Origin of the sequence: Pseudomonas sp. SJZ077, assembly GCF_007993905.1 — a bacterium.
Classification (GTDB): Bacteria; Pseudomonadota; Gammaproteobacteria; order Pseudomonadales; family Pseudomonadaceae; genus Aquipseudomonas; species Aquipseudomonas mandelii.
Map to the genome: position 1 here is coordinate 115,344 of NZ_VIUJ01000012.1, position 54,855 is coordinate 170,198.

The window sequence follows — 54,855 nt, forward strand, 5'->3', positions numbered from 1 at the left end:
TGTGGGAAGTCTGCCAGCGCTACGACATTCTGTTTGTCGCCGACGAGGTGGTGACGTCGTTCGGGCGCCTGGGCAAGTTCTTCGCCTCGTATGAGGTGTTCGATGTTCAGCCGGACATCATCACCACGGCCAAGGGGCTGACGTCGGCTTACTTGCCGTTGGGCGCGTGCATTTTTTCCGACCGTATCTGGAAAGTGATTGCCGAGCCCGGCAAGGGCCGTTGCTTCACCCACGGCTTCACCTACAGCGGCCACCCGGTCTGCTGCACGGCGGCACTGAAAAACATCGAGATCATCGAGCGCGAACACCTGCTGGAGCATGTCGACGTGGTCGGCGCGTATCTGGAACAGCGTCTGGCCACACTCAGCGACTTGCCGCTGGTGGGCGATGTGCGCTGTCAGAAGTTCATGGCCTGCGTGGAGTTCGTGGCCGATAAACGCACCAAGGCGTTGTTCGCCGACGAGATCAATATCGGCGAGATGATTCACTCCAGGGCGCAGGCCCGGGGGCTGCTGGTGCGGCCGATCATGCACCTCAATGTCATGTCGCCGCCGCTGATCCTGTCGTGCGCTCAAGTGGATGAAATCGTCGAGACCCTGCGGGTGTGCATTCTTGAAGTGGCGGGCGAACTTGAGCAGAACGGCCTGTATTTCGGCCAATGAGTTCGTCGAATCCGCGGTTATCAGGTGCCGGTTCACCCGCTAGACTGCGGGGCATGAGCAAACCAAACGATGACACATTGATCGCCTTGCCCTTCGGCGCCTTGCATAAATGGCACGGCGAAATGCGCCAGGCCTTCGCCCATATCGATGAGCCCGACGCGCTAAGCTTTTTGGCGTCGGCCTTCGGGCATCTGGTGGCTATCGAATCGGTGATGATCAGCCTGGAACACAAGGACCGCCCGCCACAATTGTTGTATCAGCGGGGCATCCCGGAAAAATACCGGGAGTCGATCATCGACCGCTATTTTTCCGGGGGCTACCTGCTCGACCCGTTTTGCCTGGCGGTGGAGCAGGGGCTGGCCGAAGGGTTTTATCACCTGGAGGACATTGCCCCGGACAACTTCTTCGACAGTGAGTACTACAAGACTTACTACTTGAAGGCCGGGAGTTCGGAGGACAGTTTTTACATTGTCGATACCGGCCATGACACCCAGGTGTCGGTGAGCCTGTTTCAAGGCTTCGGCGGGGAAAGTCTGCGGCTTGAACAGCTGAACCTGCTGCGGGCGGTTGAGCCGCTGGTGCGCGAATTCATCAGCGAGTTCAGCCGCCGGGGCTTGCAGCTCAGCGCCGTCAATGAGGGCGTGCGTGACGATCTCAAACAACGTGTGCAGTCTGCATTCGAGCAGTTCGGCTGCGACTTGCTGACCGAGCGCGAGCGGGAAGTGGCGCACATGGTGCTGCGGGGGCACTCGGTGAAATCCACGGCCAGCCAGATGAGCATCTCGCCGGAGACGGTGCGCATGCACCGCAAGAACCTTTATCTGAAGTTGAACATCGGTTCACAGTCGGAATTGTTTGCGCTGTTTATCGAGTGGCTGCGCAAGCACTGATCCAACCGCCAGCCGCTCCCACAAGGCATCACCATAGAAGTAGGTATGAGCAATTAACCGGGTCTTCGAACCACTACGGATCTGACTTTTTATCTACCTGGGGAGCCAAGGGGCTATCCAGCACCCAATGCATTTTCTGAAAGGCTTTGCGCTCGCGCGCGACCGCAGCGTCCCATTCATCCCCGAACGCCTTGCCCGAGCGGACCAGCTCCATGACGGCCGCCGTTGCGACGGTCAGTTCGAGGCGGGCCTGGCGCAGGTCTTCGTTGAACTTCTCAATCGTCATCCATGCACTCTGAAAGTCGTCGCAGCCGTTTGTATGGCCGGGAAGCAGATTTTTTCGGCCAGATTTGAGGGTCGATTGGTCGCAGGTCATCGAGGTTCAACTAGAATTTTAGACGTCGGAAGGCAGGTTGCAGCCGCGCTCAAACAACAAAAACAGTGCAAAACAAGGGGCATCCAACCTTGAAAATTTCAGCCCTCTGCGCTACCGGGAGCTTGTTGGTTTCGACTGCGGTGTCTGCCACCGGGATTATTCCTGTCCTCGACCTGGACTTCACACGACCGGCTGTCGAGACCCTGAAAAAAATCGGCATCAATGACGCGTGCATTATTGCCGCCTCCAACCCTGCAGCGTTCACCTACTGCCGGGAAGGGTCATCAACGCTCTGGAAATATCAGGCGCTGGATCTGGAACAACAGGCGTCGATCCTTAAAGGCGAACAGCGACCCGCCACGGATTTCGGGCGAATCACCGTGGTGGAAGTTGACAGTGCCGCCTGCCTGGAAGACACCCCTGCGCCTTTGATCAAGCCGGCTATCACTCGCGGGTTGGCCTTGGGCGTGATCTTGCTGTTTTTGTTGATCGGCTTTCGATACACCTACTGGGCGATCATGCCCCACCGCGATGACCACGAAGTGCTGTCGGACGCGTCCTTGCAACGATTGACCGGATACTTGCCGGTAAAGGCGCTGGGAGCGTTTGGTATTGCCGCTGCCGTGACGCTGGTTTACTGCTTCTGGTGACATCACCGGTAACAGCGTTCGTCCGACAACTCGGTCAACTGTGGGAGTGAGTCTGCTGCCTGTTTGGCGTACATGTTTAAAGGCGTTTAAGGTTACTTCCTGAAAGCTACAGCGCCTTGCGCCATTGCCTACGACTACGCCAGAATCCGCCGGCTTGTGCGCTTTGGACCCCCTCGGTAACTTGGTCCCCGTCACTGATTCCCAGTGATCGGGTTTAGTAGCCCGAAGGTTTGAAGGCTGCACAAGCGTCTGTCAGACAGGTGTTCCAATGCCTGTCCCTGATGGTGGCTGTGCGCAGGGCGCCCTCGGGCGCGCCGGCTTTGCCTTCTTTCCCCGGTCTACTAACCTGCGTACAGCCGCCACCCCTTGTATTAGTAGCGAGGTGTGGCTGCCCATTAAGGAAGAAAGGCATATGTGCAAAGTTACTCCAAAACCGCCAGACACTGATCCGGCATCCCCCTACGAATCACTCGATTCAAAGAAGCTCCACGAAGCCGCCGAACGCGCCCTCGACCATTACCTCAACCCCGCCGCCCTCAAAATCCCGGTCATTCGAAAACCGAGCACCATGTTCATGATTGCACCGGACATCAAAGACGAAGACCTGCTGGCGCACACCTGCGAATCACTGGCCTCGGCCAGCGTCATGACTGCTGATTTCGCGGCGTACCTGGAAGGCCCGCATCGGCATACGGCGCTGGGCATCCAGCAGATCATCATGCAAGCGGAACTGGCGGTGAACCGGATGATGGATAACGTCGACGTGCCCCAGTAAGCACCGCCCCTGTGGCGAGGGAGCTTGCTCCCGCTTGAGTGCGCAGCACTCACAAGATTTGCATGCATTGCGAAAATCTTGGGGCTGCTGCGCAACCCAGCGGGAGCAAGCTCCCTCGCCACAAAATCAATTCTGATTTGAAATGCTCCTTTGGGTGACTAACGGCAACCCCCCCCCAATGTGGAATCCATTGCTTCCCATTAATAGGAAGCATTACTATTCACGCCCCGTCTCCACAGCACACTGCAATGACCCCCAAGTTGCCCCGCAGACACGGCTTTTTCGAGCATTACGAAGAGTTGGTTGGCACCTGGACCCGTCGCCTGAGAAATCGTCAGCAGGCCGAGGACCTGGCGCACGACACCTTCGTGCGGGTGCTTGAGTCCGATTCGTCGGCGGTGGAACAACCTCGGGCCTATTTGCACCAGACCGCGCGCAATATCGCGGTGGATGGTTATCGGCGTGAGGATCGGCGGGGCGCCATGGAGTCGGAGGCGGTTGATCACAGTGGGTCTTCGTCCGGCGACCCGGAGCATTTCATGCAGGCGATCCAGTTGGCTGATTCCATCGAACGGGCGCTCTGCGAGCTGCCGGTCAACTGCCGAAAAGTCTTTGTCTGGCAGAAGATCGAAGGCCTGACCCAGGCGGAAATCGCCGAACGCCTGGGTCTGTCCAAGAACATGGTGGAAAAGTATATGATCCGCACCTTGCGGCATCTGCGCGACCGCCTCGACGGACTGCACCCATGATCGGCCGCGCTTTCTCATCCCCAGCCAAACAGGAACTTCCATGATGGATACTCGTGATTGTGCGTGCGGGCAAACAACGGTGCGCGACGATGCGGTGCGCTGGTTTGTGCGTTTGCAGGAACCGGCCGTGGACGTCGAAGCGTATCGGCGTTTCGAAGCCTGGCTGGCTGAACACCCCCAACATCGCGACGAATTCCAGGTGCTGCAGGGCTTGTGGACGGCCGCCGATCTGCTGCCCGCCAAGCGTCTGCAAGCCCTCTGCGAAACGCCGCCGGCACGTCGCAAGCGTCAGCCGCTGGTGCGTTATGCGGTGGCGGCCAGTGTGCTGGCCGTGGCGCTCGGCTTGGGGTTGTTCAGCGGGTTGAATCACCCGACGACCTACACGGCCGACTATTCCACTGCCTTGGGCGAGCGTCGTCATGTGGCGTTGCCCGACGGTTCGGTGATCGACCTGAACAGTCGCAGCCGCGTTCTGGTGCGTTATGAAAAGGACCGTCGCGGCATCGAACTGATGGAGGGCGAGGCCCTGTTCAGCGTCGAGCATGACAGCCGCCGGCCCTTCGTGGTCGAGGCGGGTAGCGGCAAGGTGACGGTCACCGGCACGCGTTTCGATGTGCGCCGCGAACTGACCGAAACCCGGGTGGCGGTGGAGCAGGGCACGGTCAAGGTTCAGGGGCAGGGACCTGATGTGATCAGCCTCACCGCCGGCCTCGGCACTCGTGTCGATGCCCAAGGCGTGGTTGCCGCCGCTTATGCGGTCAATCCGGCGGAACTGACCGCGTGGCGCAGCGGCAAACTGGTGTTCAACAACGCCAGCCTTGCCGATGTCGCCGCAGAAGTCTCGCGCTACCGCGAGAAGCCGCTGACGGTCGGCAACGACAAAGTGGGCAATCTGCGCCTGACCAGCGTGTTCAAAGCCGACAACACCGACGCGCTGCTCAAGGCCTTGCCGAGCATCCTTCCGGTGGCCGTGCGGACCCTCGATGACGGCAGTCAGGAAATAATTTCCAATTAATTTCCAAACCGATTCAGGTTTTTTTTGAGTTCTTCGTCTTCTTGTCCAACTGCAACTGGTTTGCATTAACAGCCGCACACTCTTGCGATCTACAGGACAATGTTCGACGTGAAGAAAACCACCGCTAAAAACAATAAGTCACCTTGGCTGCGGCTTGCGCTCGCGCTGGCCGTCAGTGCCGCGCTTCCCCAGGCATTTGCCGCCGACGGCATTCATATTCCCGCGCAACCGTTGGGCCAGGCCTTGAGTGAGCTGGGTCAGCAAACGTCGTTGCAGGTTTTCTTCAGTCCTGAGCTGGTGGCCGGCAAACAGGCCCCCGCCGTCGACGGCGACCTCTCGCCGGAACAGGCCTTGCGCCAATTGCTGCAAGGCAGCGGCCTGCAATACCAGATCGATCAAGGCTCGGTGACCCTGATGCCGGCGCCGACTTCCGCAACGGCCGGCCCGATCGAGCTGGGCATGACCGACATCAAAGTGGTCGGCGACTGGCTCGGCGATGCCGACGCTGCGGTGGTGCAGAACCATCCCGGCGCACGTACCGTGATCCGCCGCGAAGCGATGGTCGAGCAGGGCGCCATGAACGTTGGCGACGTATTGAAGCGCGTGCCCGGCGTGCAAGTGCAGGACGCCAACGGCACCGGCGGCAGCGACATTTCCCTGAACGTCGGCGTGCGCGGCCTGACCTCGCGCCTGTCGCCACGCTCCACCGTGCTGATCGACGGCATACCGGCAGCCTTCGCGCCCTACGGCCAGCCGCAACTGTCCATGGCGCCGATTTCCTCCGGCAACCTCGACAGCATCGACGTGGTGCGCGGCGCCGGTTCCGTGCGTTATGGACCGCAGAACGTCGGTGGCGTGATCAACTTCGTGACGCGCGCGATCCCGGAAAAAGCCACCGGCGAAATCGGCACCACCCTGGAAACGTCCCGGCACGGCGGCTGGAAGCACATCGACACCGCATTCCTCGGCGGCACCGCCGACAATGGCATCGGCATGGCGCTGTTGTATTCCGGCGTGAACGGCAACGGTTACCGCGAGCGCAACAACGGCAATGACATCGACGACGTGATGCTCAAGACGCACTGGGCGCCCACCGATGTCGACGATTTCAGCCTCAACTTTCACTACTACGACGCCAGCGCCGACATGCCCGGCGGCCTGACCCAGGCACAGTACGACGCCAATCCGTTTCAGTCCGACCGCAATAACGACAACTTCAGCGGGCGCCGCAAGGATGTCTCGTTCAAGTGGACGCGGCAGCTCGATGATCGCACTCAGGCCGAAGTGCTGACGTACTACACCGACAGCTTCCGTGGCAGCAATATTGCGGCTCGCAATCAGCAAACCCTGGGCTCGTTCCCGCGCACGTATTACACCTTCGGTATAGAACCGCGGGTGTCCCGTGTGTTCGACGTCGGCCCGACCACCCAGGAAGTCAGTGTCGGTTATCGCTACCTCAAGGAGGGCATGCACGAGCAGGCGAGCCGCCTGGCGCTGGTCAACAACGAGCCAGTGATTCGTCCTGGTTCGGACGGCCATGTGTACCAGGATCGTACCGGCGGCACTGAAGCCAACTCGGTGTACGTCGACAACAAAATCGACGTCGGTAACTGGACGATTACGCCCGGCATCCGCTTCGAACACATCAGCACCGACTGGCACGACCGCGCCGTGCTCGACACCGCCGGCAGACGTGTACCGGAGAAAAACCGCAGCATCGAAAGCAACGAGCCACTGCCTGCCCTGAGCGTGATGTATCACCTGTCGGAGGAGTGGAAGCTGTTCGCCAACTACGAAACCTCGTTCGGCAGCCTGCAGTATTTCCAGCTGGGTCAGGGTGGCACGGGGGATGAACCCGCCAATGGCCTGGAGCCGGAAAAGGCCAAGACTTATGAAGTCGGCACGCGCTACAACAATGAGGTGTGGGGCGGTGAGTTGACGGCGTTCTACATCGACTTCGATAAAGAGTTGCAATACATCAGTAATGACGCGGGCTGGACCAACCTCGGCGCGACCACGCACCAGGGCATCGAGGCGTCGGTGCACTACAACATGGCGGCACTGGACCCACGGCTCGACGGCCTGACCGCCAACGCCGGGTTCACTTACACCCGCGCCGTGTATGAAGGTGAAATTCCAGGCTTCAAGGGCCGTGACCTGCCGTTCTATTCGCGCCAGGTGGCGACCGCCGGCCTGCGTTACGACATCAACCGCTGGACCTACAACCTCGACGCGTTTGCCCAGTCCAAGCAGCGCTCACCGGGCGTTGCGGTGAACGCCGATGGCAGCTTCACCAACAACTACATCACCGAAGGCTCTGCTGATGGTCAGTACGGCGACATTCCGGGCTACGTAACCTGGAACGTGCGCGGTGGGTATGACTTCGGCGCGCAGTTGTCGAATCTGAAGCTCGGGGCCGGGGTAAAAAACATCTTCGACAAGCAGTACTTCACCCGCTCCAGCGACAACAACTCGGGGATGTACGTCGGTGCACCACGCACGTTCTTTGTGCAGGCCAGCGTCGGGTTCTGATAACCCGAGTCGCCTTCATTCGCGGGCAAGCCTCGCTCCTACAGGGACCACCGAACCTGTAGGAGCGAGGCTTGAGCTTTCAAACCTTCAACACTTTCCCGCCAATGGCTACCGCCACCAGCAACACCGCCATCAACCCGAAGGCAAAACTCAAGCTGCTGCCATGGGCGATAAAGCCGATCACTGCCGGGCCCGCGAGAATTCCTGCGTAGCCCAATGTGGTAATGGCCGGCACTGCAATGTGCTCAGGCATGACCGTCTGTTTCCCGACCGCGGTGTACAGCACCGGCACGATGTTCGAGCAGCCCGCACCCAATAACGCATACCCGACCAGTGCCGCCTCCCAGGCCGGCGCAAACGTCGCCAATGCCAAACCCGCCGCCGCCATCAGGCCGCCGAACACCATCACCCGCGTCGCGCCCAGGCGTCGGACAATCCGGTCCCCGGTCAGCCGTCCGGCGGTCATGGTCAGCGCAAACGCGGCGTAACCGAGCCCCGCATACGCCGTGTCAATCCCGCGTTCCTGCGCCAGGAACACCGCGCTCCAGTCGAGCGCCGCGCCTTCGGCCAGGAACACGATGAAACACATGCCGCCAATAAACAGCACGATGCCATGGGGCACGGCAAACGCCGGTCCCGAGCTTTCGCTGCCGTAAGGCAACAGGTGCGGCGCGGCTTTGAGCAAGGCCAGCACCAGAACCACGATCACCACCGCCATCGCCCCCAACGGCGACAGACCCAAGCCGAGCAGGGCGCTGACACCTGCCGCGCCGACAATCCCGCCGAGGCTGAACATCCCGTGAAACCCCGACATCATGTTCTTGCCGCTGGCCCGCTCGACGATCACCGCTTGCAGGTTCACCGTCGAGTCCACCGTGCCCAGGCCCGCGCCGAACATGAACAGCGTGGCGATCAATGCCGGTATTGACGACACGGTGGCCAGCAACGGCAACGCCGCGCAAATCAACAACGTCCCTCCGGTTGCCACCCGACGGCAGCCGAAACGCGTGGCGAGCAGGCCAGCTATCGGCATCGCCAGAATCGAGCCCACCCCCAGGCACAACAGCAACAACCCGAGCGTCCCTTCGTCGAGCCCGGCCCGTGCCTTGGCATAAGGTACCAGCGGCGCCCAGGCGGCGATGCCAAGACCGGCAATGAAAAAGGCGATGCGGGTGGACATCTGCTCCAGGCGTCCGGGAACAAATGAGGCTTGGGTATTGAGGCTGGTCATATCGATCCTTGGCAAAAAAACGTCGCATTCCCAAAGGGACAGTGACTGACCCATAGGGTTCGGTCAGCGTCCACAGCGGTTTGCGGTCAGGCAGGGCGACATCCTTGCATAGCCTGGCCCTCTGTCGCGAGCGCAGGCCGCGAGTTAATCGCCTGTGCAGGCGACAACGTGTGGATGCTGAAGGTTTGCAGCGATATTTTCCGACGCACTGGCTGTGGTCACGAACGGTTGTCGATCAACGAGCAATAAAACGTGTCACCGAGACGATCTGCGTTCCTTGCACTTGAATGTGCAAGAGCGCGGCAGGAAGGGAGGGCTCGTCGTCGAAACATTCAACAATGACGGTGCTGGCCGTTGTCGCCTGGATCGAAAGGCGCAGCGAGCGGCGTAACAGGCGTTTGATCGCAGCACTCAGGGGGACGGCTGATTTGCCATTGCGTACTTGCTCACAAAACGCCAGCGCTACCTCGCGCGGTGTGGGGGGAGGCGGCGAAACAATTGCGGCTTCGTCAAACAGTCGATTGAGCTGATCGGCCGCAGCCACCGCTCTCGGAAAACCGGCGAAAGCTGAAGCCTGCAGCAATATCCCCGTCAGTTCTGCCGGTGCGAGCCCCGAGGCCAGCCCTGTCTTGAAATGCACACTCAACGGTGGCCCGACCATGCCCGCCGCGACAATCGCAGCAAACGACACCGCTTCACGCAGACGAGGATCCAAGTCAGAACGGTCATGCAAATAACCGTAAACAACACCCACCGCCAGTTCGCCCAGGGCCGGGACCGTTCTGAACAGTGCTTCCAGGCGAGTTGCGCCGTCAGGAACCAGGTCGATGAAGGATTTCCGGCCCTCGCTGTATAGCGTTTCCATGGGAGAGATCGGGTATCGGCTGCTCATGTCGCGCCCTCTTTTCAGACCTGCAACGCCAATCTAGAAGGTGCCTCTTGTCTCGCTCTCGGTGCCGCTGGTGTAGCTGACGTTTGGTCCTGGCTGCCAACGCACTGCGTGCGACGCGTCGTTATTGCGCTCGATGCATTTCCACAGGATGTCCTGATCCGCCGGCACATCAATCGAACCGTTCCATTGGTTCTGCGCAGGCCTGTGGGCCAATGCCACGGCATGACGAGGATCCCAGGCCCCCAGTTCCAGCGATGAGCCCACGGCATAATCGTCGCGCAGCGTGATGAATTCGGCGTTGAAGGTTTCGAACACGCGCGGGTTGTCGGTCTTTAGATCGGCGTTGCCATCGAGGAAGGTATCGCCCTTATCGCAGGCGCCACAATCATGGCGGCATTCGCTCCGGCCTCTGAGGAACAGCGGTTCATTGCGATTGTTTTCGGCCATGTGGTTGGGTACGACGTCGTAGACCAATTTAACGCCTGCAGTTACTCCGCCGAGTACCAGGGCAATGAGCAGGGACACTAGGGAAGCCCGTTTCATGACCTTCCTCCGAACGTGCATCAGGAGCTTCACTCTGGCCCGGGGGCGAAGGCTTGTCTGCTGTCATAACTGACAGATCTGGCAGACTTGTTCGCAATAAGTGTCGAGGGATTTATAACTGAGTGACTGGAGGAACGCCCGGCTCTTGCTCACACAACGCCCGAACCAGTGGGTCGCGCACCTGCATCAGTTCGAACAGGCCCAGGGCACGTAGCGCCGGCAACGCCTGGAGAATGTCTTGCGTGGCGGCCGTGCGTTGATCCTCCGGTGTCTGGGGATCGATCAGCATCCGGGCATTGATCAGAAAGGCCCCGACCGTGCCTTTGCGCACGACAGTTCCATTGAATTGGCTTTGGTTCAGATCGTCGGGAAGCAGGTCTTCGGCGCGCATGGTTGAGACTCCGGTGAATGAGTGCCCAGACTAATCCGTTGCTCATGGCTAAACTGCGCTATCCGGGTCATTCGATAACGTGAAACTGCCAATGGCTGAACCGCTGATATCTATTGAACAGGCGCAATCCAACGCAGGGCCGCTGGTGATTGCCTCGGTCCTGGACAGTCCCATTGAGCGCACCAGCGCTCCCCACCGGCATGCGCGCGGGCAACTGTTGGGCGCGCGGCGCGGGCTGTTGACGGTGGAGGCGGCAGATCATCACTGGGTGGTGCCGGCGACCCATGCGGTGTGGATTCCACCCGACTGTGTGCATGGCTTGCGCTCCCACGGCCCCTTCCATGGCTGGAGTGTCTACGTGGTCGCGCCGGCCTGTGTCGTATTGCCCGGACAACCCTGCATCATTGCGACTTCGGGTTTGCTTTGTGAGGCCGTCGACCGGGCGGCGACCTGGAGCGAGGGACCGCTGGATCAGCGACAGGAGCGGATCGCTCAATTGATTGTGGATGAGGTCGCCGCGCTGCCCGCCGAGCCCTTCGGTCTGAAGCTGCCGCTCGACCCGCGTCTGCGGCGGATCAGTCAGGCGCTGGCCGACGACCTCGCCGACAACCGTTCGCTCACCGAGTGGGCGCAATGGGCCGGTTTGTCCGCCCGGACCCTGGCCCGGCGCTTCGTCGATGAAACAGGCTTCAGCTTCAGCCAATGGCGCCAGCGCGCACGCTTGCTGCGAGCGCTGGAGTTACTCGCCGCCGACGTACCGGTGACCACCATCGCCCTGGAACTGGGCTACGACAATGTCAGCGCGTTCATTGCGATGTTCCGGCGAACGTTTGGCGTGACGCCGGGGCGGTATTTCATCGCAGGCCGTTGACGCCTACAGTACGGGCTCTTTTCAAGCTGACTTTCAGGACTGATCCATGACGCCGTTCTACGATGCTCGAGGCAATATCTACGCGGTGCTGACGCCCGACGAGGTGCGCGGTCGCGGTATCGATTTGCCGGACCAGGCTCGCGACGCCGCGCAGATCCGCGAGCACTGGGCATCGGCCGCTATCGAGGCATTCTGCAGTTGGGCGCCCGGTTCACAGCCATCGGGCAGCAAAGACCATCGCTGCGACGGGCTGTTGGTGGGGCCGTTTCAATCCTCGCCACCCTTTGATCTGTTGATCGTCAATACCGACGGCACCCTGGCCGAGCGCAGTGGCAATGGGCTGACGATTTTTTCCCAGGCGCTCAGCGAGCAAGGATTGATGCCCGAGGACCAGGCGTGCCTGCTGCGGGTTCATCACGACAAACGCGATGCGGTTTCGCCGGTGGAAACCACTGTGGACGCCGCTGAGGTCGACGGTGTTCAAGGGTTCTGGCTGGATTTGGGCAAGCCTTCGTTCGGGCCGCAAGCGGTGGGTGCGCGCGAGGCTGAACGCGTGACGCTGAACGAGCGCGAAGTCAGCCATGTGCAGCCGTTGTCGGCGCTTGATCCTGCCTGGAACCGCAGCCAGTTTGTGCGCATCGGCAATCCCCATTGCGTGACGCTGCTGACGAATGCCGACGCGTTGCCCAGCAATGAGCAGATGCGAGAATCGCCCTTGGCCCAAGGCTTGATGCGTATCGCCTATGCCGCGCCGACCGGGGCTGGGCAGCCGTTTCCGGCGGGGGTGAATTTGCAATGGGCGATGCTTGAGTCAGAGGGGAGAGTGGTGGCGCGGGTGTTTGAGCGCGGGGAAGGGCCGACGGCGTCGTCAGGCACCAGCGCCAGTGCGGTGGCGTGTGCGGCGTGGCGGGTGGGTTGGGTGACGGCGGGTGAAGTGAAAGTCGTCATGCCGGGCGGCACGGCGCCGGTTTTGTTGGAAGAGTCGGAGGGGAAATTGAGTCGGGTCAGGCTGTTTGGCACGGCGCGGTTGATGGGTTGATTATTAGATAGCCATCGCGAGCAGGCTCACTCCCACAGGGGGTTTATGATCGGCTCGCCCCCCCCTGTGGGAGCGAGCCTGCTCGCGAAGAGGCCCGCCCAATCAGCGAAATTTCAGAGCTGATCCGCCCATTCCACCACCGGCATCGTCCGCTTCATCAACACCTTGCCATCGCGCACCGAATACAACGGCAACCCCTGGCTGCGAATCACCTCGTAGTCACTGTCCGCCGACAGAATCAGCAAATTCGCCGGCCGTCCGGCCTCCAGCCCATAACGGTCCCCAAGGTTCATGGCCTTGGCGCTGTTGTCGGTGACCAGGTCCAGCGCACTTTGCAGGTTGCGATACCCCAGCATGTGGCAGATATGCAGCCCCGCTTCCAGCACCCGCAGAATGTTGCCGTTGCCCAGCGGATACCACGGGTCAACGATCGAATCCTGGCCAAAGCACACGTTCATCCCCGCTTCCAGCAACTCATTGACCCGGGTCACGCCACGGCGTTTCGGGAAGGTGTCGAAGCGCCCTTGCAGGTGAATGCTTTCGGTGGGGCAGGAGACGAAACTGATCCCTGAATGCCCGAGCAGACGGAAGAGTTTGGCGCAGTACGCGTTGTCGTAAGAGCCCATGGCCGTGGTGTGGCTGGCGGTCACCCGCGAACCCATGCCACGGCTGCGGGCTTCTTCGGCCAGCACTTCCAGAAACCGTGAATGCGGGTCGTCGGTTTCGTCGCAATGCACGTCCACCAGGCAGCCGGTGCGCTCGGCGAGGTCCATCAGAAACTTCACTGAGCTGACGCCCTGATCGCGGGTGTATTCGAAATGCGGAATGCCCCCCACCACATCGGCGCCCATACGGATCGCTTCTTCCATCAGCTCCCGGCCGTTGCGGTAGGACTCGATGCCTTCCTGCGGGAACGCGACGATTTGCAGGTCGATCAGGTGCCGGCTTTCCTCGCGCACTTCAAGCATTGCCTTGAGCGCAGTCAGTTGCGGGTCGGTGACGTCGACGTGGGTGCGCACATGCTGGATGCCGTGGGCAGCGAGGGTCTGGATGGTTTTCTTGGCGCGGGCCTTGGTGTCTTCCTCGGTGATGGTCACCTTGCGTTCGCCCCAGCACTCGATGCCCTCGAACAGCGTGCCACTCATGTTCCAGCGTGGCTCGCCAGCGGTGAGGGTGGCGTCGAGGTGAATGTGCGGCTCGACAAAGGGCGGCACCACCAGGTTGCCGCCGGCGTCGAGGTCGTCGGGCCCCAGGGTGGGGGCTTCGGTCTGACGGGCGATGGTGCGGATCAGGCCGTTTTCCAGGTGCAACTCATGCAGGCCTTCTTGGTTGCGCAGGCGGGCGTTGATGATGTGCATCAGGCGAATCCTTTTATAGATCTTGTAAGGGAGCTTCAGCGGCACGGGCACCCAGTACGCTGGTCAATAGCACATACGTTAGCGCGGCAGCGGCAATCCCTACCAGTGGCGCGATCCAGGGCGAGCTGAATGCGGCGACGGTGCCGACGGCATAGGCGGTCAAACCGGGCCAGTTGAACGCCGGCAATCGAGCATCGGCCAGACGAGGATATTGACCACGATAGCGGTAGAAGAAATCCGCCATGATCACGCCGCCTATCGGCGGAATCACCGTGCCCAGCAGAATCAGATACGGCACCAGCATGTCGTACATGCCCAGCAGCGCGAGCAAGGTGCCGATCACCGCGCCGGCCAGGGTCACGGTTTTGCGGCGGCCGGTGCGCAACAGGTTGCAGCCGGCGACGGCGAAGTTGTAGATGGTGTTGTCCTGGGTGCTCCAGATGTTGAGCAGCAACATGGCCATCGCGGCCATGGCGAAACCTTGCAACAGCAGCACTTCGACCACGTCCGGTTGCTGGTAGACGATGGCCCCGTAGGCCCCGATCAACACCATCAAACCGTTGCCGATAAAGAAGCCGATCAGGCTCGCCAGCACCGCGACCCGGGCGGAACGAGAGAAGCGCGTCCAGTTGGTGGCCTGGGTGGCGCCGCTGACAAAGGTGCCAAAGACCAAAGTAATCGCGGTCGACCAGTCAAGCGTTCCCGTCGGAACCACCGCGAGCAGTCCATCGAGCCCGCCGACCTTCACCGTGGCGACCCACATCGACAGCATCAGCAGCAACATCATGGCGGGCACCGCGATGTACGAGAGGATTTCCAGCCCGCGATAACCGACATACGCGGTGGCGCAAAACGCCAGGCCGAACAGCACCATCAGACCCAACACCGTGCCCTCGCTCAGTTCGAAATATTTGCCCAGCACCACGGCGGCTGTGGCCGTGCCCCAGGCGTACCAGCCGATCTGGGTGAAGCCGAGGATCAAGTCGCTGAGCTTGCTGCCCACTTCACCGAAGCAGAAACGCCCCATCAGCACTGAATTCAGGCCGCTCTTGAAGGCGATGTAACCCAGGCTTGCGGCGTAGATTCCCAGCAGCAGATTGCCGACGATAATCACCGCCATCATCTCGCTAAAGCTGAACGCCACGCCGAGCTTGCCGCCGGCGAACATGGTGGCGGTGAAGAAGGTAAATCCCAGCAGCACCATGGCGGTGGAGGCGAGGCCTTTGCGGGCATGCATCGGTACTTCGCTGAGAGGGTAATCGTTGCCCGGATCTTTTTGCGTCATGTGGCGTTCCTTGCTGAATGGGTGACGCGGGAGGGGTTGCAGTGGTCGTGCCAATGGCTGGATATGCAGTTACTTATAGTCGAGGCGGAGAGTTTGGCGCGGGAGGGGCACAAATGCGGTGCACCTGAAGGAATATAGAGCCCATGTGGGAGCGAGCCTGCTCGCGAATGCGGTGTGTCAGGCAATGTAGATGTCGACTGATACACCGCATTCGCGAGCAGGCTCGCTCCCACAGGGTTTCGGTTTCTTCAGGAGGGCTGGATTAAGGGCAGGAACCGCAGTAAAGCCGCGACGATGGCCTCGGGCGCATCCTCCTGAACCAGGTGCCCGGCATTGGGAACCGCATGAAATTGCGACCCGGCGATCATCTGATGCAGTGCCCGTCCACGCTCGATGGGAATCCACTGATCCTCCTCGCCCCACAGAATCTGCACCGGGCAACGCACCGTTGGGTACAACACCTCAGCCTCGCGGGTGTAACGCTCGTCCATCTGCGCAATCTGCCGATAGAACGCCGCTTGCCCGGGATCGCCCAGCCACGGTTGTACATACGGGTCGAGCTCTTCATCGGGGATGTCGCGCTTGATCGCCCCGCGAATATATGCCGGCACAATCGCCTGTTGAATGTAATCGGGCAGTCCGCTGAACGCCGCTTCATGCTGGCGTACATGCTGCACGAACGGCGAACCCCAGGGCGTCAACGCCACCGGATCAATCAATGTCAGGCTGCGGTAATCCTTGCCGTTGAGCAGGTGCGTGCGCAGCGCGGTGGCACCGCCAAAGTCGTGGGCGACCACGTCCGGCCGCGCCAGGCCCCAGTGATCGAGCAAGCTCGCCAACAGGTCGTTCTGCACCCCCAGCGATACGTCGCCGGTGATTTTCTCGGATTGCCCATAACCCAGCAGGTCGAAGTAATGCACCCGGTGGGTGGTGATGAAATGTGGAGCGATGCGGTGCCACACGTAAGACGAAAAGGGCGTGCCGTGCACAAACACCAGTGGCGGGCCGTCGCCGCGCACGGCGTAGCGAACGGAATGCCCGTTGAAGCGATAGGTCTGAGCCAGCGGCCAGTCAGTCCTCATGGGGATGTCCTCTTGGCATGTTCGAGCCAAAAAGCATAGGCATAAAAAAACAGCCAATGAAGGCTGTTTTTTGTATCACTGACGAAACGCATTGCCCCTTGTGGGAGCGAGCCTGCTCGCGATAGCGTCGGCACACATGGCAGCAATGCGACTGACAGGGCGCTATCGCGAGCAGGCTCGCTCCCACAGGGGAATTGAGTTGTCTTTTAGAGGGGGTTACTCGCCGTGATAGATGCAGCCGCTGGTGCACGTCTCGTGGATACGGATCGCGCTGAGTTCCGGCAGCAGGGGCTTGAGTTCCTTCCAGATGAACTTGGCCAGCACTTCGCTGGTCGGGTTTTCCAGGCCGGGAATATCGTTCAGGTAGTTGTGGTCGAGGCGCTCGTACAACGGCTTGAAAATCGCCTTGATTTCCGAGAAGTCGCGAATCCAGCCGGTGTGCGGATCGAGGTCGCCGCTCAAGTGGATCGCCACTTTGAACGAGTGGCCGTGCAGACGGCCGCATTTGTGGCCTTCCGGTACGTGAGGCAGGCGGTGGGCGGATTCGAACGTAAACTCTTTGAAGATTTCCACAGTGATTTCAGCTCTGTCAGGTGGCGATCGCCGCGGCGATGTGGGCAGGCGGCGAGTTTACCAGAGCGCCGGGCAAAACACTGACTAAAGGGTCAGCAAGCGCTCGCCGAGGCGACCATTGGCGGCCAGTTCGAGGAACTCGTCGCCCAGGCGACGGCTTTCGTCCATCGTCGCACGCCAGTATTTCTGCCGGCTCGGGGCATCGCCCATGAAACGTTTGAAGTCGTTGCGGTCCGGCAGCTTGCCGTAGGGCAGGCGCGCCAGGTAGTCCTTCGATGGCGCCAGCAGCAGGACATCCTGCAACCGCGCCGGGCAGGCTCGGCGCCACGGCAGGGTCTTGTCGAACCAGCCGGGAATGACCCGGTCGGTGAAATGCGGATAGAGCACGATGTCGTTGCCGCTGTAGGGCAGGTCGAGGTGATAGTCGAGCAGGCCGCCATCGCGAAACGTCCCCGCGCCTGCGCCCGGCAGGTCACGCACGCCTTCCATCACCATCGGGATCGAGCCCGACGCAAGCAGCGCCTGACGCAGGTTGCCGGCATTCAGCGCGACGAAGTGTGACGGGAAGTCGTTGAGTGCATGGACCGGCGGCGCCAGACGCGGGTCATGGATGATCAGCCGTTCGAAATGCCGCGACAGCCGTGCGCGCCCCCGCAGGTTGTCGGCGATCACCGACGACAGGCCCAGCCCGAGACGGCCGCGATGATCGTCCGCGAGCAAGCCGTGGCTTTTGACCACCATGATGTTCAGGCGGTAGTGGGCGTTGTCCAGAATCGACGCATCGCGACCGTCGAGCAGTTCATCGAGCATGCGCCGGGAGCTCTGGCTGATCTGCGCCATGGTCACGCCCTTGTCGAAGTTCTGCTCGGTGTAGAGGTGACCGAGGCGCCGGATGCCTTCGGCGGCGTCCGGCAGACAGGCGCTGGCGAAGCGCCAGGAGCCCACCGACGCTCCGATCAACGCACGCTCGCGCGGTGCGGCCGGCAGCCATTCGCCAAACAACGCCAGGTCCAGACCTTGAATCCCCAACGCTTTCGGCCCCCCGGCGGCCCCCGGCAACGTGCCGACATCGGCGGCGCTCAAACCGTTTTCACGGATGCGTGCCAAGGCCCTCGGGCCGGCCTTGAGGGTCAGGGAAGGGAACTTGATGTGGATGGCGGTCATACCGGTCTCAATGTCGGGCAAGCGGGGGATTATAAACAGCTCAGGCAACGCCACCAATCCACACTGTGGGCGTGAGCCTGCTCGCGATTGCGGTCTGTCAGGCAATAAAGATGTCGACTGACATGACGCTATCGCGAGCAGGCTCGCGCCCACAGGGTCGGTGTTCGCCCAGGGTTTATGGGTTGCTCCAATGATGGCAATTCAGTTTCAGTTAAGTTCAGCCCGCTAAGGTGCTCCTCGTAGGCAACACATAAAAAATACGGAGACACCCATGAAAACCCTGACTGCCCTGTTCACCGCGTCCATCCTTACCCTGACCGCCAGCCTCGCCCACGCCCGTGATTTAGGCCCCGATGAAGCCCTGCGATTACGCGACGCTGGTACCATTGTGTCTTTCGAGAAGCTCAACGCCACCGCTCTGGCCAAACATCCCGGTGCCAAAATCACCGAAACCGAGCTGGAAGAAGAGTACGGCAAGTACATCTACCAGGTTGAGCTGCGCGACCCACAGGGCATTGATTGGGATCTGGAATTAGACGCGGTCAGCGGCCAGGTTCTCAAGGATCATCAGGATACGTAATGAAGGTGTGTTCATTTTCACGCATGGCGCTGGTGCTGCTGGCGTTCTGCTCGGTCGTCATGGCCCGCGACCTCGATCAGGACGAAGCCCTGCGCTTGCGCCAGCAAGGCGTGATCCTGCCGCTTGAGCAATTGTTAAAACAGGCGTTGGACCGCTACCCCGGCTCCAAACTGCTGGAAGCCGAGCTTGAAGAAAAACACGACGTCTACATTTACGAAGTCGAGTTGCTGACTACCGAAGGGGTGGTTCGTGAACTGGACCTCGACGCCACCACTGGCCAGTTACTGAAAGACAAGGAAGATTGATCGATGCGTTTGCTTCTGGTGGAAGACCACGTGCCGCTGGCCGACGAATTGATGGCCGGCCTCAACCGGCAGGGGTATGCCGTGGACTGGCTGGCCGATGGCCGAGACGCGGTGTATCAGGGCAGCAGCGAGCCGTATGACCTGATCATCCTCGACCTGGGCCTGCCGGGTTTGCCGGGGCTTGAGGTGCTGGCGCAATGGCGGGCCGGTGGTCTGGTCACGCCGGTGCTGATCCTCACGGCACGCGGTTCCTGGGCCGAGCGCATCGAAGGCCTCAAGGCCGGTGCCGACGATTACCTGACCAAACCGTTCCACCCCGAAGAGCTGCACCTGCGGGTCCAGGCGTTATTGCGGCGCTCCCACGGTCAGGCCAACCAGCCGACGCTCAAATCGGCGGGGCTGCACCTGGATGAAGGTCGTCAGTGCGTCACGCGTGACGGTGCCGATATCCAGCTGACAGCCTCCGAGTTTCGCCTGCTGCGCTATTTCATGCTGCACCCCGAGCAGATCCTTTCCAAAAGCCACCTCGCCGAACACCTCTACGACGGTGAAACCGAGCGCGATTCCAACGTGCTCGAAGTCCACGTCAACCACCTGCGGCGCAAGCTTGGGAAAAGTGTGATCGAAACCCGTCGCGGCCAGGGCTACCTGTTCGGCGGACAAGCCCAGTGAGGTCGATTCAGCGCCGCTTGAGTCTGGGGCTGATCAGCGTGATGGTGGTCGTCGGCCTGGTGCTGGCGCAAACCAGCCTGTGGTTGTTCGAAAAAGGGCTGCAGCGTTACCTCGAAGACGGTTTGCGCAACGACAGTGAAAACCTGCTGGTGGCGCTGGTGCGCGGGCCGGCGGGGTTGCAACTGGATGAGCGGCACCTGTCGCCGGCCTATCAACGGCCGTTTTCCGGGCACTACTTCCGTATCGATTTCGCCGACAAGCATTGGCGTTCCCGCTCGTTGTGGGATCAGGAACTGCCGCCACTCGACCATCCCGGCCTGCACAGCAACCTGCAACTGGGGCCGGAAGGTCAGCAATTGCTGGTGCTGCGTTCGGACTATCGCCGGCTCGGGCAATCGATTTCGATCAGTGTGGCGCAGGACTACACGCCCGTGCGCGAGAGTTTTCGGCGCATGCAACAAGTCGGCCTGGGCCTCGGGCTGGCGGGGTTGCTGCTGATTTTGCTGCTGCAACGGATCACCGTGCGCCGCGCCTTGCGCCCACTGGAAAAGGCCCGTGAGCAAATCGCCCAGTTGCAGCAGGGCCAGCGCTCGCAACTCGATGACCAGGTGCCGGTGGAGCTGGAGCCGCTGGTGGCACAGATCAACCATTTGCTGGCCCACACCGAAGACAGCCTTAAACGTTCGCGCAATGCCCTGGGCAACCTTGGGCATGCGTTGAAAACGCCGTTGGCGGTGTTGCTGAGCGTAGCTTCCAGCGAGAAGCTCGACGCTTATCCCGAACTGCGCAAACTCCTCAAGGCTCAATTGGAACAGGTCCAGCAGCGGCTCAGTCGCGAACTCAATCGCGCCCGCTTGTCCGGCGATGCGTTGCCGGGAGCGCTGTTTGATTGCGATGGGGAACTGCCGGGGTTGTTGGCGACGTTGAACATGATTCACGGCGAACACCTGAACCTGAGCTACCGCGCACCAACCGGTTTGCAGCTGCCGTGGGATCGCGAGGATTTGCTCGAACTGCTAGGCAATCTCTTGGATAACGCCTGCAAATGGGCGGACGCCGAGGTTCGGTTGAGCGTGGTCGAGACGGCGCAAGGGTTTGAATTAAGCGTGGAAGATGATGGGCCGGGGATTCCCGAGGCGCAGCGCGATCAGGTGCTGAACCGGGGGACACGGCTGGATGAACAGACGGATGGGCATGGGTTGGGGCTTGGGATTGTGCGCGACATCGTCGACACGTGGGGCGCGGTGATGCGGTTGGAGGAAAGCGAGTGGGGCGGCCTGAAAGTGCTGATCAAACTCCCCAAACGCTGAGTATCCCTGTAGGAGCGAGCCTGCTCGCGATAGCGGTGTGTCAGTCGACATCTCTGTTGGCTGACAAACCGCAATCGCGAGCAGGCTCACTCCCACACTTTGATCTTCAGTGGACGCGATAACGGCGTTAAACGCGAAACTGATCCATCAGACTCTGCTGCTGATTCGCCAGGCTATTGAGTGACTGACTCACCCGCGCCGATTCATTCGCCTGTCCCGACAGCGACTCCGTCACATCGCGAATCGTCGCCACGTTGCTGTTGATCTCCTCGGCCACCGCGCTCTGCTCTTCGGCCGCAGACGCAATCTGCAGGTTCATGTCGCTGATTACCGTCACCGCCTCGCCGATCTGGCGCAGCGCTGTCACCGCTTGGCCCACTTGCTCGACGCTGCCTTGCGCCTGGCGATGGCTGTTGTTCATCGAGCCAACCACGTCCTGCGTGCCGCACTGCAATTGCTCGATCACGACGCGGGTTTCTTCAACCGACTCCTGGGTGCGTCGCGCCAGGTTGCGCACTTCATCGGCGACCACCGCAAAACCTCGTCCGGCCTCACCGGCGCGGGCCGCTTCGATCGCGGCGTTGAGGGCCAGCAGATTGGTTTGTTCGGCAATGGCGCGAATCACTTCCAGCACCGAACCGATTTTCTCGCTGTTGGCCGCCAGGCCTTCCACTTGCACCATGGCCGCGCTCATGTCGGCGGCGAGGTTGCCGATGCTGGTGGTGGTCTGGTCGATGACGGTCAGGCCCCGGCGAGTCGCTTGGTCGGCATCCTTCGCGGCCTGGGCGGCTTGCGCGGCACTGCGGGCGACGTCCTGGGCGGTGGCGCTCATTTCGTGGGAGGCGGTGGCGACCTGATCGACCTGACGGTATTGCTGCTCCATGCCGGCGCTGGTCTGCGTGGCGATGGCGGAGGATTGATCCGCGGTGCTGCGGGCGTCCTGCACCGAGCGTTTCACTTCGGCGATGATCGGTTGCAGCTTGTCGAGGAAGCGGTTGAACCAGCCAGCCAACTGGCCCAGTTCGTCCTGCTTGTCGTAAGCCAGGCGTCGGGTCAGGTCGCCTTCGCCGCTGGCGATGTCTTCGAGCATGTGCGCCACGCCGAGGATCGGTCTGGTCACGCTGCTCGCCATCAGCCACACCAGCAGCAAGCCAATCAGCGCGGCCAGTACACCGAGGCCGAGCTCAATCAGGGTGCCGCTGCGGTTGCTGTCATCGAGTTGGTTTTTCAGGGTTTCGGCGGGGCCGACCAGGACTTTTTCCGGCACGTCGAGCAACACGCCCCAGGCTTTCCCGCCGGGAATCGGCTGGAACGGCGACAGCACTTTCAGTTGCTGGTTGCTGTGCACGCTTTCGGTGGTGCTGCTGGCCGCGAGCATGCGAATCAGCTCGGTGCCGTCGGACGTGTCCACGGTGTCCAGGCGCTGGCTGAGTTTGCTGGCGTCCGCGCTGTAACCGGCGAGTAAGCCGACCGTGCTGATGATGCTGACGCGGGTCTGGCCGTCGTAGAGCTTTTTGCTCGCGCCCTGACTCATGGCCTGCAAGCTGTTGAGGTTGATGTCCACCGACAGCGAAGCGATGACTTTGCCGTTGACCATCAGCGGGAACACGATGCTGGTCATCAGCACCTGCTGGCCGTCGATCACATAGAAATACGGTTCGATCACGCACGGTTTGAGCGTGGTGCGCGGGCAGGTGAACCAGGCGTTGGCCGGCTCGCCGCTGGGACCGGCCTTGGTGTCGGCCATGTCGCTTTCCGGCAGCGCCATGGAGGTCACTTTGCCAGGCACAGGTTGCGACCAATACAGGGCAAAACGGCCCTTGTCGTTGCTGCCCAGTTCAGCCTGGCCAGCGAACAGATCGTCCTTGCCGTCCAGCGCGTTGGCTTCGAACACCAGGGACAGGCCGAGCAAATCCGGGTTGGCTTGCAGCGCCGACTTGACCTGGCGGGTCAGGTCTTCACGCAGGTCGAAGGCGTCCAGAAAACGCTTTTCCGCCTGGTCGCGCAGGAACAGCACCTGGCGCGAAAAGCCGTGGCCGTATTGATAGGCGTCCATGAACTGCTGACGAATCACCAGCGCCTGGTTTTCACCCTGGGATTCGATCCGGGCCTGAGCGGCTTCGGTGAGCATCTCCATGCTCGAGGCTTTCACCATCTCGGAGCTGTGCTCCATGCGATACAGCGAAAGACCCACCAGCAGGGTCACGATGCCGGCCAGGCAAAGCCCGGCCAGCAGGGTGATTTTCCATTGGATGGAAAGTTGTCTGAGCGACATGGAGAGACGTCCTTATTCGATATTTATCTGAGACTTTGCACTGTAACGGCCACGATTCTCCTTTCTTTATGCCGGCATCCGAATAAGGCTCGCCGCTGATTTTGTGGCGAGAACGCTTACCTGTGGCGAGGGAGCTTGCTCCCGTTGGGTTGCGAAGCGACCCCTGGTATTCCTTCAGCCACTACGCATCGGCAGGTTTTACGCCTGCTGCGCAGTCGAGCGGGAGCAAGCTCCCTCGCCACAGGTATTTCGTGGCCCGTTACATACAGGTCGGCCCATGCGCTTTGACACCGGGCCGACTCTGCGGCACAGTGCGCGCCCTCTAATAAAACCCATTCCTTGATCTGCTGGCGGCGCTTCGCAGACTGCCGGCTGAGCTCATTTCGCTTGCCCTGAGGTAACGATGATTAATGCTGTAATTGCCGCGGTCGGCGTCATGCTGGTCCTTAGCCTGTCCCGCGTGCACGTAGTGATCGCGCTGATTGTCGGCGCCCTGGTGGGGGGGCTGACCGGTGGCCTGGGCATCGATGCCACCCTGAAAGCCTTTAATAGTGGCCTCGGCGGCGGGGCGACGGTGGCGTTGTCCTACGCTTTGCTCGGTGCGTTCGCCGTGGCGATTGCCAAATCCGGCCTGGCCCATGCCCTGGCGGACAAGGCCCTGCTGATGGTGGATCGCCAACACGCCAGCGGTGGCGGCCAGGTCAAGTGGCTGCTGATCGGCTTGCTGTGGGTGGTGGCCATCGCTTCGCAGAACATTCTGCCGATACATATCGCCTTTATTCCGCTGCTGGTGCCGCCGCTTCTATATGTGCTGACCAAGTTGCAACTGGATCGCCGCTTGATCGCCTGCGTCATGACCTTCGGCCTGATCACGCCGTACATGTTCCTGCCGGTGGGCTTCGGCAACATCTTTCTGAATGAAATCCTGCTGGCCAACGTTGCGCGCAGCGGCGTCGATATCAGCGGCATCAACGTCACCCATGCCATGGGCATTCCGGCGTTGGGCATGGTCGTCGGCCTCGCAGTGGCGTTTATCAGCTATCGCAAGAAGCGCGTCTACGACCTGGAAAAGATCGAGAAAGTCGAGCAAGTCGCGGTGGAGTACAACCCGCTGAGCCTGATCGTCGCCGGTGTGGCCATCGCGGCGGCGTTCATCATTCAGCTGCTGCTGGACTCGATGATCATTGGTGCGCTGGCGGGTTTCCTGATCTTTTCGGTGTCGGGCATTGTGAAGTGGCGCGACACTGACGACCTGTTCACCGAAGGCATGAAAATGATGGCGATGATCGGTTTCATCATGATCGCCGCCTCGGGTTTCGCCGAAGTGATGAAAGCCACCGGTCAGGTGCAGACGCTGGTGCAAACGTCGGCGTCGTGGATCGGGCACAGCAAAGGCGTCGGCGCGCTGTTGATGTTGCTGGTCGGCCTGCTGGTGACCATGGGCATCGGCTCGTCGTTTTCCACCGTGCCGATCCTGGCGGCGATCTTCGTGCCGTTGTGCGTGCAGTTGGGTTTCAGCCCGATCGCGATCGTGTGCATCGTCGGCACGGCCGGTGCGTTGGGTGACGCCGGTTCGCCGGCCTCGGACTCGACGCTGGGCCCGACCTCCGGTCTGAACATTGATGGCCAGCATCACCACATCTGGGACACCGTGGTCCCGACCTTCCTGCATTACAACCTGCCGCTGCTGGCGTTCGGCTGGGTGGCCGCGATGGTCCTCTGATTTCACTTCCGTAGGAGCCAGCGGTGCGGCGATCCGACTTGCCGCTGGCTCCTACAGTTTTTCGTTGGCGTGCCGTTAAAGCCTTTAACCACGCCAACAAAATCAAAAGAGTGAACCGTCATGCGCATGAGCCTGAAGGCTAAAGTCCTGTCCCTTGCTGTCCTCCCGGTGTTGCTCTTTGCGCTAGTCATCAGCCTGACCACGCTGTTCATTCTGCAGGAGCAGGCCAGCAAGGAAGTCGAGGAAACCCGCCAGCGCCTGCTCAGCGATGCCAAGGCCACCCTGCAAAGTTACGTGGCCGTGGCCATGACCACGATCAAACCGCTTTACGACGCGGCCACCCCTGGCGATGACGCGGCGCGGGCGCAGGTGATAAAGCTGTTGTCGAGCATCACCTACGGCAAGGACGGCTACTTCTTCGGCTACGACTCCAACACCGTGCGCCTGTTCAAGGCCAACAGCCCGGAAGGCGTGGGCCAGAGCTTCAAGGACAACCGCGACCCGAACGGCGTCTACGTCAACCGCGACCTGGTCAAAGTCGCCAAAGACGGCACCCACTACCTGCAATACAGCTCGCCGTTGCCCGGCAACACTCAAGTGCTGGTGCCGAAACTGGGCTACACCGAATACCTGTCGAAGTGGGACATGGCGGTCGGTACGTCGGTGAACCTTGATGGTATCGAGGCGCAAGTCGCGCTGGTCCAGGCCAAGGTGCAGGAGCGGATGGAAGGCGTGGTGCTAACCATCGTCGGTATCGCCGTGGTGATGCTGCTGGTGATCGCGGCAGCCGGGATGCTGCTGGCCAATACCATTCTGCGTCCGCTGAACCTGATGAAAGCCAACCTCGATGACATCGCGGCGGGCGAGGGCGACCTGACCCGTCGTCTGACCATCACCAGCCAGGACGAACTCGGCGAACTGGCCGGCTCGTTCAATCGCTTTGTCGACAAGATCCACGGCCTGGTGCGTCAGATCACCGAAATGACGTCGCAACTGACCGGCCTGGTGAATCAGGTCTCCGACCAGGCCCAGCGCTCGGATCAGGCCATGGAGCGTCAGCGCCACGAGACCGATCAGGTCGCCACGGCGATCAACGAAATGTCGGCGGCGGCTCAGGAAGTGGCGAAAAGCGCACAAAACGCGGCGGTGGCGGCTCAGCAGACCGACGAAGAAGGCCAGGCTGCCAAGCGTGTGGTGGCCGGCAGCATCGTCAAGATTCATGCGTTGGTGAACGACATCCGCAGCAGTGGCGTGTCCCTCGACAGCCTGCAAAAGGACGTGTCGTCGATTGTCAGCGTGCTGGGGGTGATTCGTTCGATTGCCGAACAGACCAACTTGCTGGCACTGAACGCTGCCATTGAAGCCGCGCGTGCCGGTGAAGCCGGTCGTGGTTTTGCGGTGGTGGCCGACGAAGTGCGGGCGCTGGCCAGCCGCACGCAGATCAGCACCCAGGAAATCCAGGGCATGATCGACCGCTTGCAGGCCGGGACCCAATCGGCGGTGGAAGCGATGCGTCGTTCCAGCGAAGCGGGCGATGGCACCTCGGCCCAGGCCAATGAAGCCGGTGCATCGCTAGACACCATGGCCCAGCTGATCGGCACCATCAATTCGATGAACGCGCAAATCGCCAGCGCGGCTGAAGAGCAGACCGCCGTGGCCGAAGAGATCAACCGCAGCGTGCATCAGATCGCCGTGGCGGTGGACAGCGTTGCCGACGAAACCCAACTCGGTGCCCAGACCTCACGCAGCCTCGCCGACCTCGGCCAGCGCCTGGGCAAACTGGTCGGCCAGTTCCGGATCTGACAAGCGACGCGAGCCTGCTCGCGATAGCAGTCTGTCAGCCAATATTAATGTTGGATGTGCCGGCCCCATCGCGAGCCGGCTCGCTCCCACAGGGTTTGTTTGGTGTCAGGGTCTGTCCCAGTAGGGCACCGTTCCGAAGCACTCCACGAAGAAATCAATCACCGTGCGCACCTTCACCGACAACCGTCGGCTACCTGGCCACAGCACCGCGATCTGCTGCGGTTCGAGGCTGTTGGACACCTGATATTCCCCCAGCACCGGCACCAGCGTGCCGTTGCGCACCGCCTCGCCGATCAGCCACGACGGAAACATCACCAACCCCAGGCCTTGTTCGGCGGCTTGCGTGAGCGTGTCGGCGTGGTTGCCGGTGATCGGGCCTTTGACGGAGTAGGGCGTCCAGTCCTGCGCGTCCTTGCGGAAAAACCAGCGTTGCTGCCCGGCCACGCCCTTGTAGGCCAGGCACTGATGCGCTGCCAATTCTTCGGGATGGTGCGGCGTGCCATGGCGTTTGAGGTAGGCCGGGCTGGCGGCAACTTGAAAGCGATGGGGCGCCAGGATCCGCGCCTGCATGCTCGAATCGTGCAGCGGGCCAATGCGAAACAGCAAATCGGCGCCTTCCTGCAACGGGTCGACGTAGCTGTCGGTTTGCTGGATATCCAGTTGCAGTTTCGGATAGCGCTCGCACAACAGCCCCAGCCACGGCGTCAGATGCCGTTGCCCGAAGACCACCGGCGCATTGATCCGCACCAGCCCGCTGGGTTCGCTTTGCTGCTCCTGCAAGGCCTGTTCGGCTTCCTCCAGTTGCACCAGCACCAGCCGCGCGTGATGACCGAGCATGCGGCCGGCTTCGGTGGGCGTGACCGCGCGCGTGTGGCGGTAGAGCAATTGCTGGTTCAAGGCCTGTTCCATCAGCTGGATCTGCCGGGAAATCGACGAGGGTGCCAGGCCCTCGCGGCGGGCGACTTCGGAGAAGCTGCCATGGTCGAGCACCGCGACAAACAGCCGAAGTGCCTTGAATCCAAGCTCGTTGAGGCCATGCATGGGCGATCCTGCTGTGCGAGTTGCGCAAAAGTGTTGTCGGGATGCTCCCATTTATCGCAAAGGATCGCCAGCCGATAATGCCTGCCACAACAGCCCCTTGGTAAGAGCGAAGCTTGCTCGCGAAGGCGGCGTGTCAGACGCCGGAAATGTCAACTGATACGACGCCTTCGCGAGCAAGCTTCGCTCCTACCGGGGCCGTATTCATCTGACGAGCAGGTTTTCCTTATGCAATCTTCTTCAATCGACATCGCTTCAGTGCCAGCGGCCAAACCAGGGCTGCGGCTGTTGCTGCTGCCTCTGGTGATCCTCGCCGGCATGGGCCTTTCCGTGGAGGCCGGTCTGCTCGGGCCGCTCGGGGTTCAGGTCGGGCATTTATGGGCGACGTTGAGCATCTTCGGCGTCGGCTCGGCGATTCTGTTTCTGCTGTTGTTGTTCAGCGGCAAGCAACAAGGTCCGGCGTTGAACACCTTGCCGCGCTGGCAGTTGATCGGCGGCTTCCTCGGGCCGATCTACGTGGTGGTGCTGACCCTGGCCACGCCGCACATCGGGATCGCGATGACGATGATCGCGATCCTCTCCGGGCAGGTCGGCAAAAGCGTGTTGATCGACCACTTCGGATGGTTCGGCGCCACCCGCAAAAAGGTCAACGGTGAGCGTTGGCTAGCGTTGCTGCTGATTGTCGCGGCACTTGTTCTGATTGCTCGGGGTTGATGATGAATCTGATTATTTTGTTGGCCGTGGTGGTGGCCGCCGGCGCGGTGTTGAGCATCCAGGCGGCGATCAACGGGCGCCTGGGGGAAACCGTCGGCGTGTTGCGCAGCAGTTTGCTGACTTTCGCAGTGGGCGCGGTGGTCACCGGGTTGCTGATCCTGTTTTTTGAACCGGCCCATGCCTTGAGCCTGCTGGACGTGCCGAAATGGCAACTCAGCGGTGCCTTGTTCGGCGTCGTCTACATGATGGTCATGGTCGGTGCGGTGCCGCGGGTCGGCACGGCGGTGGCAACCGTGGCGGTGATCGTCGGGCAGTTGGGCATGGGGATGTTGATCGATAACTTCGGCTGGCTGGGTAACCCGGCGATCGAGTTGTCGAGCAGTCGGTTGCTGGCGATGGTGTGCCTGGCGCTGGCGTTGCTGTTCATGTATCGCAGCAGCACCCGAAGCGAGTAACTGCGCGCCTTTTTGTAGCTCCTACACTGATGAGTGAAGTGCGCATTTGCCGCACGCGACGACCACACCCAAGGAGTCAGACTCATGATCGACAGTGAAAGTACCTGCGACTGCCCCAAATGCTCCTGCAAACTGGGCGAGCACCCGATAGCGCGCCACGGCAAACACTATTGCTGTGAAGCGTGCGCCAAGCACCACGAACATGGCGAGGAGTGTGCGAGCAAGGGTTGCAAGTGCGCACACGCCAAATAGCTCATCAACATGAAGTGGAGCCTCTCGGGCTCCACTTTCAATGTCGGATGACTACCCCCTGTAATGCTCAGCCCGCCGGGCGCCACGTCACATTTTCGATGCCGAATTTCTCCGCCAGCGGCTTGCTGGTTTTTTGCACCTTCTCTCGGCCAAAGCGGGGTATTCGTCCAACCCCTGCGTCACAACTGGCCCAGTGCCAAGCTTCCGCGTTGTCCATTTTGTCCAGGCGGATAATGAAAGACTTTGGCGCGCCATGAAGGGTGTATTCAATGACGAAAAGTTTTGCGTTGTTCATAAAGCCCGTATTCCTCCCTGTGGTAATACAAGGATCGTTGGGGTTAAGGAAAATTCATTCGGATTGTCAGACGGCTGCCGCCGGTGGCGACAAGGTGAGTGGCCCGTTACCATGCAAGACCTGAAAACCCCAATGATCATTGCCCATGGCCCTTGCCGCCCCGCCAGACCTGAGTGACACCGATGTGCCCGTGCAACCGCTGGCACGCACTTACTCGCGTGGCTTGTACATCGAGCCCCACGAGCATGAATGGGGCCAATTGCTGTACGCCATGAGCGGGGTCATGTGGGTGGAAACGCCTCAAGAGGCGTTGGTGGTGCCGCCGCAACGGGCGGTGTGGCTGCCGCCGGGCGTGCCGCATGGCATTCGCGTGGTCTCGGACCTGCAGATGCGCAACATCTACCTGCGGCCCTCATTGGCGGTCACGTTGGATGACAGTGTTCAGGTGATCGAAGTCGGCGGGCTGCTGCGTGAGCTGATCGTCGGGCTGGTGGAGCAGGGCGATGATGGCGCGCCCGAGTACTACGAGGCGCTGGTCGGCCTGGCGTTGCTGGAGCTTAGACGAGCCAGGCGTTCGCTGTTGAAAATCCCGTTGCCGGATGATTCCGACCGACGCCTGATGAACCTGTGTCAGGCGGTCATGGCCGCGCCCTCGCTGGCCATTCCCTTCGAGCAGCACGCGGAAAATGCCGGTGCCAGCGTGCGCACCCTGGCACGGCTGTTCAAGGAAGGCCTGGGCATGGGCTTCGCCGAATGGCGGCGGCAGGTGCAATTGGCGACCGCGGCAGCGGAGTTGATTCAAGGCGTGCCGGTCAGCACGATTGCCCGCGAACTGGGCTATTCGCCGAGCAGCTTCAGCGACATGTTCCGCCGGGAACTGGGTGTCGCGCCTTCGCAGTTTGCGGCGAGCCAACACCCCGTCCAGCCATGACGCACCCCTGTAGCAGAGGGAAAACCTTGTAGGCTCACTCCTACAGGGCTCCGCCGCTACACAATTGGCAGTGCACCCGCCGCGCTTTGGCCGATATTCAGAAGCACTTGGCCGATGCCCGCCGCCACCGCTCTTTAGACTTCAGGCATACCTTGTTTGCCCACGGAGTCTGCCATGAGCTACCTCATCTCGCTGGTCATTGGTCTGGGTGTCGGCCTGCTCTACGGCGCACTGGATTTTCGTTCGCCCGCCCCACCGGCCATTGCCCTGGTGGGCCTGCTGGGCATGCTCGCCGGCGAAAAGTTGTGGCCCATGGGCCGGCAACTGGTGGCGGGCTGGGTCTCCTGAAACCCCTTTCTTTATGCGATGGACACTCCCATGAAAGCACTGCAATTCGACCAGACCGGCGACCTCTCGGCCTTGCGTTATGTCGATGTCCCTACCCCCGTTCCCGGCGCCGATGAGGTGCTGGTGCAGATCAAGGCGGCCGGCCTCAACCCCAGCGATGTGAAGAACGTGTTGGGACGGTTTCCCTACACCACCTTGCCACGGATTCCCGGTCGGGATTTCGCCGGTGTGGTGGTTGAAGGGCCGCAGGCACTGATCGGTCAGGAAGTCTGGGGCACCGGTCGTGAACTGGGTTTTTTTGCCGATGGTTCCCATGCGCAATTCGTCAAACTGCCGGCCAATGGCGTGGCGCTCAAACCCACCCATCTGAGCTTCGCCCAGGCCGCCAGCCTCGGCGTGCCGTACACCACGGCGTGGGATGCGCTGGAACGCAGTCTGGTGACTGCTGCAACGCGGCTGTTGGTGATCGGCGGCGGAGCGGTCGGCAGTGCCGCTCTGGCGTTGGCCAAGGTGCGGGGTGCTCAAGTCCTGGCGGCGGCGCGGCGACCCGAGCAGGTCAAGGATCTGCAGGCGCAGGGGTATCAGACGCTGCAACTGGATAAACCGGACGAGCTGGGGGCGCAGGTGCAGGCCGTGTATACCGGCGGCGCCGACGTGATTTTCGACACCACCGGCTTCTGGCTACCGGCCTCGGTCCCGGCGCTCGCGGCGTTCGGCCGCATCGCGATCATCGCGGCGCCGGTCGACGGCATGGTGCAACTGCCGGCGCTGGCGTTGTATCGCAAGGGCGGTTCGGTGGTGGGGATCAATTCGTTGTTGTATGGCGTGCAGGCGTGTGCGGCGATGCTCGATCAGTTCGGCAAGTTCTTTGATCAGGGGTTGTTGCCGTTGCCGGAAGGGTTGTTTGAATCGCCGCTGGCCGAAGGGCTGGAGCGGTATGAAGAAGTGAACCAAGGTGCCGGGGACAAGGTGATTTTGTTGCCGTAACGCCGATCAAAATGTGGGAGTGAGCCTGCTCGCGATGACGGAGTGTCAGTCGACATTTGTGTTGCCTGATACACCGTCATCGCGAGCAGGCTCGCTCCCACAGGGTTTTGTATTGTCAGATCAAGCCTCGGGAACACCATTCTCCCACGCCGACCAATTGTTCAAGATCTCCAGCACCAACGGATTCCCCGTCCGGTACAGGTTCTCCAGTGCCGGCACAAACCCGCCCTGATCCGCATACTTGAGCAGGTTGTCCACCTCGCTCTGGCCCGGGGCCGGTCGATCAAAGTCGGAGCCCGCGCGCACCACCGCCAGGCGTTGCACGTCTACCAGGCCCTCGCGACTGGCCCGCAGCAGCGCTTCGTAGGTGGAGTTATCTTCCTGTTGCGTCGTGCAGTACTCGCCTTTGTCGTCGGTCAACAGCTTGGTCCAGACCTCGGCACGTTCACTCAAGCGCGTCCCGGAAAACCAGGTGTTGCCGGCCAGCGTGTCGCACTTTGTCACCGTCGGTGGCTGATTGGCTGGGGCCGACGGGTATTTCAGGCGCCATGCCGCCGATTCCTTGCTCTCGCTCAACTTGACGTTGTGCGTCAGGGCGAATGCCTTGGCCTGCAACTTCGGATTGAGCTCGAACACTTCGGTCTTGTAGTCCAGCGGCGGTTTTTGGTTCGGGCCTTGGGTGTTGATGCCGATGTATCCGGTTGGCCAGTCTTTCGGCGCGTCTCGCGAATCCAGTTCCCACTGGGTGCCGAACTCCACCAGGTAATGGGCCCACGCGGTGGTGCCAATGGTCCCGTGTTTCGGGTTGATGCCGGCAATGCCGGCGATCAGGAAGTAGCTTTTACGCAGGTCGAATTTCGGCGACAGGGCCAGGGCCAGTGTCGAAGCTGCGGCGTTGGTCTGGCCCATGCCGGTGACCATCAGGCACACCTGCTGCGTGTTGCAGCGAATGGTCGGGTACTCGGCGGACAGGCCCGGCACTCGAACTTCCTGATTGAGCTCCAGACGATCGATCCAGTTTTGCGCCTCGGGGGCGAACATGGTGATCAGCATCACTTTCGGCTGGATCGGTGCTTCGCTTGCCCAGGCAGTGGAAGAGAGCAGGGCGGCACAGGCCAGGGACATACGCGTCATTGCATTCATAAAACCTCCAGGTTCAATCAAGCCTCAGAACTGATAACCGATGCCGGCGTAGTAACCCCAGCCATCGGAGCGAGCGCGGAAGTCGCCGTCGCCGAAATTCAACTCGCTGCCATCCTCCCAGTTGCCGCCGTTGTGGAAGTAACGGCCGACCAGGGTGAAGCGCAAGTGTGTGAACGAGTACAGCAAGACGTTGGTGGCGACGGTGGCGTTGGCGGTGCGGGCCGGGTTGTCCTTGTGCAGATCGGAGCCGAAATCGAAGTTGGTGAAGCCGATGTACGTCAGTGACGCGCCGTTGCTGAAGCTGCTGATCGGCACGATGTATTTGAGCTGGGCACGGTAGCCGTCCCACGAATACTCGTTGCTGGCGCCGTAGTTTTCCCACTGATAACGCCCGTAGAAGTTCGCCGACAAGTTGACTCGCGAGTGGGTGTCGATGTCGGTGCCCAGGCCGCTGTAAAGCGTATTGGCGCGGTTGGCGCTGTTGCTGCCGTGGTCGTAGATCCAGTCGAACGCCACGTACCATTCTTTGAACGGCCCGATGGCCAGGCTGCGGCCGGCAAGGTGGTCGATGGAAATGCGCGGTTCGTGCTCCATGAACACCGGCGAACCGTGGTCCCACACGCCTTTGTCATGACTGTTGCCGATGTCGAAGATCTTCGGGATGTCGATGTAGCCGTACAACTCAAACGGCCCTTTGCGCCCGAAGTACTCGTACTCCAGGTAAACATCGTCGGCCGGTTGCGGGCCGAAACTGATGTCTTTGCTGCCGATGACGGTCAGGTCCTGGTTGAACCAGTCCGACAGGTAAACGCCTTTTTTCGGCGGGCTGGCTTCGGGACTCAGGGTTTCGCCCTGGGCGGATTCTTCGGTGGGCGCGGATTGCGCCAAAACGGTGCTGCTGAGTAGTCCTGTAACGCTGGCCAACAGCAAGGAAACAGCAAGAGTGCGCGAGCAAGTCACGCGGCTGGACGTGCGGTGCATTAAAAGTCCCTTTTCGTGCGGATCAAAAGCCCGATTCTTCGGGCTTGCGCGGTTATGTCGCGAAAACGTCTATATCAGCGACTCGCAAACGTTTGCATAACAGATGCCAATTATTTCAATTCCATGAAAAATCGACGAAATAAGGTTTTTTATTGTCGGGTTGGTCAGTTACGCGAACTGACACGTCTGTAGCTGCTACAAGGCCGGTGGTGTTGCGCCTTGGATTGACCGCCAATGGTAGACTCGCCCCCATTGTCTTCACGAGGTATTCCCATGAGCGAGCCGATTCGTCTGACCCAATACAGCCACGGCGCCGGCTGTGGCTGCAAAATTTCGCCGCAAGTGCTTGAGGTGATTCTGGCCGGCAGTGGCGCGCAGAACCTCGACCCCAGGCTTTGGGTCGGCAACGCCTCGCGCGATGACGCGGCGGTGTACGCGATCGACGAAGAACGCGGCGTGGTCTCGACCACCGACTTCTTTATGCCAATCGTCGACGACCCGTTCGATTTCGGCCGCATTGCCGCCACCAACGCCATCAGCGATATCTACGCCATGGGCGGTGATCCGCTGATGGCGATTGCGATCCTTGGCTGGCCGGTGAATGTATTGGCGCCGGAGATTGCCCGGGAAGTGATTCGCGGTGGACGTTCGGTGTGTGACGAGGCGGGCATTCCGTTAGCCGGTGGGCATTCCATCGACGCCCCGGAGCCGATCTTCGGCCTGGCAGTGACCGGGCTGGTTGAAAAGCGCCACATGAAGCGCAACGACACCGCCACCGCCGGTTGTCTGCTTTACCTCACCAAACCGCTGGGCATCGGCATCCTCACCACCGCCGAGAAGAAGGGCAAGCTGCGCACGGCCGACATTGGCCTGGCTCGCGACTGGATGTGCACCCTGAACAAACCCGGCAGCCGTTTCGGCAAGCTCGACGGCGTGACGGCGATGACCGACGTCACCGGTTTCGGCTTGTTGGGGCATCTGGTGGAAATGGCCGACGGCAGCAACGTCACCGCACGCATCGAATACAACCGTGTGCCGCGTCTGCCGGGTGTCGAGTATTACCTCGACCAAGGCTGCGTGCCGGGCGGCACCCTGCGTAATTTCGACAGTTACGCGAGCAAGGTCGGGCGCGTGCAGGAACTGCATAAACGGGTGCTGTGCGATCCGCAGACCAGCGGCGGCCTGCTGGTGGCGGTCACGCCCGAAGGCAACGAGCAATTCCTCAAAGTGGCCAGCGAATTGGGCCTGGCCCTTGAGCCAATCGGTGAGCTGGTCGAGCGACAGACCCACGCGGTCGAGGTGTTTTGATGTCAATCGACTTCACCGACTACCGCGACATCTTTCTCAACGACCGGCCGATGCTGGATGCCCGCGCGCCGATCGAATTCCACAAGGGCGCGTTCCCCGGGGTGGTCAATCTGCCGCTGATGAACGACCACGAGCGGCAGCGGATCGGCACCTGCTACAAGCAACACGGCCAGCAAGCGGCGATCACCCTGGGGCATCAACTGGTGTCCGGCGAGATCAAGGCCGAACGCATCCAGGCCTGGGCCGATTTTGCCCGGGCGCACCCCGAGGGCTATTTGTATTGTTTTCGCGGCGGCTTGCGTTCGCAGATCGTCCAGCAGTGGCTCAAGGACGAGGCCGGCATCGACTATCCGCGCGTCGGTGGCGGCTACAAGGCCATGCGCAGCTTCTTGCTGGACACGGTCGATCAGGCCGTTGCCCAGTGCGATTTCGTATTGCTGGGCGGCATGACCGGCACCGGCAAGACCGAGGTGCTCACGCAGCTACGCAACGGCCTGGACCTCGAAGGCCACGCCAATCATCGCGGTTCCAGCTTCGGCAAACGCGCCACCGTCCAACCGTCCAATATCGACTTTGAAAACCGCCTGGCGGTAGACGTGCTGAAGAAGCGCGCTCACGGCATCGAGCAGTTTGTGCTGGAAGACGAAAGCCGGGCGATTGGCAGCTGCGCGTTGCCCTTGCCGCTGTTTCAGGGCATGCAGCAGTACCCGATGGTCTGGCTGGAGGACAGCCAGGAAGGGCGGGTCGAACGGATCTTGCGCGATTACGTCGTGGACTTGTGTGCCGAGTTCATCAGCGTGCATGGCGATGAAGGCTTTGCGCTGTTTTCCGAGCGTCTGCTGGAAAGCTTGAACAATGTGCAGAAGCGCCTGGGCGGTGAACGGCACCGGCGGATGTTGATCTTGATGGAAGACGCGTTGGCGGAGCAGGCGAACAGCGGGGCGGTGGATTTGCACCGGGGCTGGATCGAAGGGTTGCTGCGTGAGTATTACGATCCGATGTATGCCTTTCAGCGGGAGAAGAAGGGCGCGCGGATTGAGTTTGCCGGGGAGAAGGGCGCGGTTCTTGAGTACCTGCGCGAGCGGCAGATCAACCGACAGTGATGTGTTGGTTTTTCTGGCCCCATCGCGAGCAGGCTCGCTCCTACACTGGATCGGTGTAGCGCCGGAGATCCAATGTGGGAGATCAACCGACAGTGATGGGTTGGTTTTCTGGCCCCATCGCGAGCAGGCTCGCTCCTACACTGGATCTGTGTCGCGCCGGAGATCCAATGAGGGAGATCAACCGACAGTGATGTGTTGGTTTTTCTAGCCCCATCGCGAGCAGGCTCGCTCCCACACTGGATTTGTGTAGCGCCGGAGATCCAATGAGGGAGATCAACCGACCGTGATGTGTCGGTTTTTCTGGCCCCATCGCGAGCAGGCTCGCTCCTACACTGGATCTGTGTCGCGCCGGAAATCCAATGTGGGAGATCAACCGACAGTGATGGGTTGGTTTTCTGGCCCCATCGCGAGCAGGCTCGCTCCTACACTGGATCTGTGTCGCGCCGGAAATCCAATGAGGGAGATCAACCGACAGTGATGTGTCGGTTTTTCTCGCCCCATCGCGAGCAGGCTCGCTCCTACACTGGATCTGTATCGCGCCGGAGATCCAATGTGGGAGATCAACCGACAGGGATGTATTGTTTTTTCTGGCCCCATCGCGAGCAGGCTCGCTCCTACACTGGATTTGTGTCGCGCCGGAAATCCAGTGTGGGAGCGAGCCTGCTCGCGATAGGGCCCAGACAGACGCTATAAACTTTAATGCCTGGAGGGTATCGACTGCTTACGTCGGACACGTCTCCCGCCCATTATCGAGCCCTTGCTTGTAGCTATGGCTCTGCAGGCTCGCCTTGCCGTTATGCCAGGTCAGCGTGAGCACAAACAGCGAGTCGTAGTCGCTGGATTCCCAGTCTTCGGTGATCTTCTGTTTCTTTCCGACCGCATCTCCGGCGACCTTGTTGATCAGCTCGGGCAGGTAACCGTGGGACCAGGCGGTGTAGATGACCGAGTTGTGGTACTTGTCGTGGAGCAATTCATCGGCCAGGTCGCTGGTGTCGTTGGCTGAAAAGTTGATGTTCACCGGCAAGCCGAGCTTGATCGCGCTGGGGCTGATGGTCATCAGGGGGCGAATGTAGCTGTAGGAATTGTCCAGTTCGCCTTCCTCGACATTACGTGTCGGGTTGGCGGCAAAGACGTAATTGGCCTTGCCGAATTTTTCCGGCAGCAAGGTGGCCAGGTCGATGGCACGGTTCAGGCCCTGGCAGTTGAGCTGGCCCAGACCACCTTCGGGTTTTTCCGCGTGACGCAGGAATACCAGGGTCTGGGTGCCGTCTGCCGGTTGGGCGCGGCTTTCACTGGACTCCAGCGACAAAAACAACGCGCTCATCGCCAACAGGGAGGGCAGGACGACATACGCGCGTTGCTTGAAGCGATCGGCAAATTTGAAAAGGTTCATCATTTAATAGGTGATCTTCAGCGCATTCGGTTAAGGCTGACAAACCTTTACACCACGAGCTCCCAGCATCGGGTGTTTTCCATGTCATTGGGCCGGTCCGTTTCCGAAAGGGCAGTTCTCAGAGTCCTCTGAAGCCCATTTGGTTCGATTCCGGCGAGTGCGCCGCAATGTACCGGTAACCTTGCATGGGTTGGAGCAGAGGTTATCGACAGGATGTTGCGGATTTATGGACACGGTACAGGTAGCGGCGCAGAACGATGACTGCAATGTTTTGATCTTCTTCATCAACAAGATTGATACGCAAAAAACCAGTCTCCTCCATTATGATCAGCGCTTACTGTTCACTGTGGATGCTCCCCATGACCGATCTGTCCGCGTTCCCGATTACCCAAAAATGGCCGGCTCAATACCCGGACTGGATCCAGCTGTACTCCTTGCCGACCCCCAATGGCGTCAAGGTCTCGATCATGCTCGAAGAGATCGGTCTGCCCTACGAACCCCATCGCGTGGGCTTCGACAGCAACGATCAGATGTCCCCCGAATTTCTGTCGCTGAACCCCAACAACAAGATCCCGGCGATCCTCGATCCCCACGGCCCTGATGACAAACCCCTGCCGCTGTTCGAGTCCGGGGCGATCCTGATTTACCTTGCCGACAAGAGCGGCCAGTTACTGGCGCAGGAGTCGGCGGCGCGTTACGAGACGATCCAGTGGCTGATGTTCCAGATGGGTGGCATCGGGCCGATGTTTGGCCAGCTCGGGTTCTTCAATAAGTTCGCCGGCAAGGACTACGAGGACAAACGTCCCCGTGACCGCTACGTCGACGAAAGCAAACGCCTGCTGAAAGTACTGGACAGCCGTCTGCAAGGGCGCGACTGGATCATGGGCGAACGCTACACCATTGCCGACATCGCGACCTTTCCGTGGGTGCGCAACCTGATCGGCTTCTATGAGGCTGGCGATCTGGTGGGCATCAAGAATTTCCCCAACGTCACTCGCGTGCTGGAGCGCTTCCTGGCGCGGCCGGCGGTGATACGCGGGCTGGAAATTCCCAAGTAAATCTCTTCGACTCTCTCAAGACCAAGGCAGGCAATGAGCTCATTCGATTTCAAACAAGTAGATGTCTTCAGCCAGGTTGCACTCAAGGGCAATCCGTTGGCAGTCGTGTTCGACGCAGACAGGCTCAGCGATGAACGCATGGCGGCGTTCGCAAGCTGGACCAACCTCAGCGAAACCACATTCATCCTCGAACCGCGCGACCCTCGCGCCGACTATCGGGTACGGATCTTCACCACCCTCACCGAGTTGCCGTTCGCCGGTCACCCGACCTTGGGCACTTGCCATGCATGGCTTGAGGCCGGGGGCGTGCCCAAGGGCGAGGAGATCATTCAGGAGTGCGGCGTCGGTCTGGTGCGGGTCCGCAGGCAAGGCGCGGAGCTGGCCTTTCTCGCGCCGCCACTGATCAAGACAGGGCCGGTGGACGCTGACGTCGTCGAGCGTGTGCGCCTAGGGCTGCGATTGGAGCCGGGGGCGATTGTCCGGGCTCAATGGGTCGATAACGGTGCCGGCTGGTTGGCGGTGATGGTCGAGGACCGCCGACAGGTGCTGGATTTGCAGCCGGATCATTCACAGATGCTGGGCCTGGCCGTCGGCGTGATAGCGCCATGGCACCCTGAGCGCGATGGCGATGATGCGCAGTTTGAAGTGCGCGCTTTCATCTCCGGCGATGGCATGCCGGAAGACCCGGCTACCGGCAGCTTGAACGCCGGGATTGCGCAGTGGTTGCTTGCCGAAGGCTTGGCACCGGCGTCCTACGTGGTCAGCCAGGGCCTGACCATGGGCCGCGCCGGGCGCATTCAGGTGGAGCAGGTGGGTGATGAGATCTGGATTGGTGGTTCGGTGGTGACCTGCATCAGCGGTGTGCTGGAAATCTAAAACTTGTGGGCGCGGGCTTGCTCGCGAAGGCGGTGTGCCAGATACATCTTTGTTGGATGTGCCGCCGTCTTCGCGAGCAAGCCCGCTCCCACAGGGAACCGTGTTATATCGCGCGATTATTGCGGCCTCGGTAACGCAGTCTTGGGCGATCGAGGTTTGTGCCCCGCGCCTTTGAGGGCATAAGCTTCGCCCCCTACGACTTTCATCACGACCTCCGTTTTTCAGGAACCCCCCATGTCCAGCCAGTTCCCCGAAGCACGTCCACGCCGTCTGCGCCGCAATGCGAGCCTGCGCAGCCTGTTCCAGGAAACCGAGTTCAGTCTGAACGACCTGGTGCTGCCGATTTTCGTCGAGGAAGAAATCGATGACTTCGTGCCGATCAAAAGCATGCCCGGCGTGATGCGCATTCCAGAGTCGAAACTGGCCGGTGAGATCGAGCGTTACGCCCGCGCCGGGATCAAGTCGGTGATGACGTTTGGCGTGTCCCATCACCTGGACAGCAGTGGCAGCGACACCTGGAGCGACAACGGCCTGGTGTCGCGCATGTCGCGCATTGCCAAGGACGCGGTGCCGGAGATGATCGTGATGTCCGACACCTGCTTCTGCGAATACACCGACCACGGCCATTGTGGCGTGATGCACAACCATGAAGTCGACAACGACCAGACCCTGATCAACCTCGGCAAACAAGCCGTGGCGGCGGCCCGGGCCGGTGCGGATGTGATTGCACCGTCAGCGGCCATGGACGGGCAGGTCCAGGCTATTCGCCGGGCCCTCGACCAAGCCGGTTTCACCCAGACAGCGATCATGGCCTATTCGACCAAATTTGCGTCTGCGCTCTACGGCCCGTTCCGCGAAGCTGGCGGCAGCGCGTTGAAAGGCGACCGCAAAAGCTACCAGATGAACCCGATGAATCGCCGCGAAGCGGTGCGCGAGTCTCTGATGGACGAGCAGGAAGGCGCCGATGCGCTGATGGTCAAACCGGCCGGCGCGTACCTGGACATCATCCGCGACATCCGCGAAGTGTCGCGTTTGCCGCTGTCGGCGTATCAGGTCAGCGGCGAGTACGCGATGATCAAATTTGCCGCGCAGGCCGGAGCGATTGATGAGGACCGCGTGGTGCGTGAAAGCCTTGGCGCGATCAAGCGGGCGGGGGCGGATCTGATCTTTACCTACTTCGCGATGGACCTGGCCCTGGCCGGGATCTAAGAAACACTTCGGAACCCCTGTAGGAGTGAGCCTGCTCGCGATGGCGTCTTGTCATTCGACCCATGTATCGACTGATACGCCGCCATCGCGAGCAGGCTCACTCCCACAGTAAATACTGGGGGGTTCAGGGGCTGCCGAAAAACGGCCGGATCCCGTGCTCCTTGAAATACCGCTCAATCACCTTGGGATCCGCCGAGTTGTCGGCAATCGCCACATACGTATCCGGACGCAGCAGGTAAAAGCCGTTACGCCCCAACCCCGCCGCTTCAAACGCCGGCCGCCAGTCGAACACGTGCAGCGGCAGGTGATGCTCGTGACACCAGGCGATCATTTCGTCACTGGTGTCGCCATACACATGCACCTGCCAGGTCAGACACTTCAGCGATTCGAAATTGCCCCCCTCACCGTCGTGAGCCCAGGGCAGGCGGTCGCCGCCATGAACGTGGCCCGCGACCCCCGTGCTCAATGCTGTCCCACGATAGTTCAGGGTGATCTGCGACACCGTGCGAAACAGAAACTCACGGGACGTTTCGAATGAGGCCATTTTGGGGATCAGGAACGGTGCCAGACGGGTGCGCAACAAATCGGCCATGCGCCCTTCGGCAGTCACGAAGGTGAAGACCCGGTCGGTGGTGGCCACCAGTTTGCGGGCGAAGGTGATGCGTTCGGTTTCGTAGGTGTCGAGCAGCGTGGCTGTGGCGCCGCCGCTCAAGACGGCCGCCAGCTTCCAGGCCAGGTTGATGGCATCGCCGATCCCGGTGTTCATGCCCTGACCGCCCGCCGGGCTGTGGACGTGGGCCGCGTCGCCCAATAGAAAGGCGCGACCGTTGCGAAAGTGATCCGCCACCCGATGATGCACACGATACGTCGAGAACCAGTTGACCTGCTCAATCTGCACCTTCAGGTGTTCGATGGCCCGACTGCTGACGTCGGCAAACCCGAGGGTTTCAGCACGGTCGGCGCGCTCGTCGCGCACGGTGCCGATCAAGCGGGCGCGGCCTTCGCCGGCTAACGGAAACACCGCGAGAAAGTCCGCTTCATCCAGGTCCAGATGCAGTTCGCCGTTGAACGTCGGCCCGTGAGCCTGCACGTCCGCCACGTAGAAAACCTGCTGGTAGGTGCCGCCGGGAAAACCGGTGTCGAGGGTCTTGCGCACGATTGACCGGGCGCCGTCGCAACCCGCCAGGTAACACGCCTGGCAGATTTCCTGTTGGCCATCGTGCAAGCGCAGCCTTGCACTGATGCCATCGCCGGTCTCTTCAAAACCCTCCAGTTCGGTGCTGCGTTCGACCTTGATACCGAACCCTTCGAGGCGTTCAATCAGCAATTGTTCGTGCTCATCCTGAGGGAACATCTCGAGAAACGCGTAAGGCGTCAGCCCCTCGCCGATGCCGGTCAATGGCAAGCGCGCTACGGGCTCGCCCTTGACCCAGAAATTCGCTGCGTCCACCCGGTGGCCTTTTTGTACCACGGCATTGCTGAGGTCGAGCTGACGGTAAAGCTCCAGCGTCCGTGCCTGGACCGCCAGCGCCCGGGACGTGGTGCCGGGGGCCGACGTCTTGTCGATAATCCTTACCACAATCCCCAGTTTGCTCAGCCACAGCGCCAATACCAGCCCGGTCGGGCCGGCGCCGACGATCAGCACGTCGCTACGGTTCATGAGCCTGTCTCCTCGGTGTGTGGCACAAGTATGGTCCAGCGCGGGGATATGAAAAGGCAGGCCGCCCAACGGAAAAGACCCGCAACCGTGAAGTGGTGGGGGATGAAAGGGGAACGGGGCGTTGCGGCAGCAGTCATAGCCTGCGCCATGCCTTTGATCGTATGGTTAACCCGGTTCAGAAGAGTTGATGGAGCACCATGCAAGCCAATCGATTGATCATGAGTCTCGCGGCGCTGCTGGTGCTGGCGGGTTGCGGCACCCAGCGCACTCAGGAGTTGCCGGCCCGCAAACCCGCCGAGGTCAAGGCCGAGATTGTGCGCCTGCTGCCGGCGAAAACCGTTGACCGCCAAGGCTGGGCCACGGACATCTACGCCGCTTTTGTCGCGCAGAACATCTATCCCTCCACGCAAAACCTGTGTTCGGTGCTCGCGGTCACCGAGCAAGAGTCGACCTTCCAGGTCGACCCACCCGTGCCGGGCCTGGGCAAGATCGCCCGCGAAGAGATCGACCGTCGTGCCGCTAAAATCCATATTCCCAGCCTGCTGGTCAGCGGTGCACTGCAGGTCAGTTCATCCAACGGTAAAAGCTACAGCGACCGGCTGAATGCGGCGCGCAGCGAAAAAGAACTCAGCGCTATTTTCGATGACTTCATCGGCATTGTGCCCATGGGGCGGACCTTGTTTGGAGGGCTCAATCCGGTGCACACCGGTGGGCCGATGCAGGTCAGCATCGACTTCGCCGAGCAACAGGCACGGGATTATCCGTATCCGGTGAACGGCTCGATCCGCCGTGAAGTGTTCAGCCGTCGCGGCGGCATGTACTTCGGCATTGCTCACTTGCTCGGGTACCCGGTGAGCTACAAACAGCCGCTGTATCGCTTTGCCGATTTCAATGCCGGTTGGTACGCCAGCCGCAATGCGGCGTTTCAGAATGCGGTGAGTCGAGCGTCAGGCATCCCTTTGGCGCTGGATGGTGATCTGGTGCGCTATGACGCGATCATGCCGGGCACCACGGAATTGGCGGTGCGCAGCCTTGGCAAGCAATTGGGCATGCGCAACACGACCATTCGCGATCAATTGGAGGAGGGCAAAAACCTGCAGTTCGAGGACACCCAGCTTTATGCGCGGGTGTTCGACCTGGCCGAGAAGGCGGAAGGTCGGCCGTTGCCTCGTGCAGTGTTGCCGGGGATCGTGCTGCAAAGCCCGAAAATCACCCGCAAACTTACGACGGCTTGGTTTGCCAAGCGGGTGGATGAGCGTTATCAGCGCTGCATGACACGGGCGGGCAAGTGACCGGCCGCAAAACATAGGCAAAAAAAACCCGGCTGATGAGGCCGGGTTTTTCATTGAGTACTGCGGTAAAACCCTTCATTTATACAGCGCGGCTTTCGATCAGACGATCCGAACCACCTTCAGCGACGCGGTTTTCTATGAGACGGTCGGAACCACCTTCAGCGACGCGGTTTTCGATCAGGCGATCCGAACCACCTTCAGCGACGCGGTTTTCGATCAGACGATCCGAGCCACCTTCAGCGACGCGGTTTTCGATCAGACGATCCGAGCCACCTTCAGCAACGCGGTTTTCGATCAGACGATCCGAACCACCTTCAGCAACGCGGTTTTCGATCAGGCGATCCGAACCACCTTCAGCGACGCGGTTTTCGATCAGACGATCCGAACCACCTTCAGCCACACGACTTTCGATCAGGCGATCCGAGCCGCCTTCAGCGACAACCGGGTGAGCAGAAGAAGCGGCGAAAGCGTTAACTGCAAAAACCGAGAAAGCGATGCTGAGAAGGATTTGGCGTTTCATGATGGTGTGCTCCGGGGTGTAGTTGTTTGGTATGGAGGCGATGTTACGCCGCGGATTTTTTATGAGAACTTCATTGAGGTGATGGTGAACATCGACGGCATTGATAGGTGACACGATCCCCCTCACGCGGGCGTGATGGTTCAGTCGTCGGATGGCGGCGGCGGGGTCGATCGGCGCTTCTACACTGGATAGCTGGCGCGTGCCTTTACCTTCGAGGAGTCGATCATGAGTGCCAGTTCCCATGCTCCCGAGCACACCGGCCTGCTGCTGGTGGATCCTTACAACGACTTCCTCAGCGAAGGCGGCAAACTGCATGGCCGCGCTCAACCGGTGGCTGATAGCGTCGGTACGCTGGCCAACCTGAAAACCGTGGTGGCGGCTGTTCGCAAGGCCGGCATCCAGGTTTTCTATGTTCCGCATCACCGCGCCGAGCCCGATGAACTGGCGCGCTGGAAACACCCCACTCCCTATCAACAAGGCGCCAGCCGTGCGCAGGTATTTGCCGCCGGAACCTGGGGCGGGGAATGGCACCCGGATTTCCAGCCACAGGCCGGTGACGTGATCGTCAAGGAACACTGGGGCGGCAGTGGTTTTGCCAACACCGATCTGGACTATTTGCTCAAACAGCACGGGATCAACAAGGTTGTGGTGGTGGGGATGCTCGCCAATACGTGCATCGAAAGCACCGCCAGGTTCGCCGCCGAACTGGGCTATCACGTCACGCTGGTGCGCGACGCCACGGCCGCGTTCAGTGCCGAGGCCATGCACGCCGCGCATGAGATCAATGGACCGACGTATGCCCACTCGATTGTCACGACGGCGGAGTTGATCGCGGCGCTCGGTTGATCGCGCTCAGATGACTTTCACTGCCCGACCGATGAATTGAATCGGCCCGGTCGGCTTGCCGATCGGTGAGCCCTGCGGATTTTCCAGGGTCAGCTCGAACAGCTGATTGGGTTGCAGTGGCGGCAATTTGTCGAGCGGAATCGATAGGGTCTGTCCCGGTTTGACCAAGCCCAGAGACACCGGTCCTTGCCAGTCATCGGCCTTGGTCCAGAACTCGAGCGCCTTGTCGGCCGGGACCTCAATGACACCCAGCGGAATCAGCTGGATTTCCCTCGGGTTGCTGGCCTGGATCACCCAGCCAGGTGCCTTGTCCTGAGGGCCGACCAACACCACCAGGTAGGTAGGCTTGACGGTGGTTTGCGTCAGCATCAAGGCGCCGAGCAGCAACGTGGCCGCCAGCCCTGCACCGGCGAGCCCGCGCCAGAGCGGCAACAGATTCCACCAGGATAAAGACTGAGCCGCGATGAGCGACGGTGGCCGTGTCACCTTGTTCACGCTGCGCTCGATACGCTGCCAAAGGTAGGGTGACGGCGGGTGAGGTTCGGCCAGATCGGTCAGACCGAGCAGGCGACGCTCCCAGGCGTCGACGGCGGCCCGTAACTCAGGTTCGTCGCGCAGGCGCTGTCGGACCTGGGTGCGAAGCTCTGCGGACAGGGTGCCCAACACATATTCGCTGGCCAGTTCGTCGAGTTCTTCCGGGGTTTCATTCGTCAGTTTGCTGATCATCCCATGCACTCCCGCAGTGCCGTCAGGCTCCGCTTGATCCAGGCTTTGACGGTGCCCAGCGGGGTGCCGAGTTTGTGTGAGATTTCAGTATGAGAATATCCGTCGACGTAGGCATGCAGGATACAGGCGCGCCTTGCAGGCTCCAGTTGTTCCAGGCATTGATGAATGCGCCCGGAATGAGCCTGGGCATCGAAGGTTGCCGTGTCGTCCACCCCATCGAAATCACCTTGAATCTCGCGGCTGTTGTCACGGATGAAATTCAGGGCCAGATGCCGCGTCAAACTGAATATCCAGCCCCGCGCCGACCCTCGCGCCGGGTCGAACTGCGCGGCGCCATTCCATATCTTGATGAAGGCATCGTGGACGATGTCTTCCGCCAGCGCAGTGTCACGCACCAGGCGTTTGGCAACGCCCAGCAGGCGCGGACTCTCCTGCACATACAAATCACGCAGGGCCTGACGCTCACCGCGGGCGCAGGCGGCGATATGGGCTTCGTAATCGAAAAGAGTTTCGGGTAAGGACACTGAGTTCAGCCGTCAATAATGGGCAGCAGCCCCGGGCCATCGGACCGGGGCCAGTGCTGAGCAGCGTAGACCAATTTCCCGCAGGCCTGGTTTCAGTTGGCCGCCCAAAAAATGTAATCCGCCTGGTACTTCACTATTTCTTGCTTGCCCTTGTTGGCCGCCGAGCATTCAGCGCTCGGAGCCACGCCACCTTTGAGGGCGACGCGCTGGATGTAGCTGACGCCGGTCATTGCGCCTTTTCCTTCGGCCGGGTTGGCCTTGACCAATTGATAGGGCAGGTTGCCCGGACTCGAAGGCGCGACAGCCAGTTGAGTGCCGGTGACTTTCGAACCGTCTTTCGCCTGCCAGGTGGCGGGCGGTCCGAAATAGGTGCCGACCTGTTTGCCGCTGCGATCATTGAGTACCGCTTTGGGGCCGACAAAGAACCATTCGGTCTGGCCGGCGGCATTGACCTTGTCACGGCATTCGTAAGTGATCTCGCCGACACCGGTGGTTTCCAGGGCGACCTTGTACCCGTCCGGGACCTTGATGCTGTCGGGCAGACCTGACTGGGCGTAGGCCATTGGGCCCGCGACGAACAAACCGGCAAGGCAAATCAGCTGTTTGGCATTCATGAATAGCGCTCCGTAAATGAGTAATCTGCTCGGCAGCCTCAGGGGCTGCTACTGGTACTACCCATCGGAAAGCGATTTGGATGCAGTGGCATAAAAAGAAATTTTCCAGCATGGTCAGTATCAGATGCTACAAAGAGACACTCTTGAAGGGGGGTGCTTATGTACCAGCTCTACGGACACCAGAACTCCGGCGCCGCCGCGATAGAGGCCGCCCTCGAACTCTGTGAAATCCCTTATCGCTTTATCGACGTCGAGTCGTCTGCGGAGGCTGCCAAAGCCCTGGAGAAACTCAACCCGCTCAAGCAGATTCCCACCTTGCAATTGCCCGACGGCAGCGTCCTCACCGAAAGCGCGGCGATCCTGATTCATCTGGGGCTCGCGTTTCCCGAGTCAAACCTGCTGTCGAACACGCCCGCCGAGCGTGATCAAGCGATCCGGGGCCTGGTGTACATCGTCAGCAATTGCTATGCGGCCATCGGCATCATCGATTACCCCGAGCGCTGGCTGATCGAGCCGAATCAATCGGCCATGGAAAACCTCATGGCCGGCGCCCGTCGACGGTTGCACTGGAGTTGGGAGGTGTTTGCCGATCAGTTCTCGGGCGAGTTGTACCTGGACGACGAGACGCCTGGGGCGCTGGATGTGCTGGCGGCGGTGGTGACGCGATGGGCGGGCAGTCGTGAGCATCTGCGCAATGCCCGACCCGGTTTTTATGCATGGCTGACGCGAATCGACCGCCACCCGACGCTGGCACCGGTTTTCGCCCGGCATTGGCCAACCTGAAAACTACGCAATCAAAAGTGGAAGCGAGCCTGCTCGCTCCCACAGGGGAACTGCGTAATTTCAGAGTCACTCGCCGCGAATATACTGCTCCAACTGGCGAATCAATTCAGCCTGTTCGGCGATGGCTTCCTTGACCAGGTCACCGATCGACAGCAAGCCGATCAACTTGCCGTTTTCCACCACAGGCAGGTGGCGCAGGCGTCTGTCGGACATGATGCCCAGGCAGGTATCAACGGTTTGATGGGTGTCCACTGTGATCACCGGCGACACCATGATGTCGCGAACCGGCGTGCCCACCGAAGAACGGCCATGCAGCACCAGTTTGCGCGCGTAGTCCCGCTCGCTGATGATCCCCAGCACTTCGTCATTCTCCACCACCAACAAGGCGCCGACGTTCTTTTCGGCCATCTTCATCAGGGCTTCGAGCACCATGTGATCGGGTTTGATCTGGTGCACTTCCTGATTTTTCTGATCTTTCAACTTGAGCAGTTGGGCGACGGTTTTCATGATGGCTTCTCAGGTGTTGTCGTTGTTATTGAAGAATCGTAGACCCAGGCGCCGAGGGCAAGGCGGAAAGCGGCAGATAACGCGCAAAAAACGTCATTCGGCGGATTTTCTTCGATTAACCGGAAGTTTTTCGCTGATCCATGGGCTGAACTCAGCCCCCTGTGGGAGTGAGCCTGCTCGCGATAGCGCAGGGTCAGCCAATACAAGCGGCGACGGATGCACCGCCATCGCGAGCAGGCCCGCTCCCAAAGGGGTTGCATTCAGCTCAGAGAGGGCTATCCCCCGCGATGACGCGTAGAATTGCCGCTTGAATCAAATCTTGAGGTTGCAGTGGTGGATTTACAGCAGGGCTTCGTCCTGACCCGGCATTGGCGCGACACCCCGGCCGGTACGCAAGTCGAGTTCTGGCTGGCGACCGACGCCGGTCCCCAACGTATCCGTCTGCCACATCAACCGTCGGTGGCATTTATCCCGGCGGCCCGGCGCGAGCAAGCCGAGGCTGTTTTGCGCGGCGAAAAAAATGTCGAGCTCAAGCCATTGGCCCTTCAGGATTTCGAGCACCGCCCGGTGCTCGGCCTGTATTGCCAGCAACACGGTCAGTTGATGCGCCTGGAAACCGCGCTGCGCAAAGCGGGCGTCGAGATGTTCGAAGCCGACGTGCGCCCGCCGGAACGCTACATGATGGAGCGCTTCATCACCGCGCCGGTCCTTTTTGGTGGCACGCCAGGGGCCGAAGGCCTGCTGCTCGACGCGCAGATGAAGCCCGCTCCCGACTACCGGCCCAACCTCAGGCTGGTGTCCCTGGACATCGAAACCACGGCTCAGGGCGAGTTGTATTCCATTGCCCTGGAAGGCTGCGGCGAGCGCCAGGTCTACATGCTTGGTCCGCCCAATGGCGATGACAGCGCGGTGGATTTCCAACTCGACTACTGCGACTCCCGAACCGTGCTGCTGAAAAAGCTCAACGAATGGTTCGCCCGCCATGACCCCGACGCGATCATTGGCTGGAACGTCGTGCAGTTCGACCTGCGCGTGCTGCACCAGCACGCCCGTCAGTTGGGTGTACCGCTGAAACTGGGGCGTGGCGGCGAAGAAATGCAATGGCGCGAGCACGGCAGCCGCAACCATTACTTCGCCTCCGCCGCCGGCCGGTTGATCATCGATGGCATCGAGTCCCTGCGCTCGGCGACCTGGAGCTTCCCCTCGTTCAGCCTGGAAAACGTCGCGCAAACCTTGCTCGGCGAGGGCAAGGCGATCAGCACGCCGTACCAGCGCATGGACGAAATCAACCGCATGTTCGCCGAGGACAAACCGGCACTCGCCACGTACAACCTAAAGGACTGCGAGCTGGTGACGCGGATTTTCGCCAAGACCCAACTGCTGACCTTCCTCCTGGAACGGGCCAGCGTTACTGGTTTGCCGGCGGACCGCAGTGGCGGCTCGGTGGCGGCGTTCACCCACTTGTACATGCCGCTGATGCACCGACAGGGGTTTGTCGCGCCGAATCTGGGCAACAAGCCCGCGCAGGCCAGCCCCGGCGGTTTTGTCATGGATTCGCAGCCGGGCCTGTATGAGTCGGTGCTGGTACTCGACTACAAAAGCCTCTATCCGTCGATTATCCGCACTTTCCTGATTGATCCGGTCGGGCTGATCGAAGGCTTGCAGCATCCCGAAGACAGCGAGTCCGTGCCGGGTTTTCGCGGTGCGCGTTTTTCCAGGACCCGGCATTGCCTGCCGGCGATCGTCGCGCGGGTAGCTGAAGGCCGCGAGACCGCCAAGCGCGAGCACAACGCGCCGTTGTCGCAAGCGCTGAAGATCATCATGAACGCCTTCTATGGAGTGCTCGGTTCCAGCGGCTGCCGCTTCTTCGATACACGCCTGGCGTCGTCCATCACCTTGCGCGGCCATGAGATCATGCTGCGCACCCGGCAGCTGATCGAAGCCCAGGGCCACACGGTGATTTACGGCGACACCGACTCGACGTTCGTCTGGCTGCGTCGTGCCCACGGCCAGGACGAGGCCGCGCAGATCGGACGTGCGCTGGTGGACCACGTCAACCAATGGTGGCGCGAACATGTGCAACAGGAATACGGGCTGGAAAGCGCCCTGGAATTGCAGTTCGAGACCCACTACAAACGCTTTCTGATGCCGACGATTCGTGGCGCCGAGGAGGGCAGCAAGAAGCGTTACGCCGGGCTGGTCACCCGCGCCGATGGCACTGACGAAATGGTCTACAAGGGCCTGGAAACCGTGCGCACCGACTGGTCGCCGCTGGCCCGGCAATTCCAGCAGGAACTGTACTCACGGATTTTCCATCGTCAGCCGTATCAGGATTACGTGCGCGACTACGTGCGCAAGACCCTGGCCGGCGAGTTCGACGACCGCCTGATCTACCGCAAGCGCCTGCGCCGTACTCTGGATGACTATGAACGCAACGTGCCGCCCCACGTCCGTGCCGCGCGGATCGCCGATGACTACAACGACCAGCAGGGCCGCCCCCGGCAATACCAGAACGGCGGCTGGATCAGCTACGTGATCAGCGTCGCCGGGCCCGAACCGCTGGAGATTCGCAGCGCGCCCATCGACTACGACCATTACGTCACCCGGCAATTGCAACCGGTGGCGGATGCGATTCTGCCCTTCGTGGACGACGACTTTTCAACCTTGATTGGTGGGCAACTGGGCTTGTTTTGAGTCCAGCAGCTGCAGCGTCCAGTCATCCCGTATGCCGTGAAAGTATTGATCCAGTGCCTTATGGAACACGCTGCCCTTGGGGGCGATTTGGGCGAACAGGGTCATCGACGAGTGAAACTTGAGGTTGTCGGGGTGTCCGAAAATCTCGGCGATCGAGCGTTGTTTGAGGTCCAGGACCAATTGAGTGCAGGTTCGCAGGCGAGCGCCCAGCGTTGGATGCTCAAGGTAGGCCATGGCTTCCTCGCGGGAGCGGATCGCGTAATGTCGAGACATCTGGCTACCGCCCAATCCGGCGAACTGCGGAAAAACGAACCACATCCAGTGCCGGCGCTTGCGGCCGGCTTTCAACTCTTCCCGGACCCACTCGAACACGGGGTCTTGTGCTTGCACAAAGCGTGGCAAATTGAAGTCGTCGAGCTGATCAGTGCTTCTCATGCAGAAGCCCTCTGACAGTACCGCGATGGCTTAGACCATGGCCAACCGGTGCTTGCGTTGTGGCGCGTGAAACGCGTGGTCCAGCGCCTTCAAGTCCTCGTCGTCGAGCCGCAGTTGTGCGGCCTGCGCATTCAGTTGCACATGTTCAGGAGCGACCGCTTTGGGGATGGCGATCACGCCTGTCTGTCGCAGAATCCATGCCAGTGCTATCTGAGCCGGCTTCGCGGCGTGACGGGCGGCAATCTGCCTGAGCGCCGGATGGGTCAGCATCGTTCCTCCCTGACCGATGGGACAGTATGCCATCAACGGCTGCTGATGCTGTTGACACCAGGGCAGAAGATCAAATTCGATGCCGCGCTCTTCCAGGTTGTACAGCACCTGGTTGGTAGCGCAGGCCGGTGAGTTCAATTCCTCCAGGTCGTCAACGTCGAAATTGGACACGCCCCAACGGCCGATTTTGCCATCTTCTCGCAGGCGTTCGAAGGCTGCGACGGTTTCCCCGAGCGGATACCGGCCGCGCCAATGCAGCAGGTATAAATCGATGTAATCGGTGTTCAAGCGCCGCAGGCTGCGTTCGCAGGCCTGGGGGATGCCTTTGCGGCTGGCGTTGTGCGGGTAGACCTTGCTGACCAGGAAGACCTTGTCGCGCAGGCCTGTTATGGCTTCACCCACCACTTCCTCCGCGCCGCCTTCAGCGTACATCTCGGCGGTGTCGATCAGGGTCATGCCCAGCTCGATGCCCAGGCGCAGCGCGGCGACTTCCTTGTTGTGTTGCGAGGGATCTTCGCCCATGCGCCAGGTGCCTTGACCGATAACCGGTACGTCGACGCCGGCCAGTTCGAGGGTCCGCATGAAAACCTCCTTTTTCGAATCGATAGATACTCTCCAGTTGGCAGCAGAATACCCCGGTGGTTCCGTGGACGTGTAGCAGCTGCTCGGCAGCTGCTTGATTGTGGGGGGATGTTTAGTGGGCCGAAAACTTCAGCACAGTGCTCTGGGTATAGGTCTTTCCCGGGTCAAGTCGGGTGGACGGGAAGTTCGGCTGGTTCGGTGAGTCCGGGTAGTGCTGGGTCTCGAGGGTAAACGCGCCCCAATGCGGATAAACCTTGCCGCCCTTGCCCTTGACCGTGCCATCGAGGAAGTTGCTGGTGTAGAACTGCACGCCGGGTTCAGTGGTGTAGAGCTGCAAGCGGCGCCCGGAGAGTGGGTCGCTGACATCGGCCGCCAGCTTGCCCACATCACCCTTGGCGTCCAGGGCCCAGTTGAAGTCAAATCCGCCCTGTTTCGGCTCGGCGAATTTCAGTTGCGGGTGATCGGCCTTGATGTTTTTGCCGATGGCGGTGGGTTGTGTGAAGTCCATCGGCGTACCCGCGACCGGGGCCAGTTCGCCGGTCGGAATCAGTTTGGCGGTGACCGGTGTGTAATGGGTCGAATGCAGGGTGACGAGCTGTTTCAGAACATCCCCGTTGCCCGCGCCGGCGAGGTTGAAATAGCTGTGATTGGTCAGGTTCAGTACGGTCGGTTTATCAGTGCTGGCCTTGTAGTCGATGCGCAGTTCATTGTTCTCGGTGAGGCTGTAAGTGACCTCGGTCTTGAGGTTGCCGGGGAAGCCCATTTCGCCGTCCGCCGACAGGTAGGTCAGGGTAACGCCCACAGAATCCTTGCCTTTGCTCGGCTGAGCTTTCCACACGTGCTTGTCAAACCCTTGCGGGCCGCCGTGCAGCGAGTTGGAGCCGTCATTGAGCGGCACCTGATAGCGTTTGCCGTCCAGTTCGAACGCGCCGTTGGCCAGGCGATTGCCGAAACGCCCGATGGTCGCGCCAAAGTAAGCGGTGCCGCTCTGATAGCCCTGAACGTCGTCAAAACCCAGCACCACGTCGTCGAGCTTGCCGTTTTTGTCCGGCACCTTCAGCGACTGCAAAATGCCGCCGTAGGTAATGATGGTGGCTTGCAGACCATGGCTGTTGCGCAAGACGTATTGCTCGACGGGGGTGCCGTCGTTGGTCTTGCCGAAGGCTTTGTGTTCGCTGGACAGGCCAGCCGCTTGGGTGGGGAGGGTGGCGATCATCAGGGACAGTCCAAGGCCGGAGAGCAGGTGTCGGGAGTGCAGCATGGTTGACCTTCCTTTTTGTTGTTTTTGGCATGTAGTCATACTAATGATCGATTTTGATCGTCGATCAAGGAAGGATTTATAGCTGATATGTGAAGTGTTGCAATTAAAAGTATGACTAATGTCTCGGTGTTCGTTATGGAGGCCAGGGTTTACGGACCATCGGCACTGCACTTTTTCAGCTTTGGCGGCTCTATCCTTGGCCAGCCTGCGGCGATCCCCTCCGTCGGCCCATGCCCAAGTTCAAGCACCCATGGTTCGAGTTTTACCCTTCTTTGCTTCACTTCAGCGTCGCCGATGCCTGCTGCTGGCCAGCCTGTCGATGCTCTTCGCCAGCGGTTGCAGCCAGCAACAGGGTAGCGACATCGTCAACCAGTTCCGCGAAGGCACGCCCCAGGAATTCCTCCAGACCAGCGTCGACCGCATGGCGACCCTGGCGATGCGCGACAACCTCGACAGCCTCTACTTGCTGATGAGCAAGCTCTACCTGCGTAACCCGGACGAGTTGAAAAAATCCGGCTTCCTCGACGCCCGCACCGCCGGTAAACAAGTGCGCCTGGCCATCGAACAACAGCAGCCGCTGCCGACCCTCGGTGGCAAGAAGGACCTCGCGGCGCTGAGCTACGCCATGAGCCCTGAGTTTCTCGGCGACCGGGTCGGCGCCTTCATCTACGCCATCGGCAGCATGCTGGTCACCGCTCACGGCAACCGTCTCGAGTTCTATATGACCGATGCGATCAACCCGACCTTCGTCAATAACGCCGCCCGCAACATCGAGAAAGCCACCTGGATCCTGAGCCAGCGGCAAAACAAAAACGGCGAGCCCTTGCTGTTCTCCAACGAAATTTCGGAGGAGGGCAGCAACCTGAGTTTTGCCGTGGAGTTCGGCAAGATCGTCGCGCGGCTGGATCTGCTGACGCAGATGCTGGACGAGCGTTATCGGCGGATCGGCCTGAACTACGCGCAGAGCTTGCTGTTTTTGAATTTCCTGCCCGTGCAGTAAATCAACCCCGCCGCACTCACTGACACAGCAGATCCCCCTGTAGGCTCGCTCCCACAGGGGGGGTTGAGTAAATAGGAAAAGTAGTAAGTTGTGGAATAACGATAGTTCGCATCGATATAACTGGTTATAAGAAAAATCGCTATGCTGCGGTCCAGTTTTTCCATGCGTTTTATTGCGGGCGTGTTAATGGATTTCGTTAACTTCGGGTTGGTGGTGGCAGGGTTGGTCGTCGGCTTTATCGTCGGCATGACCGGGGTAGGCGGTGGGTCTTTGATGACCCCGATTCTGCTGTGGTTCGGCATCA

The 54,855-nt window shown here is 60.7% G+C and carries 56 protein-coding genes and 3 pseudogenes (2 of these 59 running past the window's edge); 33 read left to right on the top strand and 26 right to left on the bottom strand.

The genetic code is table 11. The features are described 5' to 3' along the window. On the top strand, positions 1–662 hold the end of the coding sequence (locus tag FBY01_RS18740) for an aminotransferase (RefSeq protein ID WP_145308950.1). It extends 757 nt beyond the left edge of the window; 662 of the gene's 1,419 nt are visible here — the last part of the coding sequence; the start codon falls outside the window, past its left edge; its stop codon occupies positions 660–662. Positions 663–715: 53 nt separating this feature from the next. Beyond that, complete coding sequence (locus tag FBY01_RS18745) at positions 716–1,552, top strand: LuxR C-terminal-related transcriptional regulator (protein WP_370654450.1); 837 nt, start codon at positions 716–718, stop codon at positions 1,550–1,552. Positions 1,553–1,625: 73 nt separating this feature from the next. On the opposite strand, the gene FBY01_RS18750 is transcribed toward FBY01_RS18745, so the two are convergent. Continuing rightward, positions 1,626–1,928, bottom strand: coding sequence for a hypothetical protein (locus tag FBY01_RS18750; protein ID WP_145308954.1), 303 nt, complete (start codon positions 1,926–1,928; stop codon positions 1,626–1,628). A gap of 89 nt (positions 1,929–2,017) precedes the next feature. Between FBY01_RS18750 and FBY01_RS18755 the strand changes: the two genes are divergently transcribed. The 5 genes from FBY01_RS18755 (at position 2,018) to FBY01_RS18775 (ending at position 7,649) form a co-directional block, all read left to right on the top strand. After that, entirely contained in the window at positions 2,018–2,578 is a 561-nt protein-coding gene (locus FBY01_RS18755; protein ID WP_145308956.1) for a hypothetical protein, read from the top strand. Between the two features lie 412 nt (positions 2,579–2,990). Continuing rightward, positions 2,991–3,353 (top strand): DUF6124 family protein, encoded by a 363-nt coding sequence (locus FBY01_RS18760; protein WP_145308958.1) that lies wholly within the window; start codon positions 2,991–2,993, stop codon positions 3,351–3,353. A gap of 248 nt (positions 3,354–3,601) precedes the next feature. Continuing rightward, on the top strand, positions 3,602–4,102 hold the full coding sequence (locus FBY01_RS18765) for a sigma-70 family RNA polymerase sigma factor (RefSeq protein ID WP_010458519.1): 501 nt from the start codon (positions 3,602–3,604) through the stop codon (positions 4,100–4,102). A 40-nt stretch (positions 4,103–4,142) separates the two neighbouring features. After that, positions 4,143–5,117: a FecR family protein gene (locus FBY01_RS18770; protein WP_145308961.1), complete on the top strand. Its 975-nt coding sequence runs from the start codon at positions 4,143–4,145 to the stop codon at positions 5,115–5,117. 108 nt (positions 5,118–5,225) lie between these two features. Next, the gene (locus FBY01_RS18775; protein WP_102594638.1) at positions 5,226–7,649 is read left to right on the top strand and encodes a TonB-dependent receptor; all 2,424 of its coding nucleotides are present in this window, start codon (positions 5,226–5,228) and stop codon (positions 7,647–7,649) included. A gap of 79 nt (positions 7,650–7,728) precedes the next feature. Here FBY01_RS18775 and FBY01_RS18780 read toward each other — a convergent pair whose 3' ends face one another. The 4 genes from FBY01_RS18780 to FBY01_RS18795 all read right to left on the bottom strand — a co-directional run bounded on the left by FBY01_RS18780 (position 7,729) and on the right by FBY01_RS18795 (position 10,706). Next, complete coding sequence (locus tag FBY01_RS18780) at positions 7,729–8,880, bottom strand: MFS transporter (RefSeq protein WP_083374629.1); 1,152 nt, start codon at positions 8,878–8,880, stop codon at positions 7,729–7,731. A gap of 235 nt (positions 8,881–9,115) precedes the next feature. After that, positions 9,116–9,772 (bottom strand): carboxymuconolactone decarboxylase family protein, encoded by a 657-nt coding sequence (locus FBY01_RS18785; protein ID WP_077748871.1) that lies wholly within the window; start codon positions 9,770–9,772, stop codon positions 9,116–9,118. 33 nt (positions 9,773–9,805) lie between these two features. Then, entirely contained in the window at positions 9,806–10,315 is a 510-nt protein-coding gene (locus FBY01_RS18790; protein ID WP_178113273.1) for a carbohydrate-binding module family 20 domain-containing protein, read from the bottom strand. 112 nt (positions 10,316–10,427) lie between these two features. Further along, positions 10,428–10,706 (bottom strand): hypothetical protein, encoded by a 279-nt coding sequence (locus FBY01_RS18795; protein WP_010458533.1) that lies wholly within the window; start codon positions 10,704–10,706, stop codon positions 10,428–10,430. Positions 10,707–10,797: 91 nt separating this feature from the next. Here FBY01_RS18795 and FBY01_RS18800 point away from each other — a divergent pair, with 91 nt between their 5' ends. Together FBY01_RS18800 and FBY01_RS18805 are read left to right on the top strand one after the other, a co-directional pair. After that, positions 10,798–11,577, top strand: coding sequence for a helix-turn-helix domain-containing protein (locus tag FBY01_RS18800; protein WP_145308964.1), 780 nt, complete (start codon positions 10,798–10,800; stop codon positions 11,575–11,577). A gap of 46 nt (positions 11,578–11,623) precedes the next feature. Beyond that, positions 11,624–12,616, top strand: coding sequence for a diaminopimelate epimerase (locus FBY01_RS18805; protein WP_145308966.1), 993 nt, complete (start codon positions 11,624–11,626; stop codon positions 12,614–12,616). Between the two features lie 113 nt (positions 12,617–12,729). Here the strand turns inward: FBY01_RS18805 and codA are convergent, their stop codons facing one another. The 5 genes from codA to FBY01_RS18835 all read right to left on the bottom strand — a co-directional run bounded on the left by codA (position 12,730) and on the right by FBY01_RS18835 (position 18,078). Continuing rightward, positions 12,730–13,974: a cytosine deaminase gene (codA, locus tag FBY01_RS18810; protein ID WP_145308968.1), complete on the bottom strand. Its 1,245-nt coding sequence runs from the start codon at positions 13,972–13,974 to the stop codon at positions 12,730–12,732. A gap of 13 nt (positions 13,975–13,987) precedes the next feature. Next, on the bottom strand, positions 13,988–15,259 hold the full coding sequence (gene codB / locus FBY01_RS18815) for a cytosine permease (RefSeq protein WP_145308970.1): 1,272 nt from the start codon (positions 15,257–15,259) through the stop codon (positions 13,988–13,990). A 248-nt stretch (positions 15,260–15,507) separates the two neighbouring features. Beyond that, on the bottom strand, positions 15,508–16,341 hold the full coding sequence (locus FBY01_RS18825; RefSeq protein ID WP_145308972.1) for an alpha/beta fold hydrolase: 834 nt from the start codon (positions 16,339–16,341) through the stop codon (positions 15,508–15,510). 216 nt (positions 16,342–16,557) lie between these two features. Next, positions 16,558–16,914, bottom strand: coding sequence for a 6-carboxytetrahydropterin synthase QueD (gene queD / locus FBY01_RS18830; protein WP_008152165.1), 357 nt, complete (start codon positions 16,912–16,914; stop codon positions 16,558–16,560). 84 nt (positions 16,915–16,998) lie between these two features. Then, on the bottom strand, positions 16,999–18,078 hold the full coding sequence (locus FBY01_RS18835; protein WP_145308975.1) for a patatin-like phospholipase family protein: 1,080 nt from the start codon (positions 18,076–18,078) through the stop codon (positions 16,999–17,001). Between the two features lie 271 nt (positions 18,079–18,349). On the opposite strand from FBY01_RS18835, the gene FBY01_RS18840 reads away from it, so the two are divergent. From FBY01_RS18840 to FBY01_RS18855, 4 genes are read left to right on the top strand one after another with little or no spacing between them, the layout of a single operon-like run. Beyond that, entirely contained in the window at positions 18,350–18,658 is a 309-nt protein-coding gene (locus tag FBY01_RS18840; RefSeq protein ID WP_145308977.1) for a PepSY domain-containing protein, read from the top strand. Beyond that, positions 18,658–18,963 carry a PepSY domain-containing protein gene (locus FBY01_RS18845; RefSeq protein ID WP_010458557.1) on the top strand — a complete coding sequence of 102 codons (306 nt, stop codon included), beginning with the start codon at positions 18,658–18,660 and terminating at the stop codon, positions 18,961–18,963. Before FBY01_RS18840 ends, FBY01_RS18845 begins: the two co-directional genes overlap by 1 nt. A 3-nt stretch (positions 18,964–18,966) precedes the next feature. Then, positions 18,967–19,635 (top strand): response regulator transcription factor, encoded by a 669-nt coding sequence (locus FBY01_RS18850; RefSeq protein ID WP_010458558.1) that lies wholly within the window; start codon positions 18,967–18,969, stop codon positions 19,633–19,635. Beyond that, a complete protein-coding gene (locus FBY01_RS18855; RefSeq protein ID WP_083377230.1) occupies positions 19,632–20,945 on the top strand; it encodes a sensor histidine kinase in 1,314 nt (437 codons plus the stop codon). The genes FBY01_RS18850 and FBY01_RS18855 overlap by 4 nt, the downstream gene beginning before the upstream one ends. A 127-nt stretch (positions 20,946–21,072) precedes the next feature. On the opposite strand, the gene FBY01_RS32240 is transcribed toward FBY01_RS18855, so the two are convergent. Further along, a complete protein-coding gene (locus FBY01_RS32240) occupies positions 21,073–21,828 on the bottom strand; it encodes a methyl-accepting chemotaxis protein (RefSeq protein ID WP_370654464.1) in 756 nt (251 codons plus the stop codon). Between the two features lie 102 nt (positions 21,829–21,930). After that, positions 21,931–23,220, bottom strand: a pseudogene (locus FBY01_RS32245) (HAMP domain-containing protein); the annotation flags it as partial. Between the two features lie 406 nt (positions 23,221–23,626). On the opposite strand from FBY01_RS32245, the gene FBY01_RS18865 reads away from it, so the two are divergent. From FBY01_RS18865 to FBY01_RS32255, 3 genes and pseudogenes are all read left to right on the top strand, one after another. Next, positions 23,627–24,943, top strand: a complete 1,317-nt coding sequence (locus FBY01_RS18865) for a Na+/H+ antiporter family protein (RefSeq protein ID WP_162179694.1) — start codon at positions 23,627–23,629, stop codon at positions 24,941–24,943. Between the two features lie 126 nt (positions 24,944–25,069). Further along, positions 25,070–25,840: pseudogene (locus FBY01_RS32250) on the top strand (cache domain-containing protein); the annotation flags it as partial. A gap of 315 nt (positions 25,841–26,155) precedes the next feature. After that, a pseudogene (locus tag FBY01_RS32255) lies at positions 26,156–26,746 on the top strand (methyl-accepting chemotaxis protein); the annotation flags it as partial. A 105-nt stretch (positions 26,747–26,851) separates the two neighbouring features. On the opposite strand, the gene FBY01_RS18875 reads toward FBY01_RS32255, so the two are convergent. After that, positions 26,852–27,787, bottom strand: coding sequence for a LysR family transcriptional regulator (locus FBY01_RS18875; protein ID WP_077748864.1), 936 nt, complete (start codon positions 27,785–27,787; stop codon positions 26,852–26,854). Positions 27,788–28,012: 225 nt separating this feature from the next. On the opposite strand from FBY01_RS18875, the gene FBY01_RS18885 reads away from it, so the two are divergent. From FBY01_RS18885 to FBY01_RS18895, 3 genes are all read left to right on the top strand, one after another. Then, positions 28,013–28,498, top strand: coding sequence for a DMT family transporter (locus FBY01_RS18885; RefSeq protein WP_010458572.1), 486 nt, complete (start codon positions 28,013–28,015; stop codon positions 28,496–28,498). Then, entirely contained in the window at positions 28,498–28,953 is a 456-nt protein-coding gene (locus FBY01_RS18890; RefSeq protein WP_145308983.1) for a DMT family transporter, read from the top strand. The genes FBY01_RS18885 and FBY01_RS18890 overlap by 1 nt, the downstream gene beginning before the upstream one ends. Before the next feature lie 84 nt (positions 28,954–29,037). Next, complete coding sequence (locus FBY01_RS18895) at positions 29,038–29,205, top strand: metallothionein (RefSeq protein WP_010458576.1); 168 nt, start codon at positions 29,038–29,040, stop codon at positions 29,203–29,205. A gap of 67 nt (positions 29,206–29,272) precedes the next feature. Here FBY01_RS18895 and FBY01_RS18900 read toward each other — a convergent pair whose 3' ends face one another. Beyond that, on the bottom strand, positions 29,273–29,500 hold the full coding sequence (locus FBY01_RS18900) for a DUF6555 family protein (protein WP_010458578.1): 228 nt from the start codon (positions 29,498–29,500) through the stop codon (positions 29,273–29,275). A gap of 145 nt (positions 29,501–29,645) precedes the next feature. Between FBY01_RS18900 and FBY01_RS18905 the strand changes: the two genes are divergently transcribed. The 3 genes from FBY01_RS18905 to FBY01_RS18915 all read left to right on the top strand — a co-directional run bounded on the left by FBY01_RS18905 (position 29,646) and on the right by FBY01_RS18915 (position 31,766). Beyond that, on the top strand, positions 29,646–30,431 hold the full coding sequence (locus FBY01_RS18905) for a helix-turn-helix domain-containing protein (protein WP_077748862.1): 786 nt from the start codon (positions 29,646–29,648) through the stop codon (positions 30,429–30,431). A 174-nt stretch (positions 30,432–30,605) separates the two neighbouring features. Further along, the gene (locus FBY01_RS18910) at positions 30,606–30,779 is read left to right on the top strand and encodes a DUF1427 family protein (RefSeq protein WP_010458583.1); all 174 of its coding nucleotides are present in this window, start codon (positions 30,606–30,608) and stop codon (positions 30,777–30,779) included. 30 nt (positions 30,780–30,809) lie between these two features. Continuing rightward, positions 30,810–31,766: a zinc-binding alcohol dehydrogenase family protein gene (locus tag FBY01_RS18915; protein ID WP_083377227.1), complete on the top strand. Its 957-nt coding sequence runs from the start codon at positions 30,810–30,812 to the stop codon at positions 31,764–31,766. A 120-nt stretch (positions 31,767–31,886) separates the two neighbouring features. Here FBY01_RS18915 and FBY01_RS18925 read toward each other — a convergent pair whose 3' ends face one another. Continuing rightward, a complete protein-coding gene (locus FBY01_RS18925; protein ID WP_145308985.1) occupies positions 31,887–32,909 on the bottom strand; it encodes a purine nucleoside permease in 1,023 nt (340 codons plus the stop codon). Between the two features lie 24 nt (positions 32,910–32,933). Further along, positions 32,934–33,890 carry a nucleoside-specific channel-forming protein Tsx gene (locus FBY01_RS18930; RefSeq protein WP_145308987.1) on the bottom strand — a complete coding sequence of 319 codons (957 nt, stop codon included), beginning with the start codon at positions 33,888–33,890 and terminating at the stop codon, positions 32,934–32,936. Positions 33,891–34,163: 273 nt separating this feature from the next. Between FBY01_RS18930 and selD the strand changes: the two genes are divergently transcribed. Both selD and mnmH read left to right on the top strand, forming a co-directional pair. Next, on the top strand, positions 34,164–35,198 hold the full coding sequence (gene selD / locus FBY01_RS18935; protein WP_010458591.1) for a selenide, water dikinase SelD: 1,035 nt from the start codon (positions 34,164–34,166) through the stop codon (positions 35,196–35,198). Beyond that, a complete protein-coding gene (gene mnmH, locus FBY01_RS18940; protein ID WP_102595463.1) occupies positions 35,198–36,301 on the top strand; it encodes a tRNA 2-selenouridine(34) synthase MnmH in 1,104 nt (367 codons plus the stop codon). The genes selD and mnmH overlap by 1 nt, the downstream gene beginning before the upstream one ends. A gap of 721 nt (positions 36,302–37,022) precedes the next feature. On the opposite strand, the gene FBY01_RS18945 is transcribed toward mnmH, so the two are convergent. Continuing rightward, the gene (locus FBY01_RS18945) at positions 37,023–37,697 is read right to left on the bottom strand and encodes a hypothetical protein (protein WP_010458594.1); all 675 of its coding nucleotides are present in this window, start codon (positions 37,695–37,697) and stop codon (positions 37,023–37,025) included. Positions 37,698–38,053: 356 nt separating this feature from the next. Here FBY01_RS18945 and FBY01_RS18950 point away from each other — a divergent pair, with 356 nt between their 5' ends. The 3 genes from FBY01_RS18950 (at position 38,054) to hemB (ending at position 40,837) form a co-directional block, all read left to right on the top strand. Next, a complete protein-coding gene (locus tag FBY01_RS18950) occupies positions 38,054–38,752 on the top strand; it encodes a glutathione binding-like protein (RefSeq protein ID WP_077750521.1) in 699 nt (232 codons plus the stop codon). Between the two features lie 33 nt (positions 38,753–38,785). Further along, the gene (locus tag FBY01_RS18955; RefSeq protein ID WP_145308989.1) at positions 38,786–39,628 is read left to right on the top strand and encodes a PhzF family phenazine biosynthesis protein; all 843 of its coding nucleotides are present in this window, start codon (positions 38,786–38,788) and stop codon (positions 39,626–39,628) included. 234 nt (positions 39,629–39,862) lie between these two features. After that, positions 39,863–40,837, top strand: coding sequence for a porphobilinogen synthase (hemB, locus tag FBY01_RS18960; protein ID WP_077750523.1), 975 nt, complete (start codon positions 39,863–39,865; stop codon positions 40,835–40,837). 124 nt (positions 40,838–40,961) lie between these two features. Here the strand turns inward: hemB and FBY01_RS18965 are convergent, their stop codons facing one another. Then, the gene (locus tag FBY01_RS18965; protein ID WP_145308991.1) at positions 40,962–42,497 is read right to left on the bottom strand and encodes an FAD-dependent monooxygenase; all 1,536 of its coding nucleotides are present in this window, start codon (positions 42,495–42,497) and stop codon (positions 40,962–40,964) included. Positions 42,498–42,694: 197 nt separating this feature from the next. Between FBY01_RS18965 and FBY01_RS18970 the strand changes: the two genes are divergently transcribed. Next, complete coding sequence (locus FBY01_RS18970; protein ID WP_145308993.1) at positions 42,695–43,789, top strand: DUF1615 domain-containing protein; 1,095 nt, start codon at positions 42,695–42,697, stop codon at positions 43,787–43,789. Between the two features lie 79 nt (positions 43,790–43,868). Here FBY01_RS18970 and FBY01_RS18975 read toward each other — a convergent pair whose 3' ends face one another. Further along, complete coding sequence (locus FBY01_RS18975) at positions 43,869–44,309, bottom strand: hypothetical protein (RefSeq protein WP_052909712.1); 441 nt, start codon at positions 44,307–44,309, stop codon at positions 43,869–43,871. 225 nt (positions 44,310–44,534) lie between these two features. On the opposite strand from FBY01_RS18975, the gene FBY01_RS18980 reads away from it, so the two are divergent. Then, positions 44,535–45,155 carry an isochorismatase family cysteine hydrolase gene (locus FBY01_RS18980; RefSeq protein WP_102593388.1) on the top strand — a complete coding sequence of 207 codons (621 nt, stop codon included), beginning with the start codon at positions 44,535–44,537 and terminating at the stop codon, positions 45,153–45,155. A gap of 6 nt (positions 45,156–45,161) precedes the next feature. Here FBY01_RS18980 and FBY01_RS18985 read toward each other — a convergent pair whose 3' ends face one another. The 3 genes from FBY01_RS18985 to FBY01_RS18995 form a co-directional block, all read right to left on the bottom strand. Next, the gene (locus FBY01_RS18985; protein ID WP_256664426.1) at positions 45,162–45,881 is read right to left on the bottom strand and encodes an anti-sigma factor domain-containing protein; all 720 of its coding nucleotides are present in this window, start codon (positions 45,879–45,881) and stop codon (positions 45,162–45,164) included. Then, positions 45,878–46,405: a sigma-70 family RNA polymerase sigma factor gene (locus FBY01_RS18990; protein ID WP_010458612.1), complete on the bottom strand. Its 528-nt coding sequence runs from the start codon at positions 46,403–46,405 to the stop codon at positions 45,878–45,880. The genes FBY01_RS18985 and FBY01_RS18990 overlap by 4 nt, the downstream gene beginning before the upstream one ends. A gap of 92 nt (positions 46,406–46,497) precedes the next feature. Beyond that, positions 46,498–47,019, bottom strand: a complete 522-nt coding sequence (locus FBY01_RS18995) for a DUF3455 domain-containing protein (RefSeq protein ID WP_145308995.1) — start codon at positions 47,017–47,019, stop codon at positions 46,498–46,500. A gap of 159 nt (positions 47,020–47,178) precedes the next feature. On the opposite strand from FBY01_RS18995, the gene FBY01_RS19000 reads away from it, so the two are divergent. Then, positions 47,179–47,802 (top strand): glutathione S-transferase, encoded by a 624-nt coding sequence (locus FBY01_RS19000; RefSeq protein ID WP_010458616.1) that lies wholly within the window; start codon positions 47,179–47,181, stop codon positions 47,800–47,802. Between the two features lie 66 nt (positions 47,803–47,868). Here the strand turns inward: FBY01_RS19000 and FBY01_RS19005 are convergent, their stop codons facing one another. Beyond that, the gene (locus FBY01_RS19005) at positions 47,869–48,309 is read right to left on the bottom strand and encodes a CBS domain-containing protein (RefSeq protein WP_007944798.1); all 441 of its coding nucleotides are present in this window, start codon (positions 48,307–48,309) and stop codon (positions 47,869–47,871) included. Positions 48,310–48,642: 333 nt separating this feature from the next. Here FBY01_RS19005 and FBY01_RS19010 point away from each other — a divergent pair, with 333 nt between their 5' ends. Continuing rightward, positions 48,643–51,003, top strand: a complete 2,361-nt coding sequence (locus FBY01_RS19010) for a DNA polymerase II (protein WP_178113275.1) — start codon at positions 48,643–48,645, stop codon at positions 51,001–51,003. On the opposite strand, the gene FBY01_RS19015 is transcribed toward FBY01_RS19010, so the two are convergent. The 3 genes from FBY01_RS19015 to FBY01_RS19025 form a co-directional block, all read right to left on the bottom strand. Then, the gene (locus tag FBY01_RS19015; protein WP_145308997.1) at positions 50,968–51,438 is read right to left on the bottom strand and encodes a DUF1810 domain-containing protein; all 471 of its coding nucleotides are present in this window, start codon (positions 51,436–51,438) and stop codon (positions 50,968–50,970) included. The genes FBY01_RS19010 and FBY01_RS19015 overlap by 36 nt on opposite strands. 30 nt (positions 51,439–51,468) lie before the next feature. Beyond that, positions 51,469–52,290, bottom strand: a complete 822-nt coding sequence (locus FBY01_RS19020; protein WP_145308999.1) for an aldo/keto reductase — start codon at positions 52,288–52,290, stop codon at positions 51,469–51,471. A gap of 112 nt (positions 52,291–52,402) precedes the next feature. Continuing rightward, positions 52,403–53,551, bottom strand: a complete 1,149-nt coding sequence (locus FBY01_RS19025) for an aldose epimerase family protein (protein WP_010458621.1) — start codon at positions 53,549–53,551, stop codon at positions 52,403–52,405. 250 nt (positions 53,552–53,801) lie between these two features. Here FBY01_RS19025 and FBY01_RS19030 point away from each other — a divergent pair, with 250 nt between their 5' ends. After that, positions 53,802–54,551 (top strand): hypothetical protein, encoded by a 750-nt coding sequence (locus FBY01_RS19030; RefSeq protein ID WP_145309001.1) that lies wholly within the window; start codon positions 53,802–53,804, stop codon positions 54,549–54,551. A gap of 186 nt (positions 54,552–54,737) precedes the next feature. Further along, positions 54,738–54,855, top strand: partial view of a sulfite exporter TauE/SafE family protein gene (locus FBY01_RS19035; protein ID WP_010458623.1) — the start only. It continues 668 nt past the right edge of the window; the window shows 118 of its 786 coding nt (coding positions 1–118); the start codon lies at positions 54,738–54,740; the stop codon falls past the right edge of the window.

Excerpts from the sequence above, each read along its gene's own strand:
- FBY01_RS18780 (WP_083374629.1), bottom strand. The coding sequence starts at position 8,880 with ATGACCAGCCTCAATACCCAAGCCTCATTTGTTCCCGGACGCCTGGAG.
- FBY01_RS18875 (WP_077748864.1), bottom strand. The coding sequence starts at position 27,787 with ATGCATGGCCTCAACGAGCTTGGATTCAAGGCACTTCGGCTGTTTGTC.
- FBY01_RS19030 (WP_145309001.1), top strand. The coding sequence starts at position 53,802 with ATGGTTCGAGTTTTACCCTTCTTTGCTTCACTTCAGCGTCGCCGATGC.
- FBY01_RS18835 (WP_145308975.1), bottom strand. The coding sequence starts at position 18,078 with ATGACCGCCATCCACATCAAGTTCCCTTCCCTGACCCTCAAGGCCGGC.
- FBY01_RS18760 (WP_145308958.1), top strand. The coding sequence starts at position 2,991 with ATGTGCAAAGTTACTCCAAAACCGCCAGACACTGATCCGGCATCCCCC.
- FBY01_RS18770 (WP_145308961.1), top strand. The coding sequence starts at position 4,143 with ATGATGGATACTCGTGATTGTGCGTGCGGGCAAACAACGGTGCGCGAC.
- FBY01_RS18980 (WP_102593388.1), top strand. The coding sequence starts at position 44,535 with ATGAGTGCCAGTTCCCATGCTCCCGAGCACACCGGCCTGCTGCTGGTG.
- FBY01_RS18945 (WP_010458594.1), bottom strand. The coding sequence starts at position 37,697 with ATGATGAACCTTTTCAAATTTGCCGATCGCTTCAAGCAACGCGCGTAT.
- FBY01_RS18905 (WP_077748862.1), top strand. The coding sequence starts at position 29,646 with ATGGCCCTTGCCGCCCCGCCAGACCTGAGTGACACCGATGTGCCCGTG.
- FBY01_RS18825 (WP_145308972.1), bottom strand. The coding sequence starts at position 16,341 with ATGAGGACTGACTGGCCGCTGGCTCAGACCTATCGCTTCAACGGGCAT.
- codB (WP_145308970.1), bottom strand. The coding sequence starts at position 15,259 with ATGACGCAAAAAGATCCGGGCAACGATTACCCTCTCAGCGAAGTACCG.
- selD (WP_010458591.1), top strand. The coding sequence starts at position 34,164 with ATGAGCGAGCCGATTCGTCTGACCCAATACAGCCACGGCGCCGGCTGT.
- FBY01_RS18930 (WP_145308987.1), bottom strand. The coding sequence starts at position 33,890 with ATGCACCGCACGTCCAGCCGCGTGACTTGCTCGCGCACTCTTGCTGTT.
- FBY01_RS18970 (WP_145308993.1), top strand. The coding sequence starts at position 42,695 with ATGCAAGCCAATCGATTGATCATGAGTCTCGCGGCGCTGCTGGTGCTG.
- FBY01_RS18840 (WP_145308977.1), top strand. The coding sequence starts at position 18,350 with ATGAAAACCCTGACTGCCCTGTTCACCGCGTCCATCCTTACCCTGACC.
- FBY01_RS18750 (WP_145308954.1), bottom strand. The coding sequence starts at position 1,928 with ATGACCTGCGACCAATCGACCCTCAAATCTGGCCGAAAAAATCTGCTT.
- FBY01_RS18925 (WP_145308985.1), bottom strand. The coding sequence starts at position 32,909 with ATGAATGCAATGACGCGTATGTCCCTGGCCTGTGCCGCCCTGCTCTCT.
- FBY01_RS18975 (WP_052909712.1), bottom strand. The coding sequence starts at position 44,309 with ATGAAACGCCAAATCCTTCTCAGCATCGCTTTCTCGGTTTTTGCAGTT.
- FBY01_RS18995 (WP_145308995.1), bottom strand. The coding sequence starts at position 47,019 with ATGAATGCCAAACAGCTGATTTGCCTTGCCGGTTTGTTCGTCGCGGGC.
- mnmH (WP_102595463.1), top strand. The coding sequence starts at position 35,198 with ATGTCAATCGACTTCACCGACTACCGCGACATCTTTCTCAACGACCGG.
- FBY01_RS18800 (WP_145308964.1), top strand. The coding sequence starts at position 10,798 with ATGGCTGAACCGCTGATATCTATTGAACAGGCGCAATCCAACGCAGGG.
- FBY01_RS18985 (WP_256664426.1), bottom strand. The coding sequence starts at position 45,881 with ATGATCAGCAAACTGACGAATGAAACCCCGGAAGAACTCGACGAACTG.
- FBY01_RS18850 (WP_010458558.1), top strand. The coding sequence starts at position 18,967 with ATGCGTTTGCTTCTGGTGGAAGACCACGTGCCGCTGGCCGACGAATTG.
- hemB (WP_077750523.1), top strand. The coding sequence starts at position 39,863 with ATGTCCAGCCAGTTCCCCGAAGCACGTCCACGCCGTCTGCGCCGCAAT.
- codA (WP_145308968.1), bottom strand. The coding sequence starts at position 13,974 with ATGCACATCATCAACGCCCGCCTGCGCAACCAAGAAGGCCTGCATGAG.
- FBY01_RS19005 (WP_007944798.1), bottom strand. The coding sequence starts at position 48,309 with ATGAAAACCGTCGCCCAACTGCTCAAGTTGAAAGATCAGAAAAATCAG.
- FBY01_RS18965 (WP_145308991.1), bottom strand. The coding sequence starts at position 42,497 with ATGAACCGTAGCGACGTGCTGATCGTCGGCGCCGGCCCGACCGGGCTG.
- FBY01_RS18795 (WP_010458533.1), bottom strand. The coding sequence starts at position 10,706 with ATGCGCGCCGAAGACCTGCTTCCCGACGATCTGAACCAAAGCCAATTC.
- FBY01_RS18950 (WP_077750521.1), top strand. The coding sequence starts at position 38,054 with ATGACCGATCTGTCCGCGTTCCCGATTACCCAAAAATGGCCGGCTCAA.
- FBY01_RS18765 (WP_010458519.1), top strand. The coding sequence starts at position 3,602 with ATGACCCCCAAGTTGCCCCGCAGACACGGCTTTTTCGAGCATTACGAA.
- FBY01_RS18745 (WP_370654450.1), top strand. The coding sequence starts at position 716 with ATGAGCAAACCAAACGATGACACATTGATCGCCTTGCCCTTCGGCGCC.
- FBY01_RS32240 (WP_370654464.1), bottom strand. The coding sequence starts at position 21,828 with ATGGAGCAGCAATACCGTCAGGTCGATCAGGTCGCCACCGCCTCCCAC.
- FBY01_RS19025 (WP_010458621.1), bottom strand. The coding sequence starts at position 53,551 with ATGCTGCACTCCCGACACCTGCTCTCCGGCCTTGGACTGTCCCTGATG.
- FBY01_RS18890 (WP_145308983.1), top strand. The coding sequence starts at position 28,498 with ATGATGAATCTGATTATTTTGTTGGCCGTGGTGGTGGCCGCCGGCGCG.
- FBY01_RS18805 (WP_145308966.1), top strand. The coding sequence starts at position 11,624 with ATGACGCCGTTCTACGATGCTCGAGGCAATATCTACGCGGTGCTGACG.
- FBY01_RS18955 (WP_145308989.1), top strand. The coding sequence starts at position 38,786 with ATGAGCTCATTCGATTTCAAACAAGTAGATGTCTTCAGCCAGGTTGCA.
- FBY01_RS18885 (WP_010458572.1), top strand. The coding sequence starts at position 28,013 with ATGCAATCTTCTTCAATCGACATCGCTTCAGTGCCAGCGGCCAAACCA.
- FBY01_RS18785 (WP_077748871.1), bottom strand. The coding sequence starts at position 9,772 with ATGAGCAGCCGATACCCGATCTCTCCCATGGAAACGCTATACAGCGAG.
- FBY01_RS18900 (WP_010458578.1), bottom strand. The coding sequence starts at position 29,500 with ATGAACAACGCAAAACTTTTCGTCATTGAATACACCCTTCATGGCGCG.
- FBY01_RS18910 (WP_010458583.1), top strand. The coding sequence starts at position 30,606 with ATGAGCTACCTCATCTCGCTGGTCATTGGTCTGGGTGTCGGCCTGCTC.
- FBY01_RS18895 (WP_010458576.1), top strand. The coding sequence starts at position 29,038 with ATGATCGACAGTGAAAGTACCTGCGACTGCCCCAAATGCTCCTGCAAA.
- FBY01_RS19020 (WP_145308999.1), bottom strand. The coding sequence starts at position 52,290 with ATGCGGACCCTCGAACTGGCCGGCGTCGACGTACCGGTTATCGGTCAA.
- FBY01_RS19015 (WP_145308997.1), bottom strand. The coding sequence starts at position 51,438 with ATGAGAAGCACTGATCAGCTCGACGACTTCAATTTGCCACGCTTTGTG.
- FBY01_RS19000 (WP_010458616.1), top strand. The coding sequence starts at position 47,179 with ATGTACCAGCTCTACGGACACCAGAACTCCGGCGCCGCCGCGATAGAG.
- FBY01_RS18915 (WP_083377227.1), top strand. The coding sequence starts at position 30,810 with ATGAAAGCACTGCAATTCGACCAGACCGGCGACCTCTCGGCCTTGCGT.
- FBY01_RS18845 (WP_010458557.1), top strand. The coding sequence starts at position 18,658 with ATGAAGGTGTGTTCATTTTCACGCATGGCGCTGGTGCTGCTGGCGTTC.
- FBY01_RS18790 (WP_178113273.1), bottom strand. The coding sequence starts at position 10,315 with ATGAAACGGGCTTCCCTAGTGTCCCTGCTCATTGCCCTGGTACTCGGC.